The organism is Pseudomonas sp. SMN11 (genome assembly GCF_052041945.1).
GTDB lineage: Bacteria > Pseudomonadota > Gammaproteobacteria > Pseudomonadales > Pseudomonadaceae > Aquipseudomonas.
The window spans coordinates 57,225-104,247 of the sequence record NZ_JBKGGW010000019.1 but is presented as its reverse complement, the minus strand read 5'-3'; the positions used below and the strand labels follow the sequence as shown (position 1 = coordinate 104,247).

32 protein-coding genes and 1 pseudogene (1 of these 33 running past the window's edge) are annotated in these 47,023 nt (G+C 64.4%); 17 read left to right on the top strand and 16 right to left on the bottom strand.

Annotated elements, in window-relative coordinates; all coding sequences use genetic code 11:
* On the bottom strand, nt 1-222 hold a 222-nt coding region (locus ACLEJU_RS17035; protein WP_019472607.1), incomplete at its 3' end, for a hypothetical protein.
* A gap of 531 nt (nt 223-753) precedes the next feature.
* On the opposite strand from ACLEJU_RS17035, the gene ACLEJU_RS17030 reads away from it, so the two are divergent.
* Nucleotides 754-2,436, top strand: coding sequence for an electron transfer flavoprotein-ubiquinone oxidoreductase (locus ACLEJU_RS17030; protein WP_435423598.1), 1,683 nt, complete (start codon nt 754-756; stop codon nt 2,434-2,436).
* A gap of 71 nt (nt 2,437-2,507) precedes the next feature.
* Here ACLEJU_RS17030 and ACLEJU_RS17025 read toward each other — a convergent pair whose 3' ends face one another.
* The 3 genes from ACLEJU_RS17025 to ACLEJU_RS17015 form a co-directional block, all read right to left on the bottom strand.
* Complete coding sequence (locus ACLEJU_RS17025; RefSeq protein ID WP_435423599.1) at nt 2,508-3,833, bottom strand: MFS transporter; 1,326 nt, start codon at nt 3,831-3,833, stop codon at nt 2,508-2,510.
* Nucleotides 3,834-3,900: 67 nt separating this feature from the next.
* Nucleotides 3,901-4,380: a histidine kinase gene (locus ACLEJU_RS17020; protein WP_435423600.1), complete on the bottom strand. Its 480-nt coding sequence runs from the start codon at nt 4,378-4,380 to the stop codon at nt 3,901-3,903.
* Nucleotides 4,381-4,550: 170 nt separating this feature from the next.
* Nucleotides 4,551-5,027, bottom strand: a complete 477-nt coding sequence (locus ACLEJU_RS17015; RefSeq protein WP_435423601.1) for a sigma-70 family RNA polymerase sigma factor — start codon at nt 5,025-5,027, stop codon at nt 4,551-4,553.
* A 204-nt stretch (nt 5,028-5,231) separates the two neighbouring features.
* On the opposite strand from ACLEJU_RS17015, the gene ACLEJU_RS17010 reads away from it, so the two are divergent.
* The 4 genes from ACLEJU_RS17010 to ACLEJU_RS16995 are packed head-to-tail and all read left to right on the top strand — an operon-like array spanning nt 5,232 to nt 10,728.
* Nucleotides 5,232-6,398 (top strand): efflux RND transporter periplasmic adaptor subunit, encoded by a 1,167-nt coding sequence (locus ACLEJU_RS17010; RefSeq protein WP_435423602.1) that lies wholly within the window; start codon nt 5,232-5,234, stop codon nt 6,396-6,398.
* A complete protein-coding gene (locus ACLEJU_RS17005) occupies nt 6,399-8,363 on the top strand; it encodes a MacB family efflux pump subunit (protein ID WP_435423603.1) in 1,965 nt (654 codons plus the stop codon).
* A gap of 3 nt (nt 8,364-8,366) precedes the next feature.
* Nucleotides 8,367-9,782, top strand: coding sequence for an efflux transporter outer membrane subunit (locus tag ACLEJU_RS17000; RefSeq protein ID WP_435423604.1), 1,416 nt, complete (start codon nt 8,367-8,369; stop codon nt 9,780-9,782).
* Nucleotides 9,783-9,837: 55 nt separating this feature from the next.
* Nucleotides 9,838-10,728 carry a siderophore-interacting protein gene (locus tag ACLEJU_RS16995; protein ID WP_435423605.1) on the top strand — a complete coding sequence of 297 codons (891 nt, stop codon included), beginning with the start codon at nt 9,838-9,840 and terminating at the stop codon, nt 10,726-10,728.
* Between the two features lie 40 nt (nt 10,729-10,768).
* Here ACLEJU_RS16995 and ACLEJU_RS16990 read toward each other — a convergent pair whose 3' ends face one another.
* The 3 genes from ACLEJU_RS16990 to ACLEJU_RS16980 form a co-directional block, all read right to left on the bottom strand.
* On the bottom strand, nt 10,769-12,160 hold the full coding sequence (locus ACLEJU_RS16990; protein ID WP_435423606.1) for an aspartate aminotransferase family protein: 1,392 nt from the start codon (nt 12,158-12,160) through the stop codon (nt 10,769-10,771).
* 215 nt (nt 12,161-12,375) lie between these two features.
* The gene (locus ACLEJU_RS16985; protein WP_435423607.1) at nt 12,376-13,698 is read right to left on the bottom strand and encodes an ATP-binding protein; all 1,323 of its coding nucleotides are present in this window, start codon (nt 13,696-13,698) and stop codon (nt 12,376-12,378) included.
* A complete protein-coding gene (locus ACLEJU_RS16980) occupies nt 13,695-14,390 on the bottom strand; it encodes a response regulator (RefSeq protein ID WP_435423608.1) in 696 nt (231 codons plus the stop codon). The genes ACLEJU_RS16985 and ACLEJU_RS16980 overlap by 4 nt, the downstream gene beginning before the upstream one ends.
* 301 nt (nt 14,391-14,691) lie before the next feature.
* On the opposite strand from ACLEJU_RS16980, the pseudogene ACLEJU_RS16975 reads away from it, so the two are divergent.
* The 5 genes and pseudogenes from ACLEJU_RS16975 (at nt 14,692) to ACLEJU_RS16955 (ending at nt 18,626) form a co-directional block, all read left to right on the top strand.
* Nucleotides 14,692-16,037: pseudogene (locus ACLEJU_RS16975) on the top strand (DUF6861 domain-containing protein).
* A gap of 11 nt (nt 16,038-16,048) precedes the next feature.
* Nucleotides 16,049-16,666 carry a GAD-like domain-containing protein gene (locus ACLEJU_RS16970; protein WP_435423609.1) on the top strand — a complete coding sequence of 206 codons (618 nt, stop codon included), beginning with the start codon at nt 16,049-16,051 and terminating at the stop codon, nt 16,664-16,666.
* 24 nt (nt 16,667-16,690) lie between these two features.
* The gene (locus ACLEJU_RS16965) at nt 16,691-17,305 is read left to right on the top strand and encodes a GAD-like domain-containing protein (RefSeq protein ID WP_435423610.1); all 615 of its coding nucleotides are present in this window, start codon (nt 16,691-16,693) and stop codon (nt 17,303-17,305) included.
* 57 nt (nt 17,306-17,362) lie between these two features.
* A complete protein-coding gene (locus ACLEJU_RS16960) occupies nt 17,363-17,980 on the top strand; it encodes a GAD-like domain-containing protein (protein ID WP_435423611.1) in 618 nt (205 codons plus the stop codon).
* A 22-nt stretch (nt 17,981-18,002) separates the two neighbouring features.
* Nucleotides 18,003-18,626, top strand: coding sequence for a GAD-like domain-containing protein (locus tag ACLEJU_RS16955; protein WP_435423612.1), 624 nt, complete (start codon nt 18,003-18,005; stop codon nt 18,624-18,626).
* A 9-nt stretch (nt 18,627-18,635) separates the two neighbouring features.
* Here the strand turns inward: ACLEJU_RS16955 and ACLEJU_RS16950 are convergent, their stop codons facing one another.
* From ACLEJU_RS16950 to ACLEJU_RS16930, 5 genes are read right to left on the bottom strand one after another with little or no spacing between them, the layout of a single operon-like run.
* The gene (locus ACLEJU_RS16950) at nt 18,636-19,202 is read right to left on the bottom strand and encodes a nucleotidyltransferase family protein (RefSeq protein WP_435423613.1); all 567 of its coding nucleotides are present in this window, start codon (nt 19,200-19,202) and stop codon (nt 18,636-18,638) included.
* A complete protein-coding gene (locus ACLEJU_RS16945; RefSeq protein ID WP_435423614.1) occupies nt 19,199-20,170 on the bottom strand; it encodes an XdhC family protein in 972 nt (323 codons plus the stop codon). The genes ACLEJU_RS16950 and ACLEJU_RS16945 overlap by 4 nt, the downstream gene beginning before the upstream one ends.
* Before the next feature lie 3 nt (nt 20,171-20,173).
* On the bottom strand, nt 20,174-21,385 hold the full coding sequence (locus ACLEJU_RS16940) for a cytochrome c (protein ID WP_435423615.1): 1,212 nt from the start codon (nt 21,383-21,385) through the stop codon (nt 20,174-20,176).
* Nucleotides 21,386-21,387: 2 nt separating this feature from the next.
* Entirely contained in the window at nt 21,388-21,924 is a 537-nt protein-coding gene (locus ACLEJU_RS16935) for a (2Fe-2S)-binding protein (RefSeq protein ID WP_013973477.1), read from the bottom strand.
* The gene (locus ACLEJU_RS16930; RefSeq protein WP_435423616.1) at nt 21,917-24,748 is read right to left on the bottom strand and encodes a xanthine dehydrogenase family protein molybdopterin-binding subunit; all 2,832 of its coding nucleotides are present in this window, start codon (nt 24,746-24,748) and stop codon (nt 21,917-21,919) included. The genes ACLEJU_RS16935 and ACLEJU_RS16930 overlap by 8 nt, the downstream gene beginning before the upstream one ends.
* A 282-nt stretch (nt 24,749-25,030) precedes the next feature.
* Here ACLEJU_RS16930 and dsbD point away from each other — a divergent pair, with 282 nt between their 5' ends.
* From dsbD to dsbG, 3 genes are read left to right on the top strand one after another with little or no spacing between them, the layout of a single operon-like run.
* Complete coding sequence (dsbD, locus tag ACLEJU_RS16925) at nt 25,031-26,743, top strand: protein-disulfide reductase DsbD (protein ID WP_435423617.1); 1,713 nt, start codon at nt 25,031-25,033, stop codon at nt 26,741-26,743.
* Nucleotides 26,743-27,579, top strand: coding sequence for a prolipoprotein diacylglyceryl transferase family protein (locus ACLEJU_RS16920; RefSeq protein ID WP_435423618.1), 837 nt, complete (start codon nt 26,743-26,745; stop codon nt 27,577-27,579). Before dsbD ends, ACLEJU_RS16920 begins: the two co-directional genes overlap by 1 nt.
* A gap of 1 nt (nt 27,580) precedes the next feature.
* Nucleotides 27,581-28,339: a thiol:disulfide interchange protein DsbG gene (gene dsbG / locus ACLEJU_RS16915; RefSeq protein ID WP_435423619.1), complete on the top strand. Its 759-nt coding sequence runs from the start codon at nt 27,581-27,583 to the stop codon at nt 28,337-28,339.
* A 123-nt stretch (nt 28,340-28,462) separates the two neighbouring features.
* On the opposite strand, the gene ACLEJU_RS16910 is transcribed toward dsbG, so the two are convergent.
* A complete protein-coding gene (locus ACLEJU_RS16910; protein ID WP_435423620.1) occupies nt 28,463-41,401 on the bottom strand; it encodes a non-ribosomal peptide synthetase in 12,939 nt (4,312 codons plus the stop codon).
* Nucleotides 41,402-41,696: 295 nt separating this feature from the next.
* On the opposite strand from ACLEJU_RS16910, the gene ACLEJU_RS16905 reads away from it, so the two are divergent.
* The gene (locus tag ACLEJU_RS16905) at nt 41,697-42,227 is read left to right on the top strand and encodes an RNA polymerase factor sigma-70 (RefSeq protein WP_079229034.1); all 531 of its coding nucleotides are present in this window, start codon (nt 41,697-41,699) and stop codon (nt 42,225-42,227) included.
* Between the two features lie 116 nt (nt 42,228-42,343).
* Here the strand turns inward: ACLEJU_RS16905 and ACLEJU_RS16900 are convergent, their stop codons facing one another.
* A complete protein-coding gene (locus ACLEJU_RS16900; RefSeq protein ID WP_435423621.1) occupies nt 42,344-43,357 on the bottom strand; it encodes a GNAT family N-acetyltransferase in 1,014 nt (337 codons plus the stop codon).
* Nucleotides 43,358-43,422: 65 nt separating this feature from the next.
* Nucleotides 43,423-44,223, bottom strand: coding sequence for a substrate-binding periplasmic protein (locus ACLEJU_RS16895; RefSeq protein WP_435423622.1), 801 nt, complete (start codon nt 44,221-44,223; stop codon nt 43,423-43,425).
* A gap of 163 nt (nt 44,224-44,386) precedes the next feature.
* Here ACLEJU_RS16895 and ACLEJU_RS16890 point away from each other — a divergent pair, with 163 nt between their 5' ends.
* Nucleotides 44,387-44,938, top strand: a complete 552-nt coding sequence (locus tag ACLEJU_RS16890) for an exonuclease domain-containing protein (RefSeq protein WP_110636765.1) — start codon at nt 44,387-44,389, stop codon at nt 44,936-44,938.
* Between the two features lie 75 nt (nt 44,939-45,013).
* Nucleotides 45,014-45,298: a pyrimidine/purine nucleoside phosphorylase gene (locus ACLEJU_RS16885; protein WP_110636762.1), complete on the top strand. Its 285-nt coding sequence runs from the start codon at nt 45,014-45,016 to the stop codon at nt 45,296-45,298.
* A 95-nt stretch (nt 45,299-45,393) separates the two neighbouring features.
* Here the strand turns inward: ACLEJU_RS16885 and ACLEJU_RS16880 are convergent, their stop codons facing one another.
* Nucleotides 45,394-46,086, bottom strand: a complete 693-nt coding sequence (locus ACLEJU_RS16880) for an alpha/beta family hydrolase (protein ID WP_435423623.1) — start codon at nt 46,084-46,086, stop codon at nt 45,394-45,396.
* A gap of 51 nt (nt 46,087-46,137) precedes the next feature.
* Here ACLEJU_RS16880 and ccoN point away from each other — a divergent pair, with 51 nt between their 5' ends.
* Nucleotides 46,138-47,023, top strand: partial view of a cytochrome-c oxidase, cbb3-type subunit I gene (ccoN, locus tag ACLEJU_RS16875; protein WP_261943296.1) — the 5' portion only. The gene runs 539 nt beyond the window's last position; only the first 886 of its 1,425 coding nucleotides appear in the window; the start codon lies at nt 46,138-46,140; its stop codon lies beyond the right edge, outside the window.

Genomic DNA, 47,023 nt, shown 5'->3' with positions numbered 1-47,023 from the left:
AGTACGCAGTTGCTCCTGAGCGGTGGTCGGGCCGACGGAGACGACAACGATCTCGGTCGCGACGCCCTTTTCCTTCAGGCGTACGGCTTCTTCCACGGCGATTTCGCAGAAGGGGTTCATGGACATCTTGACGTTAGCAAGGTCGACGCCGGAGTTGTCCGCCTTGACGCGAACCTTGACGTTGTAGTCGACCACTCGTTTGACAGCTACAAGAACCTTCATGGATTCCTCGTTACTCTCCGGTGAATAGATAGTCGCCTGGGGCAGAGCCCGGCGATGCGCGTGGGTACAAGGGCACCTCTGAAAACGTACCGGGAGGGGCAAACTTCATGGTGACCGAACAGTCCTGTCGCGACTGTTGCGGCAAATACCCACGGGTCATTTTCTGTGGTGGCGTGTAAACTCCACTACAAACCGGCCAACGGCCGCAAAACCCTGCTCCACACCTGGTCTTTAGAGGTGTACCTGCGCCCGGCTGCAAGCCTACGGCGAACGTAAAACCGCTCGTATCTTGACCGCAACACCCAATCCGGTCAATACGGCAAATCGGTCACCTTCCAGCCGCGTTCCAGTGATTTTACTGGGCTCCGGCAAATTCAAACAAACGTTTGTATTGGACCCGCCAAGTGGTGTAGATATAATGCGCGCCAAGACAAAACGGTGTAGTCCGCCCTTTGCGTAGCTACAGTTTCGCGCCAGTGAAGCGCCGCTGCACGCAAGCACCCATAAGACAAAGCAACAGCACGAGCCTTGATGAGTAGGAGAGAACCTGTGGAACGCGAATACATGGAATTCGACGTGGTCATCGTCGGCGCAGGCCCCGCGGGCTTGTCCGCCGCCTGCCGCCTGAAGCAGAAGGCCGCCGAAGCCGGTAGCGAGATCAGCGTCTGCGTGGTGGAAAAAGGCTCCGAAGTAGGCGCTCATATTCTCTCCGGCGCGGTGTTCGAACCCCGCGCCCTGAACGAGCTGTTCCCCGACTGGAAGGAACTCGGCGCGCCGCTCAACACCGAAGTGAAGCGCGACGATATCTATGTGCTCAAGGACGCCGGCAGCTCGACCAAGGTCCCGGACCTGTTCGTGCCCAAGACCATGCACAACCACGGTAACTACATCATCTCCCTGGGCAACCTGTGCCGCTGGCTGGCCCAGCAGGCCGAGAACCTGGGCGTGGAAATCTACCCGGGCTTCGCCGCCCAGGAGGCGCTGTTCGACGAAAACGGCGTGGTTCGCGGCATCGTCACCGGTGACCTGGGTGTCGACCGCGAAGGCAATCCGAAGGACGGCCTGTACACCCCGGGCATGGAACTGCGTGCCAAGTACACCCTGTTCGCCGAAGGCTGCCGCGGCCATATCGGCAAGCAGCTGATCAAGCGCTTCAACCTCGACAGCGAAGCCGACGTCCAGCACTACGGCATCGGCCTGAAGGAAATCTGGGAAATCGACCCGGCCAAGCACGAGCAGGGCCTGGTGGTGCACACCGCTGGCTGGCCGCTGGACGTGACCAGCAAGGACAACACCGGCGGCTCGTTCCTCTATCACCTGGAAAACAACCAGGTGGTGGTCGGCCTGATCGTCGACCTCTCCTACGCCAACCCGTACCTGTCGCCGTTCGACGAGTTCCAGCGCCTCAAGCACCACCCGGTGATGAGCCAGTACCTCGAAGGCGGCAAGCGCATCAGCTACGGTGCCCGCGCCATCTGCAAAGGCGGCCTGAACTCGCTGCCGAAAATGGTCTTCAACGGCGGCGCGCTGATCGGTTGCGACCTCGGCACCCTGAACTTCTCGAAGATCAAGGGCAGCCACACCGCGATGAAGTCCGGCATGCTAGCCGCCGAGGCAGTGGCCGACGCACTGGCTGCCGGCCGTGAGGGTGGCGATCTGCTCGATGGCTACGTCAGCGCATTCAAGGCCAGCTGGCTGCACGAAGAACTGTTCGCCAGCCGCAACTTCGGCCCGGCACTGCACAAGTTCGGCCCGCTGCTCGGTGGCGCATTCAACTATGTCGACCAGAACTGGTTCAACGGCAAGCTGCCGTTCACCCTGCACGACACCAAGCCGGACTACGCCTGCCTCAAGCTCGCCGCCGAGTCGAAGAAGATCGACTACCCAAAACCGGACGGCAAGCTCAGCTTCGACAAGCTCAGCTCGGTATTCCTCTCCAGCACCAACCACGAAGAGGAACAACCCTGTCACCTGAAGCTGACCGACCCGAACGTGCCGATCGCCAGCAACCTGCCGCTGTACGACGAGCCGGCCCAGCGCTACTGCCCGGCAGGTGTGTACGAAGTGGTCAGCCAGGAAGACGGCAGCAAGCGCTTCCAGATCAACGCGCAGAACTGCGTGCACTGCAAGACCTGCGATATCAAGGACCCGGCCCAGAACATCACCTGGGTAACCCCTGAAGGCGCTGGCGGGCCGAACTACCCGAACATGTAAGGCCACTGCCCTTGCAGCAACAAAAAGCCCCCGGTTCGTGAGAGCCGGGGGCTTTTTCATATCGGCTGCTGCTACTTGTCAGCACACATGATCGGCATCGGCTCGGCGGCGTACGCCAATGGCTCACGACGCCCGAAATACAAGGCAGTCAGCAGCCCAACCGTGCCCATGATCAGGCAGAAGCCGACACACACCCATGGGCTCCACGGCATCAGTGCAATCAACGCCAGCGGCGTGGTACTGGCCCACAGGGCGTAAGCCACGTTGTACGTGAAGGAAATCCCCGAAACGCGAATCTCGGCCGGGAACAGCCCGACCATCACCGACGGCACCACACCCACCACACCGCAGGCCAGCCCAGCCAGCGCATAGGCCAGCCAGGTCATCCCCCACTGCCCCACCAGGCTGGCGTACAGCGCACCGACGCCCAACGGCAACAACACGCTGTAGATCATCAGTGCGCGCCAGGCGCCCAAGCGGTCGACCAGCAACCCGGCCAGGACACAGCCGATATTGAGGAAAACGATGCCCACGCTGCTCAGGGCGAAGGTATGCCCCGCCGTCATGCCGAAGCGTTGCTGCATCACAGTCGGGGTAATCACCACCAGCACCACGACTGCGGAAGTCAGTACGCAGGTCAGCAGCGCCGCCGGGATCAACGCCGAGCGGTGCTCGCCCAGCACCCGTCGTAGCGGAAACCTGACCGGTTGCTCCTGACGTTCGCGCAAGGCCAGGAACACCGGGGTCTCGCTGAGCCAGCGGCGCAGCCACACACCGATCACGCCAAACACCCCACCGAGCAGGAACGGATAACGCCAGGCGTACTCGAGAATCTCCTGCGGCGAGAACAGGTGCGCCAGCAGTGTGGCCGTTAGCGCACCCAGCAGGTAACCGAAGGTCAGCCCCGCCTGCAAGAAGCCCAGGGCATAGCCACGACGCCCGTTTGGCGCATGCTCGGCGACAAAGGTCCACGCGCTCGGCACCTCGCCACCCACAGCGGCGCCTTGCAGGATGCGCAGCGCCAGCAAGATCAGCGGAGCCGCATAGCCAATGTCGGCATAGGTCGGCATCACCCCGATCAGCAGGCACGGCAAGGCCATCATCAGGATGCTCAGGCTGAACACCCGCTTGCGCCCGAGGTGGTCGGCGAAATGCGCCATCAGGATGCCACCCAGCGGCCGCGCCAGGTAACCGGTGACGAAGATACCGAAGCTCTGCAGCAGGCGCAGCCACTCGGGCATTTCCGGCGGGAAGAACAGCTGGCTTAGGATCAGGGCAAAGAACACGAAGATGATGAAATCGTAGATTTCCAGCGCGCCGCCCAGTGCCGCCAGGCCCAAGGTCCGGTGGTCGCCGCGGCTGAACCGGGGCGGGCGAGCGGTATCGATGGCAGTCATGGCAGGGGTCCGCAGATCGGCAAAGGGCAAGAGGATAGCAAATGCCCGCCACCTTGCCCCAACGCCACTAACGGTTGAAAACGGTGTGGCCGAAGTTCCTGGGCTTGCGCACATGGGCCGCGCCACCGGCCAGCCCGGAAGGCAGGGCAATCTTGCCGACCAGCACAGGGCTGTCGATGATCGCCATGAAGGATTGCAGCGCGTCGTTATCCGGCACCTGTGGCAGGCTCACGCTGACAGCCTGCCGCTCGGTTTGCGGCACGACAGGCACTTTCAGGTGTTGCGAATGGTAAAGCAGGGCATGCTGGATCTGTGTGCTGACGCGGCAGAAACGCGCCAGGTCGACGCCCGCATGGCTGGCCAGCTCGATGTTGCCCAGCAGCAGGTTGAACGGTTGCAAGGCGCTCTGCACCAAGCGCTGCAACTCTTCGAAGGATTCGACCGGGGCAATCCGGTAGTAGCCAAGGCCATTGAGCAGTTTTTCCAGCTGCAGGCGCTGCTGCGGGTGCTCGTCGGCAATCAGGATGCGCAGGGTCTTGTTTGTCATTGTCGGACCTGGGCCGTCAGTTGAAAAGGGACAGCTCCCTGACCAAACTGCGCCAGAAACAGGCAACCGCCAGGGCTGTACCTGGAGGGGTCAATTTAGATATTTGTCGGGAAAGCGGGAGAAATCAAGTGGCCATCACACAGAATTTTCACCTGCCCTTCACCCCGGGTTCAGGACTCCCACTGCCGCATGCGCACACGGCAGTGCTTCATGGCGTTGACGATGTGCTTTTCCACCAGGCTGCGGGAGATGCCCAGGCGCTCTGCAATCTGCTGGTGTGACAGGCCATCGAGCTTGCGCAACAGAAAGCAGTCGCGGCATACCTTGCTCAGTTCATCCAGGGCCTTTTGCATCATGGCCAGGCGCTGGTCGAGTTGCATGTCCTGCTGCAGTTCTGCGCTGACAAAGCGTCCATCGGCCTCCAGCGCATCCAGTGATTCGGCCTGACGCACCTGATGGCGCCGATGCCGGTCGATCACCAGGTTGAGTGCCGTACGGTATAGAAACGCTCGCGGATGCTCGATCTGCCCGCTTTCGGTCCGCTCCAGTACCCGCAGATAAGCATCGTGGGCAACGTCCTCCGCAGCCTGGCGGTTGCCCAGGCGCGCACTCAGGAAGCTCACCAGTTCGCGATAGTAATGTTCCACAACAGCACCTGAAATCGTCCTTGCAACCCACGTGCGGGACTGAGTGATACCGGGCCGTGATAGTACAAATTATAACTATTCTCAGCAACATGCCCTCCGCCCCCTCGTTCGGGCTAAATCCGCCTGGCCTGCCTTCGTTTATCTGGGACTTCGGTGCGCACCTCGATTGGCAGCGCGTGACCACTACCCAGGCTGGAAGTCCGCATGAGCCGTTTAACCTCCCCCCGCCGCCAGTTCGTCCTCGCTGGCGTGGGCCTGCTGAGCCTGGGCTGCCTGCTGGCCTGGCAAACCCTGCCCTTCGGCGCGCAACCGCTCGGTACCGTCACGGTCACGCGGGCAGACATCGAAAGCAGCGTGACCGCCTTGGGCACCTTGCAGCCCCGGCGCTACGTGGATGTGGGTGCCCAGGCCTCGGGGCAGATCCGCACATTGCACGTGGAAGCGGGCGACTCGGTGCGCAAGGGCCAACTGCTGGTCGAGATCGACCCCTCCACCCAGCAGGCACGCCTGGATGCCGGGCGCTTCTCGATCGACAACCTCAAGGCCCAGCTCGCCGAACAGCGTGCGCAGTTCGAGCTGGCCAGCCAGCAGCTCAAACGCCAACGCGAGCTTGCCGCCGCAGGCGCCACCCGCGATGAGGACGTCCAGGCCGCTGCTGCCCAGCTCAAGGTCACCCAGGCGCGCATCGACATGTTCCAGGCGCAGATCCGCCAGGCCCAGGCCAGCCTGCGCAGCGACGAGGCAGAACTGGGCTACACGCGCATCTATGCGCCGATGGACGGCACGGTGGTCGCCGTCGACGCCCGCGAAGGCCAGACCCTCAACGCGCAGCAACGCACGCCGCTGATCCTGCGCATCGCCAAGCTGTCACCCATGACCGTCTGGGCCCAGGTTTCCGAAGCCGACATCGGCAAGGTCAAGCCGGGGATGACCGCCTACTTCACCACCCTGTCCGGCGGCAAGCGCCGTTGGAGCAGCACTGTGCGGCAGATTCTGCCGATCCCGCCCAAGCCACTCGAACAAGCCAGCCAAGGCGGTGGCAGCCCGGCCAGCGCCGGCAGCACCGGCAGCCAGGTGGTGCAGTACACCGTGCTGCTGGATGTCGACAACCCGGATGGTGCGCTGATGGCCGACATGACCACCCAGGTGTTCTTCGTCGCCGGCCAGGCCAGCCAGGTCCTGACCGTGCCGATCGCCGCGCTGGACGATAACGGCGGCCTGTTCATGGCACGGGTGCTCGACCCGCACGGCAAGGTGGTGCAGCGCCAGGTGCGCACCGGCCTCAGCGACCGCCTGCGCGTTCAGGTGCTGGACGGGCTCAGCGAGGGTGAACAACTGCTGATGGGCGCCCCCAGCGCCAGCGGAGGCTGAATGACTGCGCCGCTGATCGAACTGGTCGATATCCGCAAATCCTACGGTGGCCAGGACAGCCCCAAGGTCGATGTGCTGCGCGGCATCAGCCTGAGCATCCACCCCGGCGAGTTCGTCGCCATCGTCGGGGCGTCCGGCTCGGGCAAATCGACCTTGATGAACATACTCGGCTGCCTCGACCGCCCGACGTCGGGCTGCTACCGCTTCGCCGGCAAGAACGTGGCCGAGCTGGGTAGCGATGAACTGGCCTGGCTGCGCCGCGAGGCGTTCGGCTTCGTGTTCCAGGGCTACCACCTGATCCCTTCGGGCTCGGCCCAGGAAAATGTCGAGATGCCGGCCATCTATGCCGGCACGCCTGCCAGCGAGCGGCATGCCCGCGCCGCCGCCCTGCTCGCTCGCCTGGGCCTGGCCAGCCGCAGCGCCAACCGCCCACACCAGCTCTCGGGTGGCCAGCAACAACGGGTGTCGATCGCCCGTGCGCTGATGAACGGCGGTCATATCATCCTCGCCGACGAGCCCACAGGTGCGCTCGACAGCCACAGCGGCACCGAAGTCATGGCGCTGCTCGACGAACTGGCCAGCCAAGGCCACGTGATTATCCTGATCACCCACGACCACAAGGTGGCGGCGCGGGCACAGCGGGTGATCGAGATCCGCGACGGCCAGATGATCAGCGACACCGCGACCGACCAGTTGCCCAACGCTCCGCGCCAAGCCTTGCAAGCCGACGACCTGCGCCAGCGCCTGGACCGTGGTGCGACCCAGCGCGGGGCCTGGAAAGGCGAGCTGCTCGAAGCCCTGCAAGCCGCCTGGAGGGTGATGTGGGTGAACCGCTTTCGCACCGCCCTGACCCTGCTCGGCATCGTTATCGGGGTCGCCTCGGTGGTGGTCATGCTGGCCGTCGGCGAAGGCAGCAAGCGCCAGGTGATGGCGCAAATGGCCGCCTTCGGCTCGAACATCCTCTACCTCAACGGCAAGCCTGCCACCCTGGGCGAACCGGCTGGCACCATTACCCTCGACGACGTCGCCGCCATCGGCCAACTGCCGCAGGTCCGGCAGATCATGCCGGTGCTGGGCGAAAAGGTGATGGTGCGCCACGGCAACAACAGCCAGCGCTTCTACGTGGGCGGTAACAACAACCAGTTCCCGCTGATCTTCAACTGGCCGACGGTCGAAGGGGCGTTCTTCACCGACGCCGACGAAGTCAGTGGCGCGGCAGTGGCCGTGATCGGCCAGAAAGTCCGGGAAAAGATGCTCGCGCCTGACCGCGACCCGCTTGGCCAGTACCTGCTGATCGGCAATGTGCCGTTCCAGGTCATTGGCATTCTCGCCGGCAAAGGCGCGAGCTCCGGCGACCAGGATGCCGACGGGCGCATCGTGGTGCCCTACTCGGCAGCGGCGATCCGCCTATTCGGCCAGCGCGACCCCGACTACATCACCGTCGCCGCCGTCGACGCGGCACGGGTCGATGAAACCGAAGCTGCCGTCGACCGCCTATTGCGCCAGCGCCACCAGGGCCGTCACGATTTCGAACTGACCAACTCGGCCGCGCTGATCCAGGCCGAGGCACGCACCCAGAACAGCCTGTCGCTCATGCTCGGGGCAATTGCCGCGATCTCGCTGCTGGTCGGTGGTATCGGGGTGATGAACATCATGCTCATGACCGTGCGCGAGCGCACCCGCGAAATCGGTATTCGCATGGCCACCGGCGCACGCCAGCACGACATCCTGCGCCAGTTCCTCAGCGAAGCGGTGATGCTGTCGATGGTCGGCGGCATGGCCGGTATTGGCCTGGCCCTGCTGATCGGCGGTGCATTGATGCTGGGCAAGGTTGCCGTGGCCTTCACCCTGCCCGCTATCCTCGGTGCTTTCTCTTGCGCCGTTCTCACCGGCATCGTGTTCGGCTTCATGCCGGCCCGCAAAGCCGCCCGACTCGACCCGGTCAAAGCCCTTACCAGCGAATAGCCCATGACCCTGCCAAGCCGCATCAGCCTGTTGTCCCTGAGCCTGGGCCTCGCCGCCTGCAGCCTGACGCCCGCGCCATCCAGCGGCATCGCTGCACCCAGCGCCTGGCAAGGCGAAACCCTGCAGCCCTCTGCCAGCTTGCCGTCGGCGCAGTGGTGGCAGGCCTTCGACAGCGCCGAACTGGACCGCCTGGTCGAACGCGCCCGGTCCAATGCCCACGACCTAGCCGCCGCCACCGCGCGCGTGCGCCAGGCCCAGGCCAGGGCGGTGATCGCCGGAGCGCCGCTGCTGCCGGAACTCAGGTTCGAGCTCGACGGCAGCCGCCAGCGCCTGCTGCATGGCGAGGGCTATGACCAGCTCGATGTCAGCAAGTACGAGCGAACCAGTACGTCGTTCGGCATGCAGCTGGTCGCCAGCTACGAGATCGACTTCTGGGGAGGCCTGCGCGCTGCGCGTACAAGCGCCCTGCACAGCCTCGACGCCAGCCGCTTTGATCGCCAGACGGTCGAATTGACGCTGGTCAGCAGCGTGGCCAGCAGTTACCTGCAGGGCCTGGCCCTGGAAGAACAGTTGCGCATTGCCCGCCTCAACCTGCGTAATGCCCGTGATGTCCTGGCGCTGGTCGAAACACGTCAGCGCGCCGGCTCCGCCACACGCCTGGAACTGGCCCAGCAGCGCAGCCTGGTGGCCGCCCAGGAACGGCAAGTGCCGCTGCTCGAACAGCAGTGGCAAGATAACCGCGTTACCCTGGCCACACTACTGGGCGACCCGGTCCAGGCCCTGCCCACCACAGGGGAAGCGCTGGCAACCGTGAACTGGCCGCGCATTGGCAGCGGCGTACCCAGCGAACTGCTCGCCCGCCGCCCGGACATCGCCGCTGCCGAAGCACGCCTGGCCGCCGCCCACGCCAATGTGCAGGTCGCCAGGGCCGCCCTGCTGCCAAAAGTGACCCTGGGCGCCAACATTGGCACCGGCGCTCGCACCCTGCCCGAGGTATTCGACAGCTCTTACTACACCCTGACCGCCGGCCTGGTCGCGCCGATCTTCAACAATGGCCGGCTGCGAGCGGCGCAACAGCTGGCCCAAGCCGAGCAGGACGAGCTGCTGGAAAGCTACCGCAGCAGCATCCTGGCCGGCTTCGCCGATGTCGAGAAGGCCCTCAATGCCATCCACGGCGTTGAACAACAGCGCGAGTGGCAGGACCAGGAGGTCGAACAGGCGCGCCTGGCCTTCGACCTGGCCCAACGGCGTTACGCGGCCGGGGCCGAGACCCTGCTGAGCGTGCTCGAAACCCAACGCACGCTCTATCTCGCCCAGGACCAGCAGGCGCAGTTGCGCCTGGCTCGGCTGCAGGGCAGCGTGGCGTTGTACAAGGCGCTGGGGGGTGGCTGGCAGGTAGCGAACGCGGACAACGGTTAATTCGCCGTACGCGCAACTCGTTCATAGGGAAAGCCGCTTGCAAGAGGATTTCCCCATGACCCGCTCAGCCAGCATGCTCCAGGCCTGGCAACAAGGCCTGCGTCGCCTGATCCAGGGCCAATCGCCAGGCGCCCGCCCCTACCGCGCGTTCGACCTGGTGCTCGCCCGGCGTATCGCACTCAGCCCATCCTTCGCCCGCCTGGTGTTCACCGGCCCGGATGTCGAGCTCATGCACACCCTGGCGCCCGACCAGCGCGTCAAGCTACTGTTCCCTGCCCCTGACGGCTCATTGCCCACCCTGCCCCACGACGTCCACTGGAAGACGGCGCACAGCGCGCTGCCGCCCGAACAGCGCCCGCCCATGCGCACCTACACCATCCGCGCCTTGCGCCCGGATGCCCTGGAAGTCGACGTGGACTTTGTGCTGCACGGCGTCAATGGGCCGGCTTCAGCCTGGGCAACCCATGCCCAGGAGGGCGACCGGCTGCTGATGGTCGCGCCGAACCTGGTCCACGCTGATGACCCCGGAGGCTATGAATGGAAGCCGCCGCAAGGTACTCGCCACGTGCTGCTGATCGGCGACGAAACAGCCCTGCCCGCCATCGCCGGCATTCTTGAAGTGCTGGCAGAGCAACAGTCCGAGCTGGCCGTGGAAGCCTTCATCGAAGTTCCGCAGGAGGCTGATTGCCTTCCCCTGCGGCACAGCGCCAATACCCGCCTGCACTGGCTGCCCCGCGAGCTGCTGCGCTGTGAGCATGGCCAGGCCATGCAACATGCCGTGCGCGAGCTGGCCAGCCTGCCGCTGGAAAGCGCGTTCTATGCCTGGGTGGCCGGAGAGTCGGCGACGGTGCTGGAGATTCGCCGGTACCTGACAAAACAGCATGGGCTGCAGCGCGACAGCCTGATGACGATGGGGTATTGGCGGCTGGGTGAAAACAGCGACTGATCAGGCTGCACGAGAGGGCCGCGGCGCGGCCCTCTCGGACTCAAATGGCCGCGGCCACTGCTTCGGCAAAGCGCTGCGCCACCTCGTCGATCTGTTGCGCACTGATGATCAGTGGCGGCAGGAAGCGCACCACCGCGCCATGACGCCCGCCCAGCTCGAGGATCAGCCCACGCTTGAGGCATTCGCGCTGGACCTTCGGTGCCAGCACCCGATTGGCAGGTGGGTGGCCAAGCGTATCCGGCTGACCTTGTGGATCGACCAGTTCCACCCCAAGCATCAGGCCACGGCCACGGATATCACCCAGTTGCGGATAATCCCGTTGCAGCCGCTGCAGATGCTCACGCAAACGCAGGCCCATGGCCTCGGCGTGTTCGGCCAGGCGGTGCTCGACCAGGTAGTTGATCACCGCTGAACCGGCCGCCATGGCCATCTGATTGCCGCGGAACGTGCCGGCATGGGCGCCTGGCTTCCAGGTATCCAGCCAGTCGCGATACACCACCACCGCCAGCGGTAGGCTGCCACCAATGGCCTTGGACAGCGTGACCACATCCGGCACGATGCCGGCGTGCTCGAATGCGAACATCCGCCCGGTCCGGGCGAAGCCGCTCTGGATCTCGTCGACGATCAGCGCCACGCCAGCCTGTTCGGTGATGCGCCGCACACCCTTGAGCCACTCGATGTCGGCCGGGATCACCCCGCCCTCACCTTGCACCACTTCAAGGATCACCGCCGCCGGCAGCGGCACGCCGCTTTCCGGGTCCAGCAGCAGGTTTTCCAGGTAATGCAGGTTGGCCTTGACCCCGGCTTCCCCGCCCAGGCCGAACGGGCAACGGTAGTCGTAGGGGTAAGGCATGAACTGCACGCCACTGCTCAGCAAAGCGCCCAGTGGCTGCTTGGGACCGTGGCTGCCCATCAGGCTCAGCGCGCCTTGGCTCATGCCGTGATAGGCGCCCTGGAACGCCAGCACGGTGCTGCGCCCGGTGGCACCGCGCACCAGCTTGAGCGCCGCTTCCACCGCGTCGGTGCCGGTCGGCCCGCAGAACTGCACCTTGGCCTCGCGGCGCAAGGCTTCGGGCAGGATGCCGAACAGGTCCTGGACGAAGCGGTCCTTGACTGGCGTGGTCAGGTCCAGGGTGTGCAGCGGCAGTTCGTCGGCCAGCACGCGCTGGATGGCCTCGATCACCACCGGGTGGTTGTGGCCCAGGGCCAGGGTGCCTGCGCCGGCCAGGCAGTCGATGAACTGGCGGCCTTCGACATCCTCGACGTGGATGCCACGGGCGCGCTTGAGCGCCAGCGGGATGCGCCGGGGGTAGCTGCGGGCGTTGGATTCCTGTTGCTGCTGGCGCAGCAGCAAGGGCGAGTCACTGAATTCGTACAAAGGTTGCGGCGCGCTGGCCGGCGGGACCTGGGCAAGGCTGGTAGCGGTGGACATGGGTGAATCCTCGCAAGCAAGCGAATGGGCAGTTATCGCTTGGAAAACGCTTGAGTGCGGGGAGGATTTAGCGGTTGTTGCGGGATTTTGCTTTGCCTGTGCCGGCCCTTTCGCGGGACAAGCCCGCTCCTACAGGGACCGCACAGTCTTACTGCCTGTGGCAATCCTGTGGGAGCGGGCTTGTCCCGCGAAAGGGCCGGCACAGGCAATGAAGATCAGCTTGCCGAACGCGCCGGCACCTGCAGCAGAACCCGCAGCCCATCTTGGCGACTATCGAACCTGAGGCTGCCGGCACAGCGCTGCACGATCGCCTGAACGATCGCCAACCCCAGCCCACACCCCCCACTCTGCCCGTTGCGCCAGAAGCGTTCGGTCAGGTGCTGCAGATCGCCATCGGCAATACCCGGCCCATGGTCACGCACCATGAACCCCACCTGCCCATCGGCCATCTGCACTTCCAGCTCCACCTCGGTATCGCCGCCATGGCGCAGGGCGTTGTCCAGCAGGTTGCGCAAGGCCGCCACCGCCAGCGGCGCAGGCATGCCCAGGTAGATCTGCGTAGCCTCCTGCGGCAGATGCAATACGATGCGTCGATTGTCACCGCCACCCGCATCCTGCACCGCCTGGCGGGCGACCTGCTCGGCGCTGCATTGCACCCCGTCCTCGAACGACAGGCTGCCCTCGACCCGCGCCAGCATCAGCAGCTGCTCAAGGGTCCGGTGCATGCGGTCGGCGCCTTGCTCGGCATGCTCCAGCGCCTGCTCGCGCACCGCGCCGTCGGTCATGCGCGCCACCTGCAGGTGGGTCTTGATCGCCGTCAGCGGGCTGCGCAGTTCGTGGGCGGCATCGTCGGTCAGGCGCCGTTCGCGCTCGATGGTCTGGGCAATGCGCAGGAACAGCTGGTTCTGGGTGTCGAGCAAGGGCTGCAGCTCGCTGGGCAAGCCGGTCACCTGCAATGGCTCGACACTGTCGGCACGCCGTCGGCGCAGGGCATCACGCATGCGATTGAGCGGCTCCAGGCCTTTACCCAGGCCGATCCACAGCAGCCCGAGGCTGCCGAGCAAGGCCATCAGCACCGGCGCCGAGGCGGCCAGCAGAATCGACTGGTTCAGCGCCTCGCGCTCCATGTGCCGGTCGGCGGTGGTGATGCGTACGTCACCGTGGTTGTAGGTGAAGGTGCGCCACAACGCACCGTCGATGGTCTGGTCACGGAAGCCGCTGCGCTGGTCGTCCATGGCGCCATCATGCTTGTGGTTGCTGGCGAGGATCTCGCCGCGCAGGGAGCTCACCTGGCAGGCCATGCCGTCGGGCACGCTCAACTGGTCGGCGGAAAAATGCGCATCCTCGCCCTTGGCTGCCAGCGGTTGCGGCAGCTGGTCGACGAGGCCGGCGACCATGCGCGCCGAGGCCACCAGGCGCTGATCGAGGGAGAACATCATCTGCTGGCGCAGGTCGCGCAGCATCCACGCCGCTGCCAGCGCCCAGATGATGATGAAGGCGGTGCCGAGGATCAGGCTGAGGCGTACCCGCAGGCTCATGAGGCGCTTCTCTCGGAGGTTTGCTCCGGCGCCTGTGCCGGCCCCAGGCGATAACCCAGGCCACGCACGGTCTCGACGATGCTGTTGCCGAGCTTGCGCCGCAGGTGATGGATATGCACGTTCAGCGCATTGCTCTCGACTTCATCGCTGAACCCGTACACGCAGTCTTTCAGCTGCTCGCTGGACAGCACCCGGCCGGGGTTCTGCATCAATGCCTGGAGCAGCGCCTGCTCGCGCCGCGACAGGTCTACAGCCTGGCCGGCGAGGGTCGCTTCGCAGCTGCTTGGATCGTAGCGCAGCGGGCCATGTTCGATCACGTTCACTGCCCGCCCCGCCACGCGGCGCAACAGAGTGTGCAGGCGCGCAGCCAGTTCGCGCAGGTCGAAGGGTTTGAGCAGGTAGTCGTCGGCACCGGCCTGCAGGCCATCGACGCGATCAGTGACCGCATCGCGTGCGGTGAGCACCAGCACCGGCAGGTCCACACCTTGCTGGCGCAGGCGGCGCAGCAGTTTAAGGCCATCTTCGTCGGGCAGGCCGAGGTCGAGGATCATCACGTCGAACTGCGCCGCTTGCAACAACGCCCGGGCGCTGGCGGCATTGGCCACGCGGTCGACGGTCAGGCCCTGGGCGGTGAGGCCGGCGCAGATGCCGCTGGCGATCAGGTCATCGTCCTCGCAGAGCAGAACGTGCATGGTGAGGCTCCCGGAGTGGTGTGGCTGGCATTGCACTATGGGGGGATTAAGGGGGGATTATGGACCTTTTTGTGTTCGCCTTGATGCTTTCAGCGCCTGTGAGATCGAGCGCCGCGCGGGCGGTGCTCGATCTCACAGGCGACAAATCCCTCCAACCTTACCCATTGCAGCAACACCTCAATCCCGCCCTCCTCTACCCCCGCCAACAACGAAATAGACTTTTCCTACAGCCGACTCAGGAACTTCCCACACCCACTCCATGATGTGATTTCCCTGCACAAAACTGGCAGGGAGACGCCTCATGCTGCTCTGGCAAATCGTGCCCACCTGGCGCGATATCGAAACACGCATCACCGATGAAATGGGCTATCAAGGAGGTGCCCATTTCCGTACCTACCTCAACGAAGAGGTGCCGTCACTGGCCCTCAACCTGCGCCGCGTGGACACCGTCCGGCGCGCGTTCCACAAGGCCGAATGGGTAGCCGGCGACCTGCTGCGCCAGCGCTTCGCCGACCTCGACATCAAAAGCATCCTCAACGACCTGATCAGCGTCGCTGAACAGATGGCAATGATCGTCGCCGGCAGCGCCCTCACCGGCGGCCTGCTCGGTGCCGGCATCGGTGCTTCGCGGGAGGTGCCGGAGCCATTCCCGGTGGCGTCGCGGGCACCGCGATCGGCTTCAAGGTCAGCGGCTGGATTCTCGGCGCACTGGGCATCGCCTCTCTCGCCGAATTCTTCGTCGACGGCCTGCCGCGTATCGGCGAGTACTACCTGGACGGCATCGGCATCGCCTGGGAAGGCACACGGGGTGAAGAAGGGCTGAACGCGTTTAGTCAGGACAACCCGTTTGCCATCGACCAGGCAGCGCATTTCATTGCCACCGGGCATGTGGAAGTGGTGATGCTGCTGTTGGGCGCCATGGTGTCCTACCTCGCCCGCGGGCGTGGCAATGCGGGTGTGCTCGCCCAGGAGATGGCCGCCAGCAAGAAAGGCGCGCGGATTGGGCAGTGGATGCTCAAGCACGAGGAGGCCTTGAAGAAACGGCCGGACTTGCAGGTGTCGGAGCGGCGCAAGGGCGCGGTGGGTGAGCCACAGCCTGCGCAGCCTAACCGGCCGGCGGGGAAAGACAAGGAGCCATCCAAGGGCAAGCCCGGTAGCATGCCGCTGCATACGGTGGCGTGTTTCAAAGCGGACAAATTGCCAGCGTCGAAGCATGGCGAGTTTGAGCGGCAGCTGAAGGGGCAGCAGGATGGGTTGAACCGACTTACAGTGGAGGAATTTCTGGAGAATGTTGCCAACCCGATCAAACGAAATCCAGCACAGGCCAAACTGGCACGCAAGCGACTATTCCGCGATCTTCAGTTGAGAATTCGAGAGGAATTGCTGGAGACAATGAGCCCCCGTGAGGCCAAAGCAACTGCAGCTAAACGAGCTAAAGAAACGATGAGCACGCTAGCCGCACTCCACAACCCAGATTTGATTGCTGGAGGCAACGATGTGATTTCGGATTTCGGCGACAGACAAGTCAACTCTTCAATAGGGCCACAATGGAAATCAAAAGTCGAAAACCTAAAACGTGCAGTTGAGCATGCCCCAAAATCCGGTGAAAAACCAACATACCTTAACGTAAAGCTGCATAAGTGCTGAGGGAGAAATTTATGGACGACGTGTACTCGATGTTACTTGAAGAGATTGGTGTGCCTATGTATCGACAAGAGGTTCCTCCCTCAAGCATTAGCCGTTACCAAGGACTACTACCCGATGCATTACTTCAACTCTGGTCAGAACATGGGTGGTGTGGCTACGGAGAAGGACTCTTCTGGATGGTCAATCCTCAAGAGTACGACAGTGTGGCGGCCAGTTGGATACAAGGCTCACCGCTAGAAAAAATCGACATCTACCATGTCATAGCACGCAGTGCATTTGGCGACCTATACCTATGGGGTGAAAAGTCCGGCCCCTCACTTTGTATATTCAGCAACGTATCTCGATACACGTATGATCCAGCTGAGCGATCGCCGAAAGCCATGGATAGAGCATTTCAATCCTTCCTCTTGTCATTTGACCGAGACTACCTTGATTTTAATGAACTCTTCAACGCATCCAAAGAATACCTCGGAGTTCTCAGCCCGGATGAAATTTATGGCTTCGTTCCAGCACTACAGATCGGTGGATCAGCTAAGATCGAACACATTGAAAAAGTCAAAACAATCGAACACCTGATGCTGCTATCTCAACTTGGTGAACTGCACCAATACACGCTCTCAGATATTTAGCACCGAAACGAGGCCATCACATGGATGAGGCATTTTCGATTTTTTTTAGAAGAGTTTGGTGCTCCTATCGAACGTAGGGAGGTGCCAGTTTCGAGCCTTCAACGCTATCGCGGAGTGCTGCCAGATCAGTTGTTAGAATATTGGTCCGAGCATGGATGGTGCGGTTATGGCTCTGGAATTTTCTGGATGGTAAACCCGCAAGAGTATGATGGCGTCGTAGCGTCCTGGCTTGAGCATACCGAACTAAAAGATCGTGACAACTATCACGTCATTGCCAGAAGCGGTTTTGGTGAACTGTACCTTTGGGGGGAGAAAACGGGCGCATCACTTAAAATTACCAGCATTCTTTCGCGCTACAGCGTGCACAAGTCCATATATGTTGGGGATAAAATGAACAAGGGGATTCAAGCGTTCATGGTAGCAAAAAGGATACACACTAACGATTATGGTGATTTGTTCAAGCCGGCACTAAAAAAATTTGGCCAGCTCGGTCCAGATGAAATGTACGGGTTCACCCCTGCCTTCATGCTTGGAGGGCGCGATGATCTTGAGCATTTGGGGAAAGTAAAGATTGTGGAGCACTTGATCTTTCTCTCGCAAATTGCCGAGCTTAAGCCTTTCGACTTTTCGGACCTTTAAGCAGGCCATCCTCGCCGCGAACGACACTGCATAAGTAATGATGGATAAGGGGACGATATGGATAAGATTTTTTCTCTCTTCTTGAAGGAGATGGGTGAGCCTATATTTAGACAGAAAGTTCCTCCCTCAAGCATGGAGCGCTATCTAGAAATATTGCCGAGCAAATTACTGAAACATTGGAAGGAACACGACTGGAGCGGATATGGCGACGGAATATTCTGGACCGTCAACCCCCAAGAATATGAAGAAGTAACCGCCTCACTTACCAAAGGCACTCAACTAGAAAATAGAGACAATTACCACCTTATCGCTCGCGGTGCATTCGGCGACCTTTATTTATTTGGAGAAAAGACAGGTTTCTCCGTAAAAATTCTAGCTCACATCTCGCGATACAGAGGTAGCGAGTATGAGTTAACGGCCACTGACATGGACAGGGAAGTCCAGAGTTTTTTCCTCAGTAAAGACAAGGCATCTGTTGACTTCGATGGCATGTTCGAGCCTGCAAAGAAAAAATTAGGCGTACTAAATCATGACGAAATGTATGGATTCTCTCCAGCTTTGACACTCGGAGGGCCATGCGAAAATGCTCACCTCGAAAAAGTTAAGACTGTGGAGCACTTATTACTAATCTCTCAGATTTGCCCTCTCGTACCTTACAGCTTTTCTGACTTCTAACAACACCAATAGGCATGAAAAAATGAACGTACTCTTCTCCATCTTCCTCGAAACCTTCAACGACCCTATCGGCCACCAACCCGTCCCGTCTGCCACGCTGGATCACTACCAAGGCAAACTCCCAAACCAACTCCTGACCTACTGGAAAGACCACGGCTGGTGCGGCTACGGTGGCGGTCTGTTCTGGATGGTCAACCCGCAGGAATACAAAGACGTCGTGGCGTACTGGCTGGCAGGCACCCACTTCGAAACCCGCGACACCTACCACCTCATCGCCCGTAGCGCTTTCGGCGAACTGTACCTCTGGGGTGAAGAAACCGGGTCAGTCCTGACCATTACTGCCTACGCGTCCCAATACATCGATGGCGCCTGCAGCTCGACCGACGAAGAGCGCGACGCGAAGATCCAAGGGCTGCTCATGTGGGTAATGACTGAAGGAATCGACCTGGGCCTGTTCGAATCAGCCAGGGAAACCCTGGGGACGTTGGCGCCAGACGAAATATATGGCTTCGTCCCGGCGTTGATGCTGGGTGGGTCTGCCAGCCTGGCCAATCTCCAGCGGCTCAAGGCCGACGTGCATCTGATCCTGCTTTCCCAGCTTGGCGAACTGGAACCTTGTGCATTCGATGATGAGGAAGATGAGTAGAACCGATGCTCATTGGCGCAGCGCATCGGGCGTATCGACATCCCGCAGCACGCCAGCATCCTCGACCGCCAGCCTGACGCAACGGTCCGGATGGGCCCTCACGACCGAACGCGCCCCTTCATCGCCCTTCAGCCGCGCCAGCGCTGGCCAGAAATCACGCCCGAACATCACCGGATGGCCCTGCTGCCCGGCATGACAAGGCAGAACTATCGTTGACCCACTGGCCTCGCGTGCAAGCAAACCAAGGGTCCCGAATTCCACCCAGGGCATGTCACCCAGCAGGATCGCCACCGCCTGTGCCTCGCTGTCTACCAGCGAAGCGGCGCCAGCCGCCAGACTATGGCCCAGGCCCAGCGCGAAATCCGCACTGCAGATGACCCGGCACGCCGACGGCAACCCCAGCTCCTCTCCCCGCTCGCCATCACGCAACACCACCCGCACGTCATCGAACACCGCGCAGGCACGTTCAACGCTATGAGCCAGCAAGCTGCGACCATCTGCCATCAGCGCGCGGCGCTTGTCAGCACCGAAACGCACGCTGCTGCCAGCCGCCAACACCAACGCCACCACACTCACAGCGCCGCCCGCCCGATGCCGTTGCGCAGGCGCAGGATATCGGCGAGCACTGCAAGGGCGATCTCGGCCGGGGTCTTGCTGCCCAGGTTGAGGCCGATCGGCGCATGGATCCGCGCCAGCTCGTCATCGCCCAGGCCGCCGATGCGCTGCAAGCGTTCGCGACGTTTGTCGGAGGTGGCCTTCGAGCCCATCACGCCGATATAGAACGCTTCGGTACGCACTGCTTCCATCATGGCCAGGTCATCGATTTTCGGATCATGGGTCAATGCAACCACTGCCGTGTCGGCATGGCAACCGCCATTGGCGATGAACTCCGACGGCAGCTCGCGGCGCACCTCGATGCCGTCCAGCACCACGCCTTCGAGCACCTCGTCACGGGGGTCGCAGAGGATGACTTCAAAGCCCATTCCCTTACCGAACTCGGCACAGAAATGCGCGACGCTGGAGTAGCCAGCCAGCAGCAGGCGCTGGGCAGCGCCGACACGCAAGCGCACGCGGCCGCTTTCGCGTTCCACGCGCGGCCCCTGGCTGTGGTCGTCGACAACGATGCGCTCACCTTGCGGCAAGCTCACCTCGCGCAACAACCGGCGCTGGCCACGCAGCGCGCCTTCCAGCTCACGCAGGTGGGCCTGCACCTCACAGTCGGCCGGCAGGTTTTCCACCAGCACCTCGAGCACGCCGCCGCAAGGCAGGCGAATGCTCGAACGCGGGTCGCTGCCATCGCCATAGCGCACGATGGCAATCGGCTCGGGGAATTCGCCCCGTGCCACGCGTTCGAGGAAGTCATCTTCGACGCAACCGCCCGACAGCGAACCCAGCCACTGGCCGCCGGCGTTGACCGCCAGCAGCGAGCCCGGCGCACGCGGCGCCGAGCCATAGGTGGCGAGCACCGTGCACAACCACACCCGCTGGCCATTGCACGACCACTGCAGCGCCTGGCTGATCACCTGGAGATCGAGATGCTGCACGGTTTACTCCGCCTTCAGCTCGGCGAGCTGCTGTACGGTCAGGTCGCCGGGCAATCCACCCCAGGCCTGGCGCAAGTAGTTGACCATGTCCGTCACTTGCTGGTCGTCGAGCTTGTCGGCGAAGCCCGGCATCGGCTGCATGCGCTCGAAGCCGGTGAACTGCTGCTCACGGATACCGTCGCGGATGGCCTTGACCAGGTTGCGCGAGTCGGCCTGGCGCAGCACCGTGTTGCCGTCCATGGCCACCGCGATGTGTGGCTTGCCCTCGCCGTCGACACCATGGCAGCCGGCGCAGACGTTGAGGTACTGCTGATGGCCGCGCTTGGCGCTGTCACTCATCTGCTCCAGGGCAACGGCCTTGATCTGCTTGGCCGGCGGCGGCTGGTCGCCGAGCAGGTAGGTGGCCATGGCTGCCAGGTCAGCGTCTTGCAGATGCTGGGTGCTGTGGTGCACCACCGGGAACATCTCGTTGAACATGCTGCCCTGGGCACTGATGCCGTGCTTGAGGAAGGTGGTCAGGTCCGGCTGGGTCCAGCCGCGGTCGGCCAGGTCCTGGGCCAGCAGGCTCGGCGCCAGGTAGCCACCGAGCAGGCCGCCGCTCAGGCGCTGGTCCTGCTGCAGGGCGCCGATGGCGTTACGTGGTGTGTGGCATTCGCCGCAATGTCCCATCACCTCGACCATGTACTGCCCACGCTGCCAGGCCGGGCTTTTGCCCTCGGTCGGCTGCAGTTGCACGCTCTTGCCATAGAGCATGTTCCAGCCGGTCAGCCCCAGGCGCACGTTGAACGGGAAGCTCAACGCCGTCTGCGGCGCCGGGCGGTTGATCGGCGGCACGGTCATCAGGTAGGCGAGGATCGCATCGGAGTCCTCGCGCTTGATCAGGTGGTACGAGGTGTACGGCATCGCCGGGTAGAGGTTGGCGCCATCCTTGCGCTTGCCCTCGGTGACTGCGGCGAAGAATTCGTCGGCCGTATAGTTGCCGATACCGTACTGCTTGTCCGGGGTGATGTTGCTGCCATAGATGGTGCCGAACGGTGAATGGATCGGCAGGCCACCGGCAAACGGGGCACCGCCTTCGGCCGTGTGGCAGGCCATGCAGTCGGCGGCACGGGCCAGGTATTCACCGCGCTTGACCTGCGCCTCATCGGCGGCCTGGGCCAGCGAAACGACGGCAAGGCCGAGGGCCAGCGCGAGCGTGCTGCGAACAAAGCCCATGCTCAACCCTCCTTGACCAGGCCGAGGTCATTGAGCACCGTGCGGGTGGCGTCGTAGTAACGCACGTACCCGGTGCAGCGGCAGATGTGGTGGCCGAGGCTGGCTTCGATACGGTCTTCCACTTCGCTCTTCTTCAACGGCTGGCGCTGTGCGGTTTCCACCAGCACCGTGGCGGCATTGACGAAGCCTGGCGCACAATAGCTGCACTGGAAGGCGAACAGGTCGACGAACTTCTGCTGGATCGGGTTCAGCGTCAGGTTGCCGGCCTCGTCCTGCTTGGCATGGCCTTCGATGGTGCGGACCTTCTTGCCCTCGAAGTAATGCGCGCCGGTGATGCAGGTGCGCACTTCCTCGCTGGTGCCGTCAGGGTTGTCGACGATCACCACGCAGGCATGGCAGATGCCCTGGCCGCAGCCCAGGCGCGAGCCGGTGAGGTTCTGGTGTTCGTGCAGGTAGTCGATCATCGCCAGGTCATCAGGGACCTCGACCGGGCCGACCGGTTGACCGTTGAGGGTCAGTTGCAGTGGACGGTTAGCCATTGAGGGCCTCCTTGATACGGGCTGGGGTGATGGGGAGATCGCGCACGCGCTTGCCAATGGCATGCGCCACGGCGTTGCCGATGGCACCGACGACCGGGATCATCACCACTTCGGCAATGCCCTTGGAGGGGTCGGTCGGTGACAGCGGCGGGAGGATTTCACTGGTCTGTTTCCACACTGCCACATCCCGTGCGTGCGGCAGGCGGTAGCGGTTGAAGTTCCAGTCGCCCTCCCCGGGCCCGCCCTCGTACAACGGCATTTCTTCGGTCAGTGCATGGCCGATGCCCATGGCGATACCGCCTTCGAGCTGGCCCTTGACCAGTTCCGGCACCAGCACACGGCCGCACTCGACCCAGCTGTGGTGGTTGAGCACCTGCACTTCATGGGTGCCTTTGTTGACCTTGACCTCGACGATGGTCGCCACCGGGCTGTAGTAGGTGACCATGGCGTTGTTCAGCTGGGTGTCCGGGTAGGCAGCGTTCTGCCGGTCGAGCAGGTGGTAGCCGTGGCTGCTCATCTGCGCTTTCTTGGCATTCACCGCGCCGTCGCCGTACTTCACCGCCACGGCATCGAGCGGGAAGCGCTCGCGCACGCCGTCGATGACGAAGTCGGCCTCGGCCCAGCTCCAGCGGTTGAAACCGTGCACGCTGACACCGGTAATCAGCCCCATCTCGTGGGCCTTCTGGGCCAGTTGAGCAAACGGGATCGGCGACAGGCCATTGCCGGTAAGCTCGCCGTTGACCCACACCGCGTTTTCACGGCGCACCACCAGCGGGTTGGCCTGGCCACCGTGCGGGCCCTGGCTCCAGATGGCCATGGCCGCCGGCCACAGGCCGTGGTTGAACAGCACGCGAGCCGCTTCACGGGTGGCGTGGCTGAAGTAGAACGCCGAGTTGGTGGCCGACGACGGCGAGGCCAGCTTGCCGACCCAGCGCGGGTTGCGCAGTGCGGCGTCCTGCTCAGGCTGGCTGATCAGGTACGGGTTGCCGCTGGTGGTCAGCTGTAACTCCGGCCATTCGGTGACGGCGGTCTTCACCTCGTCGGCCGAGCGACCGAGGAAATCGCTGACCACCAGGGCCTGGGACGTGGACATGCCAGTGCCCAGCTCGGTGCCGATGTGGCGCAGGCTGATGCGGCCATCAGCAGTGAACTCGACGCTCGCCATCGGCGCCTCGGAGCCGGTGCCGAAGTCCTTCTGGCAGATGGCGAAGCCGACGCCGTACCAGTGGTCCGGGTCCTTGGCGTCCATCTGCTGCTTGCGAGCATCGCGGTTGCGCCACCAATCGTGCACGGCGGCCTTGTCGAGGATCTCGTAAAGTCGCAGGGCACCGGCCGGGACCGCACCCTGGGTGTTCTTCATGCCCGATTTCAGGGCGTTGGCACGGCGCAGGTCGATGGCATCGACGCCCAGGCGACCGGCGATTTCATCCACCATCATCTCGGTGGCGGCCATGCTCTGCAGGGTGCCGTAGCCACGCATGGAGCCGGCCTCGACGCCGCGTGAGTAGTAGGCAGTCACCGACAAGTCGTTCTGCGGCATGTAGTAGATCGACTGCGCCGCCGTGGCGCCCACGGCAGCCACCGACGGGCTGTAGTTGATGCGCCCGCCGCCGTCGCAGCTCATGTCGGCGCGGAAGATCTTGAAGCGGTTGTCCTTCTTGTCCACGGCCAGCTGGTAGCGGATGTCGAAGGCATGGCGCTTGATGCCGCTCTGGAACTGCTCGTAGCGGTCGTTGGCCAGGCGGATCGGCACGCCGCCGCCATACAGTGCGGCAACGGCAGCGTAGAAGACGAAGATATTGTTGTCTTTGGAGCCGTAGCCCACGGTGTAGCCCGGGTGCATGTTCAGCGTGTTCAGGGCGAAACGCGACGGCTTGATCATGTGCACGCATTCCTGCGCCACTTCGAACGGGCACTGGGTTGCGACCACGAAGTGCAGCGTGCCGGTCGCCGGGTCGTACCAGCCGTTGCCGTTGTCCGGCTCCAGTGCGGCGGGCTCGATCGACGGCGTCTTGTAGTGCTCGTCGAACACCAGCCAGTCCTCGGGCGGGTTGTCCAGCTGCTCGCCCATGCGCTTGGCATAGAACAGGCCCTGCTCGGTCAGGTCGCCGTGCTGGTTGGGCTGCTTCGACCACACCGGTTTGCGGTTGAGGATGGTCGGGAACAGCATGGAGTTCTTCAGGCTGGAGAACTCATCGTCGTCGAATGGCGTGGCGCCGCCCACACGCACGAAGCGGAAGCTGCCATAGGGGTCACGCTGGTACAGCGAGGCCTGGGCGCCGTACTGGATCGCCTTGTCGTTGAACTGCAGCTTGCGCTTGGCCTGACGGAAGCGCTCGAAGTCGTGCCAGATCAGGATCGCCACCGGGTGGCCGATGAACATCGGCACCTGGCCGGGTGGCAACAGTGGGTCGGGCGAATGGGCCTCGGGCCAGGCGATACCGTCCTGCGCCAGGTCGGCGGCGGTGACGACACGGTCCGGCTGCAGGTCGGCGCCGAGCAGGCTGAGGTCATGGCCGGCATAGATGCGGTCGACCTTGGTCGCCTTGAGCAGCAGCGCATGGCCTTGCTGGGTCGGCCAGCCGGGCATGTCCTTGGCGCGGATGTCGCGGGCGAAGACCTTGTTGCCACAGACCTTGGACAGCGCATCGTTGCGAAAACGCGCCTTGCCATCATGGTTCATCCACTTTTGCGGCGAAGTGGTGACGCGCTCCTCCATCAGGGCGGCGAACGCCTGGCTGCCGAGTGGCGCCATGGTCACGCCGACACCAGCGATCAGGCCGCCCTGCAAGAAGGCGCGCCGGGAAATATCACGGTTGGACATGCTTGATCCTCTGGGCAGAAGAGTTTCTGCCCATCTTTTTTTGATTCTTGTGCGGGGGACTCGGAAGGGTGAGAACCTTGTCACGCGGGTCAGGAAAAACTGACTTATGCGTCAACTTTACAACAAGATTATGGGCATAAGCAAAGTCAAGCCGACAATATGTCGCGGTGTGTCGAAGAGCGACATGCGGCACCGTAGGAACAGCGTCGGCAGGAACGGTTAACCTTGGGTTAATCAATTCCAGCCAGCATGGCCCCCATTCCGTACTGCCAAGGCGAAGACATGCGCATCCTTTTGCTCTTCCTGACGTTCCTCCTGGCTGGTCCGTTGCAGGCCAACCCGTTCGACGCCAAACCTGACTTCCTGCCGGTCAACCAGGCGTTCGTCCTCACTCACGACCGCCAGGCCGATGGCCAGATGCGCCTGTATTTCCAGATCAAGCAGGGTTACTACCTGTACCAGAAGCGCCTGAAGTTCGACGGCTTGACTGCCGAGCAGCAGCCGCAACTCCCCCCCGCCCTTAATCACCATGACGAGTTCTTTGGTGACAGCGCGGTCTACCGCGACCAGCTCGAACTGCTGATCCCGGCCAATGCCCAGGGCCAGTTGCGCCTGGGCTGGCAGGGCTGTGCCGATGCCGGCCTGTGCTACCCGCCGCAGACCACCGCCATCGACCTGGGCGGCAGCGCGACGCCGGCCGCCGAACAAGCCAGCGACCAGGCACTGGCCAGCGGCCTGCAGAGCGCCAGCCTGGCCTGGAGCCTGCTGGCGTTCTTCGGCCTCGGCCTGCTGCTGGCCTTCACCCCCTGCTCGCTGCCGATGCTGCCGATCCTCGCCGGCCTGGTCCTGGGCAACGGCGCCAGCGCCCGGCGTGGCTGGCTGCTGGCCGGGGTGTATGTGCTGAGCATGGCGCTGGTGTATGCGGCCCTGGGTGTGGTCGCGGCACTGCTGGGGGCCAGCCTGCAGGCGTGGCTGCAGCAACCCTGGCTGCTGGGTAGCCTGGCCGGCTTGTTCATCCTCCTCGCCCTGCCCATGTTCGGCGCCTTCGAACTGCAACTGCCGGCGGCCCTGCGTGATCGCCTCGACCGCGCCGGCCAAGGCACCCGCGGCGGCAACCTGTACGGCGCAGCGCTGTTGGGCGCCCTTTCCGGCCTGCTGCTCGGCCCCTGCATGACCGCGCCGCTGGCGGGTGCGCTGCTGTTCATCGCGCAGAGCGGCGATGTGCTGCAAGGTGCGCTGGTGCTGTTCAGCCTCGGCCTGGGCATGGGCGTGCCACTGCTGTTGCTGGTGACCCTGGGCAACCGTTACCTGCCACGCCCGGGCGCATGGATGAACCGGGTCAAGGGCGTGTTCGGCTTCGTGTTCCTGGCCATGGCCCTGTACACCGTGCGCAGCCTGCTCGCCGCCCCCGTACTGCTGGCCCTGAGCGGTGCCTGGCTGATCGCCCTGGGCTGGGCCACGTGGCCGGCCCTGCAACGCTTGCCGGCGCTACGTGCCGTCCCGCTGCTGGGCGCCTTGTGGGGTGGCCTGCTGCTGGTCGGCGCTGCTGCAGGGGGCGACGATCTGTGGCAACCGTTGCGGCCGTTCGCCGGTGGCACCGCAGTCGCTACCGTGCAGAAGGCCGACGAGCACTTCGTCACGGTCAGCAGCCCTGAAGCCCTGCAACGCGAGCTGAATGCCGCCAAGGCCCGCGGCCAGTGGGTCATGGTCGACTACTACGCCGACTGGTGCGTGTCGTGCAAGGTCATGGAAAAGCAGGTGTTCACCCGCCCCGACGTGCAAACCAGCCTGGCCGGCGTACACCTGCTGCGCCTCGACGTGACCGCCGACTCCGCCGCCAGCCGTGCCCTGCTGCAGCGCTACCAGGTGCCCGGCCCGCCGAGCATCATCTGGCTCGGACCGGAAGGCGAAGAGCGCCGCGCCCGACGCATCACCGGCGAGGTGGATGCCGCCGCGTTCCTGCAACACTGGACCCAGACCCGGAGCCAAGGCTGATGCTGACGGTAAGCCTAGGGCCGCTGACCATGGCCCTCAACCACCTGCTCATGCTCACCGCCCTCGGCGTCGCCTGTCTGGTTGGCTGGTGGGTCGCCCGGCGGGGCGGCGAAAGCCCGGAATCGGCGCTGTTCAACCTGTTCCTGGTCGGTCTGCTGTGCGCCCGCCTGGGTTTCGTGCTGGCCTACTGGCCGATGTACCGCGACGACCTGGTGCAAGTCATCGACATCCGTGACGGCGGCTTCCTGCTCTGGTCGGGCCTGATCGGCATCGTCCTCGCCACCCTCTGGCAGGGCTGGCGCCAGCCTGGTCTGCGGCGCCCGCTGGGCTGGGCACTGTTCAGCGGTGCGCTGTTCTGGGGCCTGACCAGCCTGGGCAGCCACCTGTACAGCAAGGGCACCGCACTGCCCGAACTGAGCCTGCGCAATGCCACTGGCCAGTCGGTGGCCCTGCACAGCTACCGTGGCAAACCGCTGGTGATCAATATCTGGGCCACCTGGTGCCCGCCATGCCGCCGGGAAATGCCGGTGCTGCAACAGGCCCAGGGCGAATACCCCCACGTGACCTTCATTTTCGTCAACCAGGGCGAGACGCCGGAAAACGTCACGACCTTCCTCGCCACCACCGGGCTGAGCCTGACCCATGTGCTGTTCGACGGCACCGGCGCGCTGGCCCAGCGGGTCGGCTCGATGGCGCTGCCCACCACGCTGTTCTACGACGCCGACGGCCGCCTGATCGGCAGCCACCTCGGCGAGCTGTCGCGGGCCAGCCTGCGTCATGCCCTGGAACCTTTCGAGCGGGCCAAGGCGCCCGCCCCTGCCGCACAAGGAAACTGACATGCGATTGACTGCCCTGCTGCCCCTGTCCCTGGCCCTGCTGGCCGCCCCGCTGGTGCAGGCCGAAGACCTGCCCAAGGCGATCCAGCAACTGCAAGCCAAGGGCGCCGAGATCAAGGGCAGCTTCGATGCGCCCAACGGCCTGCGCGGCTATGCCGCGGAGTACCAGAACAATGCCCTCGCCTTGTACCTGACCCCGGACGGCAAGCACGTGCTGGTCGGCAGCCTGTTCGACGAGCAGGGCAAGGACCTCAGCGCCGAACCGCTGCAGAAGCTGGTGTACGCGCCGATGAGCAAAGAGATCTGGGCGAAGATGGAGAAAACCTCCTGGATCGCCGACGGCAAGGACAGCGCGCCGCGCAAGGTGTACCTGTTCAGCGACCCCAACTGCCCATACTGCAACATGTTCTGGGAGCAGGCGCGGCCCTGGGTAGACTCGGGCAAGGTGCAGTTGCGCCATATCATGGTCGGCATCATCCGCGAAGACAGCCCGGGCAAGTCGGCGGCACTGCTGGCCGCCAAGGACCCGGCCAAGGCCCTGCATGAGCACGAGAAAGCGGGCAAGGCGAGTGCCTTGAAACCGCTGGACAAGGTGCCGGATGCCGTGCAACAGAAGCTGGCGGCGAACATGGCACTGATGGAGGAGATGGGGCTGCAGGCGACGCCGGCGATCTTCTATCAGGATGAACAGGGCAACCTGCAGAGCCAGCAAGGCGCACCGCGGCCCGAGTTGCTCGGGAAGATTCTCGGCAAGCGCTGAATCTGAAATTGCCGGGGCTGCTTTGCAGCCCATTCGCGACACAAGGTCGCTCCTACAGGAATACGCGATCTCCTGTAGGAGCGGCCTTGTGTCGCGAAAGGGGCGCAAAGCGCACCCAGCTATCTAGAGCCCTTCCAGCTCAGCCATCAGGTCACTGAGCCGATCAGCCTTGGCCTCATCCACCACACTGCCCTGCAACCCGCGCACATATTCGGCCAACTCCTCCACCGTGCTGCACTCGAACATCGCCCGCAGCGGCACGTTCAGCTGCAACTGTTTCTGCACCCGCGAAGCGATCTGCGTGGCCAGCAGCGAATGCCCGCCCAGCTCGAAGAAGTTGTCATGCACACCGACACGCTCGGCCTTCAGCACATCGACCCAGATGCCGGCCAGCGCCGCCTCCAGTTCATCCCTCGGCGCCTGGTAAGCCTGGCTGTGCTGCCCGCCGATCTCGATGGCCGGCAATGCCTTGCGATCAAGCTTGCCGTTGGCGTTGTGCGGCAGGCTGGCGAACCAGCCCCAGTGCAACGGCACCATGTACTCCGGAAGCTCCGCACGCAGGCGCTGCTTGACCTGCTCCAGCAACGCGGCGTTGGCAGCCACGCCCTGGTGCGCCACCAGGTAGCCCACCAAGTGCTTGCCATTGGCACCTTCCTGCACCCCGACCGCCGCATCGCGAATCTCGGCCTGCTCGTGCAGACGCGCCTCGATCTCGCCCAGCTCGATGCGGTAGCCACGGATCTTCACCTGGTGGTCGATGCGCCCGACATACTCCAGCACCCCGTCCGGGCGCTGCCGCGCCAGGTCACCGGTACGGTACAAGCGTTCGCCCGGCGCTCCGTGCGGGTGCGGGATGAAGGCCAGTGCCGTGCGCACCGGGTCGCCGACATAGCCACGGCCGACGCCGGTGCCAGCCACGCACAACTCGCCCACCGCCCCCAGCGGTACCAAAGCCTGGTCCTCGCCATACAGGTAAAGGCGGTTGTTGTCGGTCGGCGTGCCGATCGGCAGGTAACTGCCCTGGGTCGAGGCCATGTCGACGCGGAAGAAGGCCACGTCATCCGAGCACTCCGCCGGCCCGTAGGCATTGACCAGGCCGATCTGCGGATAACGCTGCAGCCACTGCGCAGCGAGTTCCGGCGGCATCGCCTCGCCAGTCGGCAACATCCAGCGCAGGCCATCGAGCGCCTGGTGATCGTTGGCCAGCATGCCCTGGATCAGCGATGGCACGCTTTCCAGCACCGTGATGCCGGTGGCCTGCACATGCGCGAGCAAGCCTTGCGGGTCATGGGCGATGGCGTTCGGCACGATCTCCACCCGGGCGCCGAACAACGGCGCGGCGAGGAACTGCCAGACCGAGATGTCGAAGCTTTGCGAGGCGGTCTGGGCGATCACGTCGTGCTCGCTCAAGGCCAGGTACGGCACCTTGCTCAGCTGGTTGTTGAGCATGCCGCGCTGCTCGACCATCACGCCCTTGGGCAGCCCGGTGGAGCCGGAGGTGTAGATCACGTAGGCCAGATTGTCCGGCCCACTGTGGATGCCCAGGTTCTGGCTGGCGACGCTGCTGCCCTGCACCTCTTCCCACACCAGCAGCTGCGGCCGCGTCACACCCTCAAGTTGAGCCAGCAACTGACGCGCCTGCTCGGCGCAGGCCGCGCTGCACACCAGCACCGGCGTGCGGCTCAGCTCGACGATACGCTGCAGGCGCGCCGACGGCAGGCCCGGGTCCAGCGGCAGGTAGCCGGCGCCGGCCTTGAAGCAGCCGACGATCATGCCCAGCAGCGGCAAGCCCCGCTCGGCCAGCAGGGCAACCGGCTGGTCGATGGCCACGCCCGCGGCAACCAGGGCATGGCCCAGACGGTTGGCCGCGAGATTCAGCCCGGCGTAGTCATAAGACGCTTCGAGGCAGCGGGCCACGGTGCGCTCAGGGTGGGCAGCCACCTGCGCTTCGAACAGTGCCACATAGCTCTGCTCCAGCGGGTAGGCGTGCCCGGTGCGGTTGCAGTCGTCGAGCAGGAAGCGCTGTTCCTCCTCGCCCAGCAACGGCAATTCACTCACCTCCCCGTCAAAGCCTTGCACCAGGGCCAGCAGCAGGCGCTTGAACTCGGCCAGCAGGCGTTCGACGGTCGGATAGTCGAAATAGCGTTGGTCGAATGACAGGTGCAGGCCCAGATCATCGCCCGGGTAGCACACCGCCGTCAGCGGGAAGTTGGTGTGGGTGCGACCCGAATCGGAGCTGGCGTTGAGGTGCTGGGCGTGGTCGATCACAGCGGTTTCCACCGGGGCGTTCTCGAACACGAACAGGCTGTTGAACAGCGGCTGGCCCTTCGGCAGTTCACTGCAGTCCTGGATCGCCACCAGCGGCAGGTACTCGTACTCGCGCAGCTCCATGTTGCGTTCCAGCACGCCCTGCAGCCACTGGCGCACGCTGCGGCGCTGGCCCGGCTCGGGCAGTTGCACGCGCAGGGCGACGCTGTTGATGAACAGGCCGACCGTACGCTGCATCTGCGGCAGGCTCACCGGGCGCCCGGCCACGGTCACGCCGAAGGCCACGTCGCGATCACCGCTGTAGCGCGCCAGTACCAGCGCCCAGGCCGCTTGGGCGAAGGTGTTGATGGTCAACTGATGGGCCTGGGCCAGTTCGCGCAGGCGCACGCCATCACTCACCTCCAGGCGGGTGTAGCAGTCACCCACCACCATGCCGTCACCGGCGTGGTCGTTGCGCAGCGGGCGGTCGCTGGGGAGCGCCGTGGCGCGCTCGAAGCCGGCCAGGTTGGCCTGCCACCAGTTGCGCGCTTCGTCCATGTCCTGGCGTTGCAGCCAGCCGATGTAGTCGCGGTAGCGCGGCGGCACCGGCAACTGGGCCTGACGGCCTTCGCCGAGGGCCTGGTAGAGCACGAAGAAATCGTTCATCAGCAACGAGCGGCACCAGGCATCGATGAGGATGTGGTGGTTGCTCATCATGAACCAGTAGCGCTCGTCATCGACCCGCACCAGGCGCAGGTGGAACGGCGCCTCCTGCAGCAAGGCAAAGCCCGCCTCCCGCTCCTGTTTGTGCAGGACTTGCAGGCGCGCCTCCTGGGCCGCTTCGTCAAGGCCGCGCCAGTCCTGATAGTCCACCGGCGTGCTGCCCGGCTTGTGGATGATCTGCAGCATGGTCTCGCCGGCATTCCAGCTGAACGAGGCGCGCAGGGCTTCGTGACGCGCCACTACGGCCTGCCAGGCCTGGGCGAAACGTTGCGGGTCCAGGGCGCTGTTGATGCGATAGCGGTCCTGCATGTAGTACAGGCCGGTGCCCGGCTCCAGCAGGGTGTGCAAGAGCATGCCCTCCTGCATCGGTGTCAGCGGGTAGACGTCTTCGATCTGTGCGGCGGGCACCGGCAGCGCGTCGATCTGCTGCTGGCTCAGGTGCGCCAGCGGGAAGTCCGAGGGCGTGAAGCTGCCGTTGCCATCGACCAGGCAGTGGCTGACCAGCACCAGCAGCTCCTGGCGATAGGCGTCGGCCAACTGCGCGATGGTGCGTTCGTCATAGCGCTCGCGGCTGTAGGTCCAGCGCAGTTGCAGGGCGCCGCCATAGACCTGGCCGTCGATGCTGAGCCAGTTCGGCAGCGGTGCATCCAGATCGTGGGCCAGGCCGGCCGGTGCATCCAGCGGCAGGAACAAGGCGGCCTCGTCGAATTGTTGGTCGAACTGGCCCAGGTAGTTGAAGGTGATGCGCGCCTGCGGCAAGGCCGCCATGCTTTCGCGGCTGGCCTCATCGCCCAGATAGCGCAGCACGCCGTAGCCCAGCCCTTTGTGCGGAACCTGACGCAGCTGTTCCTTGATGCGCTTGATCGAAGTGGCACGCGCAGCTTCGTCGTCGCCGGCCTGGGGGTTCAGGCGCAGCGGGTAGGCGTTGGTGAACCAGCCGACGCTGCGGGTCAGGTCCATGTCCTCGAACAGGCCATCGCGGCCGTGGCCTTCGAGCTGCACCAGCACTTCCTGATCACCGCTCCAGCGGCACAGGGTGCGGGCCAGCGCGGTCAGCAGCAGGTCGTTGACCTGGGTGTGGTAGGCCGCCGGTGCCTGTTGCAGCAACTGCCGGGTCTGCTCTGCGTCCAGGCCGATGGCCAGGGTGTCGGCATGCCGGTGCAGGTTGCCACCCTGCGGGTGATCGCACGGCAGCTCATGGCGCACGGTGCCAAGCTGGCCTTGCCACCAGTCCAGCTCGTCACGCAGCGAATCGCTGCCGGCGTAGCTGGCCAGGCGCGCAGCCCAGTCGGCCATGGCGTGGGTCTTCGCCGCCAGTGGCTGGCCACGATACAGCGCCTGCAGGTCTTCGAGCAGCACGCGCCAGGACACACCGTCGACAACCAGGTGGTGGATCGCCAGCAGCAGGCGCTGGGCGCCCTGCCCGTCACTGACCAGCAAGGCGCGCAACAGCGGGCCCCGTTCCAGGTCGAGGCTGCGTTGCACGTCGGTGTACAGCGCCTGGCAGTCGGCGAAGTCGGCGACCGTGGCGGTCCACAACAGTTGCTCGGCAGACACCGCAGCGAAGGACGCCTGCCCCTGGGCGAAGCGCAGGCGAAGGCTGTCGTGGTGCGCTACCAGCGCAGCCAGGGCCTGCTCCAGGGTGGCGCGGTCCAAGGCTTGGCGTGCCTCCAGCAGCACCGCTTGGTTCCAGTGCTGCGGCTGGGCCACATCACGGTCGAAGAACCAGTGCTGGATCGGCGTGAGGCCGCTACGCCCCTCGCGCGGGCTTTGTTCGATGCTGCTCGGCGCGGCGCTGCGGCTGACCACGGCCGCCAGGGTCTGGATGGTCTGGTGCTGGAACAGGTCACGCGGGGTGAACTGCAAGCCCAACTGGCGCGCGCGGCTGACCACTTGAATGGACAGGATCGAGTCGCCGCCCAATTCGAAGAAGTTGTCCTGCACACCCACGCGAGACAGGTTGAGCACTTCGCGCCAAACCTGCGCCAGCTGCTCCTCCAGCTCATTGGCCGGGGCCTGGTAATGCTGGCGGGCCTGCTCCAGGTCCGGTGCCGGCAGTGCACGACGGTCGAGCTTGCCGTTGCCCATCAGCGGCAGGCGCTCGAGCAGCACCAGGTGCGCGGGCACCATGTAGTCCGGCAGATGCTGACGGGCATCGGCCTTGACCGCTTCGCGCAGTGCGGCCTGAGATTCGCTATCGGCAGTAGCCTGCTGGCACACCAGGTAACCGACCAGTTGCTTGCCACCCGGTAAGTCAAGGGCAAGGACCACCGCCTCGTCGACATCGGCGTGTTCCTGAAGGCGGCTTTCGATTTCGCCCAGCTCGATGCGGAAACCACGGATCTTCACTTGCTGGTCGGCACGGCCGACGTATTCCACCAGGCCATCGGCACGCAGGCGCACCAGGTCGCCAGTGCGGTACAGGCGTCCGCCATCGCGGCTGAACGGGTCGGCGACAAAGCGCTCGGCGCTGAGGCCCGGGCGGTCGTGATAACCCTGGGCCAGGCCGGCACCGCCGACGTAGAGTTCGCCGATTCCGCCTTGTGGTAACAAGGCCAGGTCCTCGTCAAGGATGTAGGCGGTACGGGCACCGATCACCCGGCCGATCGGCACGCTGCCGGCGTCGGCGGGCATCACCTCCGGCGCCAGGCAGGCCAGCGGCATGACCACGGTTTCGGTGGGGCCGTAGGCGTTGAAGAACTGCTGCGGGGCAAAGGCCTGGCGAATGCGTTGCAGGTGCTCGCCGGTCAGCGCTTCGCCGCCGGTAATCACCAGCCGCACCGGCAACTGCTCGCCCAGCCCGGCCAGGTACTGGGCCAACTGGCTGCCATAGCTCGGGGTGAAGCCGAGCACGCTCACCTGCTGCTCGCGCACCAGCTGGCAGATGTCCTCGGCGCCCCATTGGCGCTGGGCCCGCAGCACCACGCGGGCACCGCACAGCAGCGGTACCAGCAAGCGTTCGCTGGCCGCATCGAAGTTGATCGAGTAGAAGTGCAGCTCGCAGTCGTCGCTGCGCATGCCAAAGGCGTCGATCACCGCCTGGCAGTGCATGGCGATTTCGCCGTGGCTGACCACCACGCCCTTGGGCTTGCCGGTGGAGCCGGAGGTGTAGATCAGGTAGGCCTGATGCTGCGGCATGTTGAGGTTGTCCAGCGGCGCATCGCTGTAGGCCGACAGATTCGGGGCATCGTCTTCCAGGCTCCAGCGTGCCACGCCTTCAGGCAGCTCACCAAGGGTTTCGAGCAGCGCACGCTGGCTCAGCAGCAGGCCGATGCGGCTGTCTTCGATCATGTAGCGCAGGCGGTCGAGCGGGTATTCCGGGTCGAGCGGCACATAGGCGCCACCGGCCTTGAGAATGGCCAGCAGGCCGACCACCATCTCCAGCGAACGCTCCAGCGCCAGGCCCACGCGCACCTGCGGGCCGACCCCGCGTTCACGCAGGGCACGGGCCAGGCGGTTGGCCTGCTGGTCGAGCTCGGCGTAGGTCATGTGCTGGCCGGCGAAGGTCAGTGCACCCGCTTTCGGCGTACGCGCCGCCTGGGCGGCAAACAGGCCGTGCAGCGTCTGGTCGAGGGCGAAGTCCTGCTCGCCCTGCAACTGGCCGATCAGCATTTGCTGCTCGGCATCGGCCAGCATCGGCAATTCGCACAGGCGCTGCTGCGGGTTGTCGAGCAGGCCGACCAGCAGCTGCTGCCAGTGCTCGGCCATGCGCGCGATGCGCGGCTCGTCGAACAGGTCGCGGCTGTAGGTCAGGCAGCAGCCCAGGCGGCCGTCGAGGTCGGTGACTTCCAGGTACAGGTCGAACTTGGTGGCGCTGGCGTCGTTGATCAGGTAATCCACCTGCATGCCGGCCAGCTCACGGCTCTGCTGGAAAGCCCAGCGCTGCACGTTGCACATCACCTGGAACAGCGGGTTGTAGGCGCTGCTGCGCGGCGGTTGCAGGGCCTCGACCAGCTGGTCGAACGGCAGGTCCTGGTGCGACTGGCCTTCGATAGCGGCCTGGCGCACCTGGTCAAGCAAGGCGGCGACGGTCATTTGCCCGTCCAGTTCGCAGCGCAGCACCTGGGTGTTGAGGAAGGCGCCGATCAGGCCTTCGCTTTCCGGGCGGATACGGTTGGCCACCGGAGCGCCGATGCGCAGGTCGCGCTGGCCGCTGTAGCGGTGCAGCAACGCCGCCAGCGTGGCGGTCATGGTCATGAACAGGGTCAGGCCGCGCTGGTTGTTGAACGCATGCACGCGGGCGACCAGTGCCGGGTCCAGGTCGAAGCGGTACAGCTCGCCGCGATGGCTCTGCACGGCCGGGCGCGGGCGATCGGCGGGCAGCGCCAGCACCGGGTGCTCATCGCCGAGGCGGGCTTTCCAGTAGGCCAACTGACGTGCGCCCTCACCGCTTTCAAGCCATTGTCGTTGCCACACGCTGTAGTCCAGGTACTGCACCGGCAGCGGTGCCAGTGGCGACTCGCGGTCATCGACGAAGGCTTCGTAAAGCTCGCCCAGTTCGCGGGCGAAGATGTCCATGGCCCAGCCTTCGGTAACGATGTGGTGCAGGGTCAGCACGAAGTAGTGTTCACGGTCCTCGGTCTTGGCCAGGCAGGCACGCAGCAGCGGGCCGCGTTCCAGGTCGAATGGCTGGTGGGCCTGGTCGTCAGCCAGTTGTTGCAGGCGCTGCTGACGGGTATCGGCCGGCAGCGCCGTGAAGTCCTGCCAGTCCAGTTGCAGCCCGCTGTCATCGGCCACGCACTGGTACGGCACGCCGTCGATGCTCGGGAAGGTGGTACGCAGGGTTTCGTGGCGCACGATCAGCGCCTGCAGGGCGCGTTCGAAGGCATCCACATGCAGCGCGCCCTTCAGTCGCGCCATGCCGCCGACGTTATAGGCGGGGCTGTCCGGCTCCATCTGCCAGAGGAACCACATGCGCTGCTGCGAGTACGACAGCGACACCGCCTGGCGGCGGTCTACCAAGGCGATGGCGCCTTGCTGGTTGCATTCACCGGCAGCGCGGATACGGGCGATTTCCTCACAGAACGCAGCCAGCTCGCTGGCCTCGAACAGCGCCTTGAGCGGCAGCTCGACATCGCACGCCTGGCGGGCACGCGAGACGATCTGGGTGGCCAGCAGCGAGTGGCCACCCAGGGCAAAGAAGTCATCGTGCAGGCCGACCTGCGGCAGGTTCAGCACCTCGCGCCAAATGGCCGCCACCTGCTGCTGCAGCGCCGTCTGTGGCTCGACATGGGCACGCTGCTGCCAGACCGGTGCGGGCAATGCCTTGCGGTCGACCTTGCCGCTCGGGCCCAGCGGCATGTGCTCCAGGCCGATCAGTTGGGACGGCACCATGTACGCCGGCAATTGCTCAGCCAAGGCGCCCCGCAAGCCGTCGGACAAAGCACTGCCGCTGTAATAACCGACCAGCTGCGCACCGACCGCATCCTGATGAATCAGCACCAGTGCCTGTTCGACACCCGGCTGCGCCAGCAGGCAGGCCTGCACTTCTTCCGGCTCGACGCGGAAGCCACGCACCTTGACCTGCTGATCGAGACGCCCGAGGTATTCCAGGGCTTCACTTTGCACCTGCCAGCGGGCGCGGTCGCCGCTGCGGTACAGGCGCGCGCCATTACCATCGGCCTGGGGCACGAAACGTTCGGCAGTCAGGCCCGGGCGGCCCAGGTAGCCACGGGCCAGACCACCGCCCAGGTACAGCTCGCCTGGCACGCCCGGCGTAGCCAGTTCAAGCTCATCATCCAGCACCCGGCAGAGCACGTTAGCCAGCGGGCGACCGATCGGCGAGCGCTCGCCATCCTCAGCCTGGCAATGCCAGTGGGTGACGTTGATAGCGGTTTCGGTCGGCCCATAGCGGTTGTGCATCTGCACCTGTGGCAGAAGCTGCAATACACGGTCACGCAGGCTCGCCGATAACGCTTCGCCACCGGAGAACAACCGGCGCAGGCTGCTGCAGCCAGCGGCCAGCGGCTCCTGCACGAACACCTGCAGCAGCGGCGGCACGAAGTGCAGCGTGGTCACGCCATGCTGCTGCACCAGCGCGGCGATACGCTGCGGGTCGCGGTGCTCGCCGGGGCCGGCCAGCACCAGCTTGCAGCCGGTGATCAGTGGCCAGAAGCATTCCCACACCGACACGTCGAAGCTGATCGGAGCCTTCTGCATCAGCACATCACTGGCATCCAGCGCATAGCGGGCCTGCATCCACTGCAGGCGCTCGGCCAGGGCGGCATGGGTGTTGCCCACGCCCTTCGGCTGGCCGGTGGAGCCGGAGGTGTAGATCACGTAGGCCAGGTTGTCGCCCTGCAAGTGCAGGCCCGGCGCCTGGCTTGGCCAGCTGTCCAGGTGCAGCTGGTCGAGGGCGATGGCGCTGACGCCATCGACCTGCGGCAATGTGCCTAGCAGGCTGCTGTGGCTGAGCAGCAGGCTGGCCTGGCAATCACCCAGCATGTAGGCCAGGCGCTCGGCCGGGTAGTCGACATCCAGCGGCACGTAAGCACCGCCCGCTTTGAGGATGGCCAGCAGGCCGACCAGCAGCTGCGGCGAACGCTCGACCGCGATGGCAACGCAGGTGTCGGGGCCGACGCCTTTGTCGCGCAGGTAGTGTGCCAGGCGGTTGGCCTGCTGATGCAGCTCGGCGTAGTCGAGGCTACCGCCCTCCCAGACCAGCGCGATGCGCTCCGGGGTCAGGCGGGCCTGTTCGTTGAGCTGCTCGACCAGCAGCCGCTGCGGGGCGGGCGCGGGTGCCTCACCCCATGCCAGCAGTTGCTGGCGGCCCTGCTCGTCCAGCAGCTGTACGTCACCCAACGGCAGCTGCGGTTGCGCGCAGACTTGCTCGAGCAGGGCCAGCAGGTGCTGCGCCAGGCGCTTGACGGTGCTGGCTTCGAACAGCTCGGCGGCGTAATCGAAGGCCAGGCTCAGGCGGCCCTGGTGGTCTTCCTCACTGTGCAGCTGCAGGTCGAACTTGGCTTCGCGGCTGTGCCACGGCAGCTCTTCGGCGAGCAGGCCCGGCAGGCGGCGCAATGCTGAAAGGTCACGCTGCTGGTGGTTGAACATGACCTGGAACAGGCCCTGTTCACGCGCTTCGGGCAGGGCTTCGAGCAGTTGCTCGAACGGCAGGTCCTGGTTGGCCTGGGCGTCGAGGGTCGCCCCACGCACTTGGGCCAGCAGCTGGGCGAACGGCAGGCGGCCATCCAGCTGCGCACGCAGCACCTGGGTGTTGATGAAGAAGCCGACCATGCCCTGGGTTTCCTGGCGCGGGCGGTTGGCATTGGGTACGCCGACGCGGATGTCACCCTGGCCGGTGTAGCGGTGCAACAGGCCTTGCCAGGCGGCCAGCAGGACCATGAACAGGCTGGCCTGCTGTTCGCGGGCCAGGCCCTTGAGGGCATCGGCCAGCTTGGCCGGCACTTTTACGCCCAGGCGGGCAGCGCGGTTTTCGTGCTGGCTGGAGCGCGGCTGGTCCGGATACAGGTCGAGCACCGGCAAGTCGTCACCCAGAGCGGCTTTCCAGTAGCCGAGCTGACGTGCGCTCTCGCCCTCGGCCAGCCACTGACGCTGCCAGGTACCGTAGTCGGCGTAACCCAGTGTCAGTGCCGGCAGTTTGGCGTCCAGGCCCTGGCAACGGGCGGCATACAGCTTGGCAAACTCGTCGAGCAGGATGTTCAGCGACCAGCCGTCAGCGACGATGTGGTGCAAGGTCACCCACAGCTGGTGGTCTTCGTCATCCAGACGCACCAGGGTCACACGCAGCAGCGGGCCCTGGGTCAGGTCGAAGGGCTGCTGCGCCTCTTGCTCGCGGCGCGAGATCACTTGCTCAAGCGCCAGCCCTTCCAGGTCCAGGCGCTGAAGGGTGAAAGGCTGCTCCGCCAGGACGCGCTGCAACGCCTGCCCATCCTCCTCGCTGAACACCGTACGTAGCGATTCGTGACGTGCTACCAGCGACTGGAATGCGGCTTCAAGTGCTACCTCATCCAGCTCGCCGCGCAGGTGCAGCCCGGCAGGAATGTTGTAGGCCGCAGACTGCGGCTCAAGCTGCCAGGTCAGCCACAGGCGGTTCTGTGCCAGCGACTGCGGCAATGCCTGGCCACGGCTCAACGCTGTGATAGCGGTGGCCCCCCCTGCGCCTTCAGCAAGGATGGCTGCAACCCCCGCGCTGTACTCGGCCAGCGTCGGCGCCTCGAACAGGGTCCGCAGGCTCAGCGGGATACCCAGCTCGTCCGCCAGGCGGGCAGTGACCTGGGTAGCGGCGATGGAGTTGCCACCCAGCAGCAGGAAGTGATCATCCGCGGCAACCGCCTCGACCTTGAGGACCTCGCGCCAGATGCCGGCGATGCGTGCCTTCAGGTCATCGCCAGTTGCTGCATCTGCAGCCGACTCGGCAGCCGTGGGGAAGCGCGCAAAGCAATCCAGGCTGCCATCATTCATGCGCAGGCGGCAGGCCGAACGCTGCAGCTTGCCGCTGGAGGTCTTCGGTAGTGCACCCGGATTGAGCAGCAGGACAACGGCTGGCGCCTGGCGACAGGCCTCGGCGATCACCTGGCGCAGGGTCTTGATCAGGTCCTCGGGTTTTACCGCCTTTTGCACGTTGCGGCTGATTTCCACCGCCACACCGATGCCCTCCTCGCCCCGGTCGTCGACGGCGAACACGGCCACCCGGCCCTTGCGCAGGACTTCGACCTCACGCTCCAGAGTCTTTTCCAGGTCCTGTGGGTAGAGGTTCTGACCGCGGACGATCAGCATGTCCTTCAGGCGCCCGGTGACAAACACTTCGCCGTCACGCATGAAGCCAAGGTCACCAGTGCGCAACCAGGTCTGGCCGTCCATTTCGACGAAGGTGCGCGCCGTGGCCTCAGGGTTGCGCCAGTAACCCAGGGCGATGCTCGGGCCTCCGGCCCAGATCTCGCCAACCAGATTGTCGCCCAGCAGCTCACGCTGCTGTGGCTCGACGATGCGCACCACGTGGCCTGGCTGAGGGTAGCCACAGCTCATCAATACACTGCCCTTGCCGGCCTCGGCGCGGTTGGCGGCGAATGCCTCGGCGTCCAGTTCCAACGCGCCGATGCCCTGGCCACGGCGACTGCCACTGACGAACAAGGTAGCTTCAGCCAGGCCATAGCTGGCAAAGAAGCTGCTCGCCTGAAAACCGCAGGCGGCGAACTTGTCGGCGAAGGTGGCGAGGCTGTCCTGGCGGATCGGCTCGGAGCCGGAATAGGCTACACGCCAGCGGCTCAGGTCGAGGCCGGCCAGGGCCGCCTCGCTGACCCGTTCGCTGCACAGCCGGTAGGCGAAGTCCGGCCCGCCGCTGATGGTACCGCCGTATTCGCTGATGGCCTGCAACCAGCGCAGTGGCCGGGCGAGGAAGTAGCCCGGCGACATCAGCACGCACGGCACGCCACTGAAGATCGGCTGCAGCAAGCCGCCGATCAGACCCATGTCGTGGTATAGCGGCAACCAGCTGACGATCACATCGTCGGGGTTGAGGTCGATGCCGAAGCCCGCGCGAATCAGCTGCTCGTTGGCCACCAAGTTGCCGTGGCTGACCTGCACGCCCTTGGGCAGCGCGGTGGAGCCAGAGGTGTATTGCAGGAAGGCGATGTCGTTCGCATTCAGCTCAGGCTCGCGCCAGTGATCGGCCAGCGCCGGATCCAGCGCATCCACTGCCAGCAGTTCGGGCGCGTTGTCGCCGCTCAGGGCTTCAAGATCCTGCAGGCTGTCATGCAGTGTACCGACGGTCAGCAGCAGGCGCGGTTCGGCGTCGTCGATGATCGACAGCAGGCGCTCCTGATGATGGCGGCGTGACGACTCCGGTGGATAGGCCGGCACGGCAATGACCCCGGCGTACAGGCAACCGAAGAATGCCGCTACGTAGTCCGGGCCGCTGGGGAACAGCAGCACGGCCCGCTCGCCGAACCCGGCGCGGGCCTGCAATGCCGCGGCGATGCTGCGCGCACGCGCATCCAGGTCGCGATAGCTGAGCACGGCCTGCTCGCCGGGAGCATCGGCCAGAAAGCGCAGGGCGATGCGGTCCGGGGTCTGCGCGGCGCGTTGCGCCAGGGCCTGGACCAGCGAGAGCGGGAGTTCGAAGGCGTCCGTCATGGGGGGTTCCTGCCAGTGTCTGGTTGAGTCGGGCTGGCTGCCCCGCACAAGGTCGGCGGGCAGCGGCAGCGGCCGGATGTACACAGGGGAACGGATGGGCGCGGCGGGAAATTAGCAGTGTGAGCGGGGGCGCAAGGTGAATTGCGTCACGCCATTCTGCTTAGAACCGAAACTAATGGAAACTCATTAACTTTCGTATTTGACAATCATTATCATTCTGAATAGTTTGTCGCACGTCGTAGGAAGCTTCCCAAAATGGGGTGCTCCCTTCCCCCTTCGAGACAAGGTGATTTCCATGGCGGAACAACTATCCACAAGTAAGTGCGATTCACCATTACTCCAGGCGTTCGTCGACAACCGCAGCATTTTGGTCAAGATCGCAGCACGCATCACCGGCTGCCGCTCGCGCGCCGAGGATGTGGTACAGGATGCCTTCTTCCGGCTCAGCGCCGCCCCGCAGATCACCTCGTCGTTCAAGGCACAGCTCAGCTACCTGTTCCAGATCGTGCGTAACCTGGCCATCGACCATTACCGCAAGCAGGCGATGGAGTTGAAGTATTCAGGCAGCGAAGAGGAAGGCCTGAACGTGGTCATCCCGAACGCTTCGCCCGAGGCCACGCACATCAACCTCGCTGCGCTCGAGCACATCGCCGAGGCGCTCAACGAACTGCCCCAGCGCACCCGCTATGCCTTCGAGATGTACCGCCTGCACGGCGTGCCGCAGAAGGACATCGCCAAGGAACTGGGCGTGTCACCGACCCTGGTCAACTTCATGATTCGCGATGCCCTGGTGCATTGCCGCAAGACCGCCAACCGGCAGGCCTGACAGAACAGCGTCGCCTTCTTCGCGGGCACGCCCGCTCCCACAGGGACCGCGCAAAAATCTGAGATCTGCGCCGAACCTGTGAGAGCGGGCGTGCCCGCGAAGAAAGCGACGCGGATTCAGGCCAGCTTACAGCAATCGAAAAACCGCTCCCGCCCGAGGATCATCAGCGCCGCGCGCTTGTGCGGGAAATCGAATTCCTTCTCGCAATGAAAGCACTGGTCGTGCATGTAGCCGATCATCTTGCCGTTGTCAGCACGGGGCTCAGCTACCACGCGCTGGGTGCGCGGGTCATCCAGGAACAGGTAGTGCACCAGTGCCGACAGCCAGCTGGCGACCTTGTGCGGGCCACGGTGCGTTTCCTCCCCCACCAGCATGTGGATACCACGGTCGTAATCATCGGCCGGGTAGAACGGCGCGATGCGATCCTCCTTGGCCCAGTACGCTTCGAAGTAGGCAAACGGCTGGTCATCGAAACAGCCGATCAGGGTCAGGGTATGCGGGTCGGCCTCAAGCTTGGTCAGGTACTCGCGATGTTGCTCCAGCGAGCCCGCCTCCTGCCAGAACTTCTCCACCCGCGGGTTGTTCTGCCAGCGGTTGAAACGCTCGAGGTCCTGGTCGACTTCCAGGGTGCGCAACGACACCCAGGCACCCAACCGTGCATCGAAGCGGCGATACACCTCGCCACGCGGCTTGGGTGCCCGGCGCGGGTGGCGCTTGCCGTTGCTGAACTGCATCTGCTGCGGGTAGACACTGCCGCTCGAACTGCCCAACCACGGCTGCGGCAACTGCCAGAACAACGCGCGCTCGCACAGGTAGACGCCGGCGACTTCGCCGGCCAACAACAAACCGCTGGCCAAAGCTTCCGGCACACTGGAAGGCAGATGCACCGCCAGGCGCTGGCGAGACAGATCGCGGGACAGCAGCCAATAACAGGCAGCCCATAACGCCTGCTGCGGGCGCTCCGAGCACAGGCTTTGGACATGCACCTGCAGCGTATCGCCCGGCTCCAGACACACCTGGATCAGTGGCCGCCCTTCAAGGGTCAGGCTCAATCGACGGTCACCCTCCTCGGCATCGAGGCTGCGCCAGCGGGGTAAAGACAGGGGCTGCGAAGCGGCATCGAACGGCATGGTCTTGGCTCACGAAAGAATGAAAGAAAGGCTCACTTCTGATGACGTGCCCATACCCGGGGAATTTAGTCGTTCGGCGCGGCGACGGTGATCCGGTAGGGCTGGAAGATGCGCGTCAGTTCGCCCGTGTCGCGCAGGTAGCGCAGCAGCTCGGCGAACTTTTGATCGGTGATCGGGGCACCGGGACGCAGCAAGGCATAGTGGTGGTAGACCTGATCGATACGCTGTGAGGCGATCAGCTGGTTGAGGCTGTCGGGGTTGCGGGCCAGGAAGTCGCTCAGGTACGAGCGCGTAACCAGGGCAATGTCGGCACGGCCAGCCTGAACCATGAGCAGGTTGCTGTCATGGGAATAGGTGAGCGTCGCGTTGTAGGCCTTGCGCAGGTAGTTAGGGTCAGGGTTGAAGTTGGCGAAGGCGTAGTGATAGCCGTTGAACAGCGCCAGGCGCTTGCCACCGAGGCTGTCGAAATAATGCTGGTCACGGCCGTTGAGCTTCCTGGCGACGAACACTTCGGCATCTTCCAGGCCCATGTCCACCGTCTGGTGCGGAATCTGCTGCCAGCCCCATTCGGGGTTCTCGAAGATCGCCATGTCGGTGCGGCCTTGCTGGAAATCACCAAAGCGCCGCTGAATGGAGGTGGGCACCAGGACGAAGCGGTAGTCGTGCTGCAAACGGTTCAGCGCCTCGACCAGCTGGGGCAGCAAACCAGTGTCGGCCCCCTGCTCCGGGCGCACGGTATAAGGCGGGAAATGCGCGGCGCCGATCTTCACGTCGATGGCGTCGGCAGCCCACGCCGGCACCGCCAGCCAGGCCGCAGCCAGCATCATCAGGGTGGAGATTACCTTCAGGCCGGGCGCTGGAGTCAAAGCGGACGCTCATCACGGTTCATACCTGGATGCGCTTAAGCTAGGCGTTTTCCCGGCATGGCACAACTGCTGGTTATGCCAAAGTGAGGGCATATTGCCAGGGGATGCCGTGTGGCCAGACATTGGCTACGCTGCTTTGGCATGTATGGCGAGGGAGCCTGGTATGGGCCACTGGTTGGTGATCGACCTGGAAGCCACCACCGATGACGGTGGCTGGCCGGTCACGGAGATGGAAATCATTGAAATTGGCGCCAGCCTGGTAACCCGCGAAGGCCGTGAAGTGGACCACTTCCAGCGCTTCGTGCGGCCCCGGCGGCGGCCGCAGCTGACACCGTTCTGCCGCGAGCTGACGCACATCAGCCAGGCCAGCGTCGACAGCGCTGCGGCCTTCCCCGAAGTGTGGGCGCGTTTCGAACGCTGGCTGGGGCACCACCGCGGGCAGTTGCAGGCCTGGGTCAGCTGGGGCGACTACGACCGCCAGCAGCTGTTGCAGGAATGGCGCCAGCATGAGGTCGACAGCCTGCTGCGCGAGCTGCCGCACATCAACCTCAAGCAACGCTTCGCCAAGGCTCGCCACCTGCAGCGCCCGACCGGGCTCAATGGCGCGCTGCAGCTGGCGGGCATGCACTTCTGCGGGCAGCAGCACCGGGCCCTGGAGGATGCGCGCAACACCGCACGCCTGCTGCCCTTGAGCCTGCCCGCGAACGGCACTTGAAAGCAGATGACGGGGCGAATGGGCTTGGGCATACTGGCCAGCCCTTTTTCACCCTCATTCTTTCAGGAGTCGCCCATGTTCCAGGTCAACGAGTACTTCAACGGCACCGTCAAGTCGATCGCCTTTGCTGGCGCAGAAGGCCCTGCCACCGTGGGCGTGATGGCCCCGGGCGAATACGAGTTCGGCACCGCCAAGCGCGAGATCATGCACGTCGTGTCCGGCGCCCTGACCGTGAAACTGCCGGGGAGCGACAACTGGGAAACCTTCAACGCTGGCGACAAGTTCAACGTGCCGGCCGACAGCAAGTTCCAGCTGCAGGTGAAGGTAGATACCGCCTACCTGTGCGAGTACCGCGACTAAGCATATTCCTGCGCTAGCCTCTTCGCGGGCTTGCCCGCTCCCACAGGAGATCGCATACCTCTGTAGGAGCGGGCATGCCCGCGAAGAATCCAGCATCAACCTTTCAGGAAAGCCGCTACTTTTTCAGCTGCAGCCTGCAAGTGCTGCCCATGGCTGAACCCCGAAGCCTTCAGCGGCTTCAGGTCATGGTCCCCCGCCACCAGCCAGCTCACCTCGATCGCCGGTGACAGCGCATACCCTTCCACTGCCTCCCGATTGCCCAGCGCATCGCGCTCGCCCTGCACGATCAACGTGCGCGTCTTCAGCTCGGCCAGGCGCTCGACCCGGGGCTTCTCCGGTTTGCCCACCGCATAGAATGGATACCCCAGGCACACCAGCGCATCTGCCCCCAGTTCATCGGCCAGCAGACTGGCCATGCGTCCGCCCATAGACTTGCCGCCAATGGCCAGCCTGCCCGTGACCAAAGGTCGCACCTGCCGGTAAACCTCGCGCCAGCATTCCAGCAGCACCTTCTGCGGATTGGGCGGCCGTTTGCCGCCGCCGTTGCGCCGCTCGGCCATGTAGGGGAACTCGAAGCGAACCACCCCGACCCCAAGCGCCGCCAGCCTTTGCGCCATCTCAATCATGAACTCGCTGTCCATCGGCGCACCTGCGCCATGGGCCAGGATCAGGCACGCGGACGCACGCCCTTCCCCCCCATTTTGCGGAGGATCGCAGAGCAAGCCTGGGACATTTCCGACTTGCGCCCATTGATCCCCGTCAATACCGGCACTTTGCCCATCTCTCATTCTTGCCTCGCTGTAAAGCCTGCCAAAATAACCGTGGATGGGAACCCATACATGAACACAACCAGCAGTACCGCCTATAACTACAAGGTGGTCCGCCAATTCGCCATCATGACGGTGGTGTGGGGAATCGTCGGGATGGGGCTCGGCGTCTTCATCGCCGCCCAGCTCGCCTGGCCTTCCCTCAACTTCGACCTCCCCTGGACCAGCTTCGGCCGCCTGCGACCCCTGCATACCAATGCGGTGATCTTTGCCTTCGGCGGCTGCGCCTTGTTCGCCACCTCCTATTATTCGGTGCAACGCACCTGCCAGACCACCCTGTTTGCACCAGGCCTGGCCGCGTTCACCTTCTGGGGCTGGCAACTGGTGATCCTGCTGGCGGCCATCACCCTGCCGCTGGGCTACACCAGCTCCAAGGAATACGCCGAACTGGAATGGCCGATCGACATCCTGATCACCATCGTCTGGGTCTGCTACGCCATCGTGTTCTTCGGCACGCTGATGAAACGCAACACCAAGCACATCTACGTGGGCAACTGGTTCTTCGGCGCCTTCATCCTCACAGTGGCACTGCTGCACATCGTCAACAACCTGGAGCTGCCGGTCAGCCTGACCAAATCGTACTCGGTCTACGCCGGCGCCACCGACGCCATGGTGCAATGGTGGTACGGCCACAACGCGGTAGGTTTCTTCCTCACCGCCGGCTTCCTCGGGATGATGTACTACTACGTGCCCAAGCAGGCCGAACGCCCGGTGTATTCCTATCGCCTGTCGATCGTCCACTTCTGGGCGCTGATCACCCTGTACATCTGGGCCGGCCCGCACCATCTGCACTACACCGCCCTGCCGGACTGGGCGCAGTCGCTGGGCATGGTGATGTCGCTGATCCTGCTGGCACCGAGCTGGGGCGGCATGATCAACGGCATGATGACCCTGTCGG

Coding starts and splice junctions, on each gene's coding strand:
- ACLEJU_RS17000 (WP_435423604.1), top strand. CDS start 8,367: ATGACCCTGCCAAGCCGCATCAGCCTGTTGTCCCTGAGCCTGGGCCTC.
- ACLEJU_RS16985 (WP_435423607.1), bottom strand. CDS start 13,698: ATGAGCCTGCGGGTACGCCTCAGCCTGATCCTCGGCACCGCCTTCATC.
- ACLEJU_RS16920 (WP_435423618.1), top strand. CDS start 26,743: ATGCTGACGGTAAGCCTAGGGCCGCTGACCATGGCCCTCAACCACCTG.
- ACLEJU_RS16880 (WP_435423623.1), bottom strand. CDS start 46,086: ATGAGAGATGGGCAAAGTGCCGGTATTGACGGGGATCAATGGGCGCAA.
- ACLEJU_RS16990 (WP_435423606.1), bottom strand. CDS start 12,160: ATGTCCACCGCTACCAGCCTTGCCCAGGTCCCGCCGGCCAGCGCGCCG.
- ACLEJU_RS17005 (WP_435423603.1), top strand. CDS start 6,399: ATGACTGCGCCGCTGATCGAACTGGTCGATATCCGCAAATCCTACGGT.
- ACLEJU_RS16905 (WP_079229034.1), top strand. CDS start 41,697: ATGGCGGAACAACTATCCACAAGTAAGTGCGATTCACCATTACTCCAG.
- ACLEJU_RS16935 (WP_013973477.1), bottom strand. CDS start 21,924: ATGGCTAACCGTCCACTGCAACTGACCCTCAACGGTCAACCGGTCGGC.
- ACLEJU_RS16955 (WP_435423612.1), top strand. CDS start 18,003: ATGAACGTACTCTTCTCCATCTTCCTCGAAACCTTCAACGACCCTATC.
- ACLEJU_RS16930 (WP_435423616.1), bottom strand. CDS start 24,748: ATGTCCAACCGTGATATTTCCCGGCGCGCCTTCTTGCAGGGCGGCCTG.
- ACLEJU_RS16885 (WP_110636762.1), top strand. CDS start 45,014: ATGTTCCAGGTCAACGAGTACTTCAACGGCACCGTCAAGTCGATCGCC.
- ACLEJU_RS17025 (WP_435423599.1), bottom strand. CDS start 3,833: ATGACTGCCATCGATACCGCTCGCCCGCCCCGGTTCAGCCGCGGCGAC.
- ACLEJU_RS16960 (WP_435423611.1), top strand. CDS start 17,363: ATGGATAAGATTTTTTCTCTCTTCTTGAAGGAGATGGGTGAGCCTATA.
- ACLEJU_RS17020 (WP_435423600.1), bottom strand. CDS start 4,380: ATGACAAACAAGACCCTGCGCATCCTGATTGCCGACGAGCACCCGCAG.
- ACLEJU_RS17030 (WP_435423598.1), top strand. CDS start 754: ATGAGTAGGAGAGAACCTGTGGAACGCGAATACATGGAATTCGACGTG.
- ACLEJU_RS16970 (WP_435423609.1), top strand. CDS start 16,049: ATGGACGACGTGTACTCGATGTTACTTGAAGAGATTGGTGTGCCTATG.
- dsbD (WP_435423617.1), top strand. CDS start 25,031: ATGCGCATCCTTTTGCTCTTCCTGACGTTCCTCCTGGCTGGTCCGTTG.
- ACLEJU_RS16995 (WP_435423605.1), top strand. CDS start 9,838: ATGACCCGCTCAGCCAGCATGCTCCAGGCCTGGCAACAAGGCCTGCGT.
- ACLEJU_RS16965 (WP_435423610.1), top strand. CDS start 16,691: ATGAGGCATTTTCGATTTTTTTTAGAAGAGTTTGGTGCTCCTATCGAA.
- ACLEJU_RS17010 (WP_435423602.1), top strand. CDS start 5,232: ATGAGCCGTTTAACCTCCCCCCGCCGCCAGTTCGTCCTCGCTGGCGTG.
- dsbG (WP_435423619.1), top strand. CDS start 27,581: ATGCGATTGACTGCCCTGCTGCCCCTGTCCCTGGCCCTGCTGGCCGCC.
- ACLEJU_RS16980 (WP_435423608.1), bottom strand. CDS start 14,390: ATGCACGTTCTGCTCTGCGAGGACGATGACCTGATCGCCAGCGGCATC.
- ACLEJU_RS16890 (WP_110636765.1), top strand. CDS start 44,387: ATGGGCCACTGGTTGGTGATCGACCTGGAAGCCACCACCGATGACGGT.
- ACLEJU_RS16900 (WP_435423621.1), bottom strand. CDS start 43,357: ATGCCGTTCGATGCCGCTTCGCAGCCCCTGTCTTTACCCCGCTGGCGC.
- ACLEJU_RS16910 (WP_435423620.1), bottom strand. CDS start 41,401: ATGACGGACGCCTTCGAACTCCCGCTCTCGCTGGTCCAGGCCCTGGCG.
- ACLEJU_RS16940 (WP_435423615.1), bottom strand. CDS start 21,385: ATGGGCTTTGTTCGCAGCACGCTCGCGCTGGCCCTCGGCCTTGCCGTC.